At 74.2% G+C, this 45,377-nt stretch carries 36 protein-coding genes, 3 tRNA genes and 1 pseudogene; 23 read left to right on the forward strand and 17 right to left on the reverse strand.

Annotation, left to right across the window (positions count from 1 at the left end; genetic code table 11):
- Window positions 1-190, forward strand: a pseudogene (locus BU198_RS36790) (hypothetical protein); the annotation flags it as partial.
- Window positions 191-223: 33 nt separating this feature from the next.
- On the opposite strand, the gene BU198_RS36795 reads toward BU198_RS36790, so the two are convergent.
- The 3 genes from BU198_RS36795 to BU198_RS43015 all read right to left on the reverse strand — a co-directional run bounded on the left by BU198_RS36795 (window position 224) and on the right by BU198_RS43015 (window position 2,462).
- Window positions 224-682: a GNAT family N-acetyltransferase gene (locus tag BU198_RS36795; protein ID WP_188301155.1), complete on the reverse strand. Its 459-nt coding sequence runs from the start codon at window positions 680-682 to the stop codon at window positions 224-226.
- 208 nt (window positions 683-890) lie between these two features.
- The gene (locus tag BU198_RS36800; RefSeq protein WP_188301156.1) at window positions 891-1,796 is read right to left on the reverse strand and encodes a spermidine synthase; all 906 of its coding nucleotides are present in this window, start codon (window positions 1,794-1,796) and stop codon (window positions 891-893) included.
- Window positions 1,797-1,946: 150 nt separating this feature from the next.
- Window positions 1,947-2,462, reverse strand: a complete 516-nt coding sequence (locus tag BU198_RS43015; RefSeq protein WP_223245441.1) for a hypothetical protein — start codon at window positions 2,460-2,462, stop codon at window positions 1,947-1,949.
- Between the two features lie 261 nt (window positions 2,463-2,723).
- On the opposite strand from BU198_RS43015, the gene BU198_RS36810 reads away from it, so the two are divergent.
- A complete protein-coding gene (locus BU198_RS36810; protein WP_188301157.1) occupies window positions 2,724-4,346 on the forward strand; it encodes a tetratricopeptide repeat protein in 1,623 nt (540 codons plus the stop codon).
- Between the two features lie 80 nt (window positions 4,347-4,426).
- Here the strand turns inward: BU198_RS36810 and BU198_RS36815 are convergent, their stop codons facing one another.
- Window positions 4,427-5,083 carry a histidine phosphatase family protein gene (locus BU198_RS36815; RefSeq protein WP_188301158.1) on the reverse strand — a complete coding sequence of 219 codons (657 nt, stop codon included), beginning with the start codon at window positions 5,081-5,083 and terminating at the stop codon, window positions 4,427-4,429.
- Between the two features lie 211 nt (window positions 5,084-5,294).
- On the opposite strand from BU198_RS36815, the gene BU198_RS36820 reads away from it, so the two are divergent.
- From BU198_RS36820 to BU198_RS36830, 3 genes are read left to right on the forward strand one after another with little or no spacing between them, the layout of a single operon-like run.
- Window positions 5,295-6,539, forward strand: a complete 1,245-nt coding sequence (locus tag BU198_RS36820; RefSeq protein WP_188301159.1) for a hypothetical protein — start codon at window positions 5,295-5,297, stop codon at window positions 6,537-6,539.
- On the forward strand, window positions 6,536-8,167 hold the full coding sequence (locus BU198_RS36825) for a hypothetical protein (protein ID WP_188301160.1): 1,632 nt from the start codon (window positions 6,536-6,538) through the stop codon (window positions 8,165-8,167). Before BU198_RS36820 ends, BU198_RS36825 begins: the two co-directional genes overlap by 4 nt.
- 8 nt (window positions 8,168-8,175) lie before the next feature.
- Complete coding sequence (locus BU198_RS36830; protein ID WP_188301187.1) at window positions 8,176-9,528, forward strand: AAA family ATPase; 1,353 nt, start codon at window positions 8,176-8,178, stop codon at window positions 9,526-9,528.
- A 9-nt stretch (window positions 9,529-9,537) separates the two neighbouring features.
- On the opposite strand, the gene BU198_RS36835 is transcribed toward BU198_RS36830, so the two are convergent.
- A complete protein-coding gene (locus tag BU198_RS36835) occupies window positions 9,538-9,864 on the reverse strand; it encodes a hypothetical protein (RefSeq protein ID WP_188301161.1) in 327 nt (108 codons plus the stop codon).
- 285 nt (window positions 9,865-10,149) lie between these two features.
- Here BU198_RS36835 and BU198_RS36840 point away from each other — a divergent pair, with 285 nt between their 5' ends.
- The 3 genes from BU198_RS36840 to BU198_RS36850 all read left to right on the forward strand — a co-directional run bounded on the left by BU198_RS36840 (window position 10,150) and on the right by BU198_RS36850 (window position 11,399).
- Window positions 10,150-10,503: a hypothetical protein gene (locus BU198_RS36840; protein ID WP_188301162.1), complete on the forward strand. Its 354-nt coding sequence runs from the start codon at window positions 10,150-10,152 to the stop codon at window positions 10,501-10,503.
- Between the two features lie 193 nt (window positions 10,504-10,696).
- Window positions 10,697-11,257, forward strand: coding sequence for a bifunctional DNA primase/polymerase (locus tag BU198_RS36845; RefSeq protein ID WP_223245445.1), 561 nt, complete (start codon window positions 10,697-10,699; stop codon window positions 11,255-11,257).
- 68 nt (window positions 11,258-11,325) lie between these two features.
- Window positions 11,326-11,399, forward strand: a tRNA-Lys gene (locus BU198_RS36850).
- Window positions 11,400-11,530: 131 nt separating this feature from the next.
- On the opposite strand, the gene pgi is transcribed toward BU198_RS36850, so the two are convergent.
- Together pgi and BU198_RS36860 are read right to left on the reverse strand one after the other, a co-directional pair.
- Window positions 11,531-13,192, reverse strand: coding sequence for a glucose-6-phosphate isomerase (pgi, locus tag BU198_RS36855; RefSeq protein ID WP_188301163.1), 1,662 nt, complete (start codon window positions 13,190-13,192; stop codon window positions 11,531-11,533).
- Between the two features lie 243 nt (window positions 13,193-13,435).
- On the reverse strand, window positions 13,436-15,019 hold the full coding sequence (locus BU198_RS36860) for a Na+/H+ antiporter (protein ID WP_188301164.1): 1,584 nt from the start codon (window positions 15,017-15,019) through the stop codon (window positions 13,436-13,438).
- 163 nt (window positions 15,020-15,182) lie between these two features.
- Here BU198_RS36860 and BU198_RS36865 point away from each other — a divergent pair, with 163 nt between their 5' ends.
- The 4 genes from BU198_RS36865 (at window position 15,183) to BU198_RS36880 (ending at window position 18,007) form a co-directional block, all read left to right on the forward strand.
- Window positions 15,183-16,091 carry an NADP-dependent oxidoreductase gene (locus BU198_RS36865; RefSeq protein WP_188301165.1) on the forward strand — a complete coding sequence of 303 codons (909 nt, stop codon included), beginning with the start codon at window positions 15,183-15,185 and terminating at the stop codon, window positions 16,089-16,091.
- A gap of 74 nt (window positions 16,092-16,165) precedes the next feature.
- Window positions 16,166-16,239, forward strand: a tRNA-Lys gene (locus tag BU198_RS36870).
- A gap of 158 nt (window positions 16,240-16,397) precedes the next feature.
- On the forward strand, window positions 16,398-17,369 hold the full coding sequence (locus BU198_RS36875; protein WP_188301166.1) for a GlxA family transcriptional regulator: 972 nt from the start codon (window positions 16,398-16,400) through the stop codon (window positions 17,367-17,369).
- Complete coding sequence (locus tag BU198_RS36880) at window positions 17,369-18,007, forward strand: DJ-1/PfpI family protein (protein ID WP_188301167.1); 639 nt, start codon at window positions 17,369-17,371, stop codon at window positions 18,005-18,007. Before BU198_RS36875 ends, BU198_RS36880 begins: the two co-directional genes overlap by 1 nt.
- A gap of 131 nt (window positions 18,008-18,138) precedes the next feature.
- Here BU198_RS36880 and BU198_RS36885 read toward each other — a convergent pair whose 3' ends face one another.
- The gene (locus BU198_RS36885) at window positions 18,139-19,839 is read right to left on the reverse strand and encodes a chitinase (protein WP_188301168.1); all 1,701 of its coding nucleotides are present in this window, start codon (window positions 19,837-19,839) and stop codon (window positions 18,139-18,141) included.
- A 200-nt stretch (window positions 19,840-20,039) separates the two neighbouring features.
- Between BU198_RS36885 and BU198_RS36890 the strand changes: the two genes are divergently transcribed.
- Window positions 20,040-23,369: a S41 family peptidase gene (locus tag BU198_RS36890; RefSeq protein ID WP_188301169.1), complete on the forward strand. Its 3,330-nt coding sequence runs from the start codon at window positions 20,040-20,042 to the stop codon at window positions 23,367-23,369.
- Between the two features lie 59 nt (window positions 23,370-23,428).
- Here the strand turns inward: BU198_RS36890 and BU198_RS36895 are convergent, their stop codons facing one another.
- Window positions 23,429-23,641 carry a hypothetical protein gene (locus tag BU198_RS36895; RefSeq protein WP_188301170.1) on the reverse strand — a complete coding sequence of 71 codons (213 nt, stop codon included), beginning with the start codon at window positions 23,639-23,641 and terminating at the stop codon, window positions 23,429-23,431.
- 188 nt (window positions 23,642-23,829) lie between these two features.
- Between BU198_RS36895 and BU198_RS36900 the strand changes: the two genes are divergently transcribed.
- Window positions 23,830-24,636 (forward strand): phosphoribosyl-dephospho-CoA transferase MdcG domain-containing protein, encoded by an 807-nt coding sequence (locus BU198_RS36900; protein WP_188301171.1) that lies wholly within the window; start codon window positions 23,830-23,832, stop codon window positions 24,634-24,636.
- Between the two features lie 297 nt (window positions 24,637-24,933).
- Here the strand turns inward: BU198_RS36900 and BU198_RS36905 are convergent, their stop codons facing one another.
- A complete protein-coding gene (locus BU198_RS36905; RefSeq protein ID WP_188301172.1) occupies window positions 24,934-25,881 on the reverse strand; it encodes an Lrp/AsnC family transcriptional regulator in 948 nt (315 codons plus the stop codon).
- 134 nt (window positions 25,882-26,015) lie between these two features.
- Between BU198_RS36905 and BU198_RS36910 the strand changes: the two genes are divergently transcribed.
- The 3 genes from BU198_RS36910 to BU198_RS36920 all read left to right on the forward strand — a co-directional run bounded on the left by BU198_RS36910 (window position 26,016) and on the right by BU198_RS36920 (window position 29,831).
- Complete coding sequence (locus BU198_RS36910; RefSeq protein ID WP_223245442.1) at window positions 26,016-27,539, forward strand: MFS transporter; 1,524 nt, start codon at window positions 26,016-26,018, stop codon at window positions 27,537-27,539.
- A gap of 163 nt (window positions 27,540-27,702) precedes the next feature.
- Window positions 27,703-28,347, forward strand: a complete 645-nt coding sequence (locus BU198_RS36915) for a dihydrofolate reductase family protein (RefSeq protein WP_188301174.1) — start codon at window positions 27,703-27,705, stop codon at window positions 28,345-28,347.
- A gap of 473 nt (window positions 28,348-28,820) precedes the next feature.
- A complete protein-coding gene (locus BU198_RS36920) occupies window positions 28,821-29,831 on the forward strand; it encodes a methyltransferase domain-containing protein (protein WP_188301175.1) in 1,011 nt (336 codons plus the stop codon).
- 102 nt (window positions 29,832-29,933) lie between these two features.
- Here BU198_RS36920 and BU198_RS36925 read toward each other — a convergent pair whose 3' ends face one another.
- From BU198_RS36925 to snpA (BU198_RS36940), 4 genes are all read right to left on the reverse strand, one after another.
- On the reverse strand, window positions 29,934-32,018 hold the full coding sequence (locus BU198_RS36925) for a phosphocholine-specific phospholipase C (RefSeq protein ID WP_188301176.1): 2,085 nt from the start codon (window positions 32,016-32,018) through the stop codon (window positions 29,934-29,936).
- Between the two features lie 199 nt (window positions 32,019-32,217).
- Window positions 32,218-32,877 carry a pentapeptide repeat-containing protein gene (locus BU198_RS36930; RefSeq protein WP_188301177.1) on the reverse strand — a complete coding sequence of 220 codons (660 nt, stop codon included), beginning with the start codon at window positions 32,875-32,877 and terminating at the stop codon, window positions 32,218-32,220.
- Window positions 32,878-33,096: 219 nt separating this feature from the next.
- The gene (gene snpA, locus BU198_RS36935) at window positions 33,097-33,720 is read right to left on the reverse strand and encodes a snapalysin (protein ID WP_188301178.1); all 624 of its coding nucleotides are present in this window, start codon (window positions 33,718-33,720) and stop codon (window positions 33,097-33,099) included.
- A gap of 312 nt (window positions 33,721-34,032) precedes the next feature.
- Window positions 34,033-34,683, reverse strand: a complete 651-nt coding sequence (snpA, locus tag BU198_RS36940) for a snapalysin (RefSeq protein WP_188301179.1) — start codon at window positions 34,681-34,683, stop codon at window positions 34,033-34,035.
- 437 nt (window positions 34,684-35,120) lie between these two features.
- On the opposite strand from snpA (BU198_RS36940), the gene BU198_RS36945 reads away from it, so the two are divergent.
- Entirely contained in the window at window positions 35,121-36,098 is a 978-nt protein-coding gene (locus BU198_RS36945) for a LysR family transcriptional regulator (protein ID WP_401092108.1), read from the forward strand.
- Between the two features lie 20 nt (window positions 36,099-36,118).
- Here BU198_RS36945 and BU198_RS36950 read toward each other — a convergent pair whose 3' ends face one another.
- Entirely contained in the window at window positions 36,119-37,333 is a 1,215-nt protein-coding gene (locus BU198_RS36950) for a low temperature requirement protein A (protein WP_223245443.1), read from the reverse strand.
- Between the two features lie 492 nt (window positions 37,334-37,825).
- On the reverse strand, window positions 37,826-39,532 hold the full coding sequence (locus BU198_RS36955) for an ABC transporter family substrate-binding protein (protein ID WP_188301181.1): 1,707 nt from the start codon (window positions 39,530-39,532) through the stop codon (window positions 37,826-37,828).
- A gap of 340 nt (window positions 39,533-39,872) precedes the next feature.
- Here BU198_RS36955 and BU198_RS36960 point away from each other — a divergent pair, with 340 nt between their 5' ends.
- The 5 genes from BU198_RS36960 to BU198_RS36980 all read left to right on the forward strand — a co-directional run bounded on the left by BU198_RS36960 (window position 39,873) and on the right by BU198_RS36980 (window position 44,873).
- Entirely contained in the window at window positions 39,873-40,853 is a 981-nt protein-coding gene (locus tag BU198_RS36960) for an ABC transporter permease (RefSeq protein ID WP_188301182.1), read from the forward strand.
- Window positions 40,854-40,869: 16 nt separating this feature from the next.
- The gene (locus BU198_RS36965; RefSeq protein WP_188301183.1) at window positions 40,870-41,892 is read left to right on the forward strand and encodes an ABC transporter permease; all 1,023 of its coding nucleotides are present in this window, start codon (window positions 40,870-40,872) and stop codon (window positions 41,890-41,892) included.
- The gene (locus BU198_RS36970) at window positions 41,889-43,973 is read left to right on the forward strand and encodes a dipeptide ABC transporter ATP-binding protein (RefSeq protein ID WP_188301184.1); all 2,085 of its coding nucleotides are present in this window, start codon (window positions 41,889-41,891) and stop codon (window positions 43,971-43,973) included. The genes BU198_RS36965 and BU198_RS36970 overlap by 4 nt, the downstream gene beginning before the upstream one ends.
- Before the next feature lie 60 nt (window positions 43,974-44,033).
- Window positions 44,034-44,107: transfer RNA gene (locus tag BU198_RS36975), tRNA-Lys, on the forward strand.
- 73 nt (window positions 44,108-44,180) lie between these two features.
- Window positions 44,181-44,873, forward strand: coding sequence for a GOLPH3/VPS74 family protein (locus BU198_RS36980; protein WP_188301185.1), 693 nt, complete (start codon window positions 44,181-44,183; stop codon window positions 44,871-44,873).
- 105 nt (window positions 44,874-44,978) lie between these two features.
- Here BU198_RS36980 and BU198_RS36985 read toward each other — a convergent pair.
- On the reverse strand, window positions 44,979-45,377 hold a 399-nt coding region (locus BU198_RS36985), incomplete at its 5' end, for an alpha/beta fold hydrolase (RefSeq protein ID WP_411293278.1).

Genomic DNA, 45,377 nt, shown 5'->3' on the forward strand with positions numbered 1-45,377 from the left:
CCCCCCGCCCTCCCCCCTGCCGGGCGGCAGCGGGCCGCCGGGGACGGTGGCCATCGCGGACACCGCCACCGTGACCGCCCCGGGGCACGGCTCCGCGACCGCGACCGCCGTCCTCGCCCCCATCGCCGCCGGACTGCTGCTCACCGGGGCGGCCATGTGCAAGCACCGCGGACTGCCGCGCGGACACTGACCGGACCGGGTCACGCCGTCCCGACCGCCCCGGCTAGGACCTCGCCGGTTCCAGGACCAGCAGCGGGAGTTCGCGCCCCGGGATCGAACCGGACCGGACGCTGCCGATCCGGGTGGCGCCCATCGCCAGGTAGAACGGCTCGGCGTTCGGATCGGAGGCGATGGTGAACCGGCGCAGCCCGAGCGCCACTGCCCGGTCCCTGGCCCGCTCGAACAGCGCCCGGCCGATGCCCCTGCCCATCGACGTGGGCTCGACGAAGAGCATGTCCAGCGACCCGGTCGGCGGCGTGGCGGAGAGCGAGACGAACCCCAGCACCCGCCCGCCCTCCTTGGCCACCCCCGTGGCCGAGCGCTCGATCGCGTCGGCGTCCATGGTCAGTTCCTCCCGGCAGGCGGCCATGAACGCCTCGTCGTAACCCCAGTAGGCCTTGGCCCGCAGCGCGAGGTCGGTGAGCAGCGCGGCCTCCTCCGGCCGGGCCGGTCTGATCTCCATGGCGTCCCCCTCGGGTCGGCGGTCGGTCGGTGGCACCATCGTCGGGCGCGATCCGGTCGTCCGGCAACGGTTTCACGGCGGGCGGACGAGGCGGCCCAAGCGGTTCCGGGCCGCGAGGGCCGCGAAAACCGCGAGGCCCGCGAAGGCGGCTCACGACAACCGCGGCCGGCACCGTCAGCCGGGCAGCACCATCAGCCGGGCCTCCCGCTCAGCGGAACACCCCCGGCGGCGGTTCCGGGGACGGAGCCGCCGTGGCGTCCGTCGCCGGGGCGGCGCCCGCCGCGAAGTCGGTGAGCGCACGGCCGTGTTCGACCCGGGCGTGGGCGGAGTCGGAGGCGGCCCTGCGGGTGAGGTCGGCGACCGGGAGGGGGGCGTGGGCGGCGGCCAGGACGAGGTTGCCGAAGCGCTTGCCGCGCAGCACCGCGGGGTCGGCGATCAGGCACAGCTCGGGGAAGACCGCCCCGAGGGTGGCCACCTGGGAGCGGGCGAAGGGCAGGGCGCCGCCGTCGGCGATGTTCGCGGTGTACCAGCCGCCGGGGACGAGGGCGCGGGCGGCGAGGGTGGTGAACTCGACGGTGGTGCAGTGGGCCGGGGTGCGGGCCCCGGAGAAGACGTCGGTGATCACCAGGTCGACGCTGCCCTCGGGGGTACGCTCCAGCACGCTGCGGGCGTCCGCGCCGCGTACCTTGATCTGCCAGCCGCGGTCCAACGGCAGTTCGGTGCGCACCAGTTCGGTGAGCGCGGTGTCGATCTCGGCGACCTGCTGGCGGGAGCGCGGCCGGGTCGCGGCGACGTAGCGGGCCAGGGTGAGGGCGCCGCCGCCGAGGTGCAGGACGGTCAGCGGCCGGCCGGGCGGGGCCGCCAGGTCGATCAGGTGGCCGAGCCGGCGCTGGTACTCGAAGCCGAGGTGGGTGGGGTCGGCGAGGTCGACCAGGGACTGCGGGGCGCCGTCGATCAGCAGCGACCAGGCCGCGGGACGGTCGCGGTCGGGTCGCAGCTCGGCGACGCCGGAGCCGACGGGACGGCTGAGCGGGCCCTGGGCGTGGGTACGCCCGGCCTCGCCGGTGGTGGCCGCCGTTTCACTGCCGCGGGCGGCTCTGCTGCTTCGTCCCATGTCGGCCATTATCGCCGCCGCGCGGGGGACGGCCCCGACGGCCGGAGGGGCGGCGCCACGGGTCAGCGGGACGGCGCCACGGGTCGGCGGCGTGCCGCGGGGACCCGGCCGGTGGCTCACGGGCCCGGCCGGATCCGCGCGGCACGCCCGCTAGAACGGACCGAGGCCGCCTGCGGTGAGCGTGCAGGCGGCCTCGCAGAGGGCGGAGCGGAGCACCCAGGCGTCCGTGGCGCGCGCGGTGCGGCCGGCACCGGAGGGCGGGATCACCCAGCGCGGGTCGGTGGCGGTGGGCACCAGGGCGCCCGCCGTACAGGAGCTGCCGGGCAGGTGCCAGGTCTCCCAGGTGCCGGCCGGGACGAGGAAGGAGACGGTGCTGCCGTTGCGGCTCTGCAGGACGACTCCGCAGGCGCGGCGCAGTCTGAGGATGTCGACGGCCTCCAGCCCGTGCCGCAGGGCGACGGTCACGGTGTCGCAGGCGGTGACGCGGGTGCCCTCTTCGGGGGTGGTGCGCTCGCGCCGGTGGCCGCCCCAGCGGACGTGTCCGCCCTCGACCGGCCCCCGGCCGGAGGCCCGGTCGTCACCGGGCTCGGGGAGCAGGGCGGGAGACGCGCCGGCGAACACTCCCCCGGGGACGGGGCGGTGCTGCGGCAGTCCGGTGGCCATCATGAGCCCTCCTGTACCTCGTCGGGTCCGGAAGCACAGCCGCTGGGAGGGGCCGCCGGGCTGGGACGGGCCGGGGCGACGGCATGGGCTTTCCTCGTACCAGCACAACGGAGCGGGCGCGCCACAGGCCACGGGGCGCCTTACAGCAAGGCATGGCATTTCATGGCAGATATCCCGCAACATGGCCCACTTTGCCCCGACTTGACGTCAATTATCCCGCAAACCGACTGTGGCCGACCGGTGACTCCGAGTACTCTCGGCGCCATGGCAGCCACCCCACCGGCCGAGCCGAACCGACCGTCCCCCAACACCGCGATGCGCGCCCTGCGCGGCGACCGCTCACCCGGGGAGTTCGCCACGGCCGTCCGCAGGGCGGCCCGCGAGATCGGCGAGCACGTGTCCTGCGACGCCCGCTACGTCGGACGGGTCGAGTCCGGTGAGATCCGCTGCCCCAACTACGCCTACGAGCGGGTGTTCCGGCACATGTGGCCGGACCGCACGCTCACCGACCTCGGCTTCGCCCCCAGGACCTCCGTCCGCCGCCGCCCGGCGGACGGCGGCGGTGGGCGGCCCCAACCGCCCACGCTCCACCCGACGTTCCCGCCCCTGCCCGCCCCGCGCTCACCACTCTCCACTCAACTCCCGTACGCTGCCTCGCCGTACGCGGATCCAGCCGCTCCGGACGGGCCCCCGTGGCCGAGCCCAGGCACGGCGCCCCGGGGGCCCGATGGATCGCCCTATCTCGACGAGGAGAACGACGACGTGCGTCGCCGTACGTTCCTGGCCGGCGGCACCACCGCGCTGGCCACCGTGATCGGCATCGACCGACCGGCCGCGGCCGCTGGCCGGCCGGCCGGTACCGCCGGCGCCTCCGGTGTGCTCGCCGGCCAAGGCACCCTTCCCGGTGCGGAGTTCACCGCGCCGTCACTGCTCGGCACCGAGCCGGTGGTGCCCGGCCGGCCCGTCCCGGTGGGGCCGCTGCGCCGGGTGGGCGCCGCCGAGGTGCTCCGCGTCGAACAGGCCGTCCGGGAGATCCGGCTGGCCGACGACGCGCACGGCGCGGACGCCCTGTACGAGCTCGCCGGGCAGTCGCTGCGCAACGCGTACGTGCTGCTCAACGAGTGCGAGTACAGCACCGAGACGGAACGCCGGCTCCAGGCCGGTGCGGGCGAACTCGCCATCTCGGTGGGCTGGTTGGCGCATGACTCGAACCGGCTCGCGGACGCCCGCTCGTTCTACGCGGAGGCGCTCGCCACCGCCAGGATGGCCGGGGACTCCGCGATGGAGGCACACGTCTTCTGCAACAGCGCCTTCCTCGCCCGGGACGCCGGCCGCCCGCGCGAGGCGCTGCGCGCCGCCCAGGCCGGGCAGGTCGCCGCCGGGGGGCTGGGCTCCGGCCGGCTGATCGCCCTGCTGACCATGCGCGAGGCCGGTGCCTGGGCGCTGCTCCAGGACCGCGCCTCCTGCGAGCGCGCGATCGGCCGGGCCTACACCCTGTTCGACCGCGGCCCCTGCGAGCAGGACCCGGAGTGGATGTCCTTCTTCGGCGAGGCCGAGTTCGCCGGCCTCCAGTCGCAGTGCTGGTCCGCGCTCGGCGACTGGGACCGCGCCAGTGAGCAGGCCGGGCTGGCGATAACGCTCCAGAAGCCGCACTTCGTCCGCAACCGGGTGCTGTACACCGCCGAACTGGCCCACGACCGGCTCGGCCGGGGGGACCTCGCGGGCGCGGCGCACCACGGCTCGGCCGCCGTCGCCCTGTTCGGCGCCGTCCGCTCGGCCCGGATCCGGTCCATGCTCGCGGACACCGCCGGGCGGCTGCGCCCGCACGTCGCGGTGCCCGAGGTGCGCCGCTTCCTGACCGAGTACGACCGGGCGTCCGCCGCCTGAGCACGCTCCGGGAGACACCGGCGAGGCCCCGCGAACACCCCGGGGAGACCGTCCGACGAGCCGGGCCGACAGCCCGGGGATCAGTGCCCGGCGGTCAGCCCCTCCAGGTGGGACAGGTCGTTCCAGACCTCCACCGCGGGGGCGCCGTACTCCCAGGACAGCACGCAGAGCGCGGCCGTACCGAGCTTGAACCGCTGGGCGAACTCGGGCGGCAGGCCCAGCCAGCGGGCGGTCAGGATGCGCAGCAGGTGGCCGTGCGCGAAGAGGATCACGTCCCGGTCGGCGCAGTGCATCACGGTGGTGTCCGGCTCCGGGACGCCGTGCTCCTCGTTGAGGCCGGCGAGGAAGGCGTCCACCCGGGCGGCCACCTCGGAGAGCTTCTCGCCGCCGGGCACGCCGTCGCGCCAGATCAGCCAGCCGGGCTGGTCGGTGGCCCGGATGTCCGAGCCGGTGCGGCCCTCGTACCGGCCGTAGTCCCACTCCATCAGCTCCGGGCGCTCCACCGCGCGGTCGCCGGAGCCGGCCAGCTCGCAGGTCTCCCTGGCCCGGCCGAGCGGGCTGGTGTAGACGAGCGCGTCGGGCAGCCCGTTCCAGGGGGCCTTGGCGAGACGGGCGCCGAGGGCCCGGGCCATCGCGCGGCCCTCCTCGGTCAGCGGGATGTCGGTGCGGCCGGTGTGGCGGCCGGTGGCGGACCACTCGGTCTCGCCGTGGCGGACCAGCACGATTCGGGCGGGCATGGGGGCTCCTCGCGACAGGGCGGTCAACGGTCGGTCTCACCATTGAGCACCGGGCTCCATGATCCCCCACCCGGGTGCCTGCCACGATCGCGGGGCCGTGGACCCCGGGCGGCCCACGGCCGGCGCGGCGTCGGGTCAGGGCCGCCGGCGCGGCGTCCGGTGGCCGGTCCGCACCGCGCTGTCGGACCGGGATGCGACACTGGGCCGCACCATGAACGTCTCGACGAACGTCCCGCCCGGCGGGTCCGCTGAGCCGCTCGCCCAGCGGCTCGCGGAGCTGCGCGGACCGGCCCCGCAGCGCAGTCTGAACGCCCGCTCCCTCGCCGCGCTCGCCGCCAATCCCGGCTGCCGGCGCCGCGCCGTGCTCGACGCGGCCGGGGTGGACAAGTCCGCGCTGGCCGCCCGGCTCGGCCGCCCCGCCCCCTTCGGCCAGTCCCCGTTCGCCATCGCCCGCGGCGTGATCTTCGAGTCCCGGCTGAAGGCGGACGGCTACGCCCCTCTGCTGGAACCGCTCCGCCACCACCTGGGCGTCCCGGCGGACGGCCACGCCCCGCTCCTGGTCCCTGACCTGCTGCACCGCTCCGGCCCGGCCGTGCGGGCCGACCGGACCGTCGAGGCGCTGGCCCTGGCCGCCGCGGAGCCGGAGGCCTGGACGCTGCTGGACCACCCGATGCTGCGCCTGGAGGTGGCCGGCAGCACGGCCTACCTGGAACCGGACGCGCTGGTGGTGCACGGCGGGCGGTGCACCGTGGTCGAGATCAAGTCCTTCCCGGTGCTGGACGGCAGCGCCGACCCGGCGAAGGTCGGCGCCGCCGCCCGGCAGGCCGCGGTCTACGTGCTGGCGCTCCAGCAGGCCGCCGCCGCGGCGGCCGGGCAGCCGCTCGCCGAGGACCCGTACACCGAGCAGCGGCTGCCGGGCAGCCCGCGCACCAGCGTGCTGCTGGTCTGTCCGAAGGACTTCGGCAACCGGCCGACCGCGGTCGCCGTGGACGTCCGCCGCGAACTGGCCACCACCCGCCGCCAGCTGAGCCGGATGACCGGCATCGGCCCGCTGCTGGAGGCGCTGCCGCCGACCGCCGATTTCGACCTGGCCACCGACGAGGACGGCGCTCCGGCCAGGACCGCCGAACAGCTCACCGCCTCGGTCGAGACGGTGCCCGCCGCGTACAGCCCGGACTGCCTCTCCACCTGCGAACTCGGCTTCCACTGCCGCGCCCGGGCCCGCTGCGACGACCGGGTCGAACAGCTCGGCCGGGGCGTGCGCGGCGAGCTGGGCAGCATCCGTACGGTCGCCGGGGCGCTGGCCGCCGCCGGTACGAAGAGCGGCGACCTGGACGGCGCGGACGACGCCACCGAGCGGCTGGCCTACGCGGCCGCCCTGCGGGCCGAGGCCCTCGGGGCGGCGGCCCCGGGCGCCGGCCCGCTGACGGCGCGGGCCCCGGGAGCGGACGCATGAGCCTGCTCACCACCCTCGCCCGGCTGGAGTCCGTCCGCAGCGGCCGGGCCGAGCCGCTGGCCACCGTCCGGCACCGGCACCTGTCCGACCGGCCGATGGTGCTGATCCCGCTGACCGCCGCCGGCGAGTCCGGCGCGCCGCTCGCGGTGATGCTCGGCACCGACCGGGATTCGCCCCGGCTGCACCTGGTGCCGCAACCGCTCAACCGCACCCTGCGGTTCGACTTCCTGGCCGAGCTGGCCGCCGACCTGCTGCCCTACCTGGAGTCCTACGCCGAGGACGTCGAGCAGATCGAGGGCTCCGAGAAGGACCCGGAGACCGGCGAGAAGACCCAGGTGTTCCGCGAGCTGTGCGCGGACGCCCCGCAGCTGGTCGTGCCGAACGGCGCGGGTGTGCACCACCTCGCCCTGATCGGCCGCTCGACCCGCTTCCGCCGCACCGTCGAGGACGAGGAGCCCGGCCCCTACCCGGCGCCGGTCCGGGTGCCGCTGCTCGGCCGCTGGCTGACCCACCTCACCGACCGCGCCCAGGTGCCTGGCTCCTCCCTGCTGCTGCCGATGACCGGCCTGCTGGCCAGGCACTGGGCGACCGGCCAGAGCCACCTGGAGGACCAGCACCTGGCGGCCAGGCTGGCCTGGCACCGCCCGCCGGACGGCCTGTCCGGCGCGCAGGCGGCCGAGCTGGCCGAGTCCGCCCGGGACGACCGGGGGCAGTTGCTGCACCCGCCGGCCGGCCCGGCCACCGACCCCCGTTTCGACGAGTTCGTGCTCGCCCCGGCGATCGCCCGCTACGACTCCGCCGTGGGCGCCCTGCAGCACAGCACCGAGCAGGGCGACGAGGCCGCCGCCGGGCGCGCCAGGGTGGCGGTACGGGCCTCGGTCACCGCGCTGGAGGAGGCGCTGACGGCCGTCCTGCTGCCCACCTGGCAGGACGTCTGGCAGGGCCTGGACCTGCTGCGCGCGCTGCCGCCGGCCGGCCACCTGGCGGAGCGCTGGACCGGCGACCGCTGGTCCTACACCGGCCACCGGGACCGGCTGGCGGCCGGCGAGCCGCCGCAGCCCCGGCAGGACGACGCCGTCACCGCCGCCCGCAAGCTCGCCCAGCGCGAACGCGAGCAGACCCGCCTCGACGTCCAGGAGGCGCTGGACGACCCGCTGGCGATGGCCGAGCACCGGCTGGCCGGCGAGGCGTTCAGCGGCGTGGTGACGGAGGTGGTGCCGGACTGGGACACCACCGGCCGCTCCCCCAAGCCGCGCCCGCTGGTCACCCTGCGGACCGTCGACCGCCCGCACGCGGACCTCGGCCGGGAGGTGCACCGGGTCTGGGGGTCCCCCCGGCCGGAGGCCGGAGGAGACCCTGCCGCGCAGAAGGCCGAGATCGTCGCGGTGGACACCGCCGAGGGCACCCTCACCCTGCGGGTGCTCTCCGGCATGGGCCGCAGGAAGGAGCCGGAGCCCGGCAGCCTGCCCGAGCCCGGCGAGACGGTCACCTTCACCCTGTTCGAGCTGACGGTGCGGCAGTCCGCGCCGCTGCCGGAGCCCGACGACACCCCCTGGACCCACGGCGGCCCGCCCGGCGCCGCGCCCGTGCCCGCGCCCGCCCCGACCGTCTCCGAGGAGTGGGAGTGAACCGTCCGATGACCCCCGAGCAGGCCCCGGGCGCGGCCGCCGACGCCGCGGTGGCCCGGATCCTCGCGGCCACCGTCCGTCCGCCGGTCGGCGCCCCGCGCGGTGTGGTGGTGGACTCCCCGCCCGGCGCCGGGAAGTCCACGCTCGTGGTGCGGGCCGCGCGCGAGCTGGTCGAGGCCGGCGAGCGGCTGATGATCGTCGCCCAGACCAACGGCCAGGTGGACGACCTGGTCGGCCGACTGGCCGAGAAGGCACCGGAGTTGACGATCGGCCGGCTGCACGCCGCGGATTCGAGGCCGGGCCCCGAGGTGCTGAAGCACGCCAACGTCACGCCCTCCGACAAGGTCGCCGACCTGGTCGAGCACGACGTGGTGGTCTCCACCTCGGCCAAGTGGCAGTGGGTGCGGACCGAGGCCCCGTGGCGGCACGCGATCGTCGACGAGGCGTACCAGATGCGCTCGGACGCCCTGCTCGCGGTGGCCCGGCTGTTCGAGCGGGCGCTGTTCGTCGGCGACCCCGGCCAGCTGGACCCGTTCACCGTGGTCGGCACCGAGCAGTGGGCCGGTCTGTCGTACGACCCGTCCGGCAGCGCGGTGGTCACCATGCTGGCGCACAACCCGGAGATCGAGCCGCACCGGCTGCCGGTCTCCTGGCGGCTGCCGGCCAGCGCCGCGCCGCTGATCTCCCGGGCCTTCTACCCGTACACGCCGTTCCGCTCGGGCACCGGCCCCGGGGACCGCCGGCTGACCGCCACCGTGCGCCCCGACGGCTCGGCCCTCGACGCGGTGATCGACCGGGCCGCCGAGCACGGCTGGGCCCTGCTGGAACTGCCCGCCCGGCACACCGTGCGGACCGACCCGCAGGCCGTGGCGGCGGTCGCGGCCACCGTCCGCCGACTGCTGGAGCGCGGGCTGACCGCGAGCTCCGAGCAGGGCGAGGCGCCGCTCACCGCGGACCGGATCGCCGTCGGCACCGCCCACCGGGACCAGGCGGCGGCGGTGCGCGCGGCACTGCTCAAGGAGGGCGTGCCGGTGGACGGCACGGCGGGTCCGGCCGTCACGGTGGACACCGCCAACCGGCTCCAGGGCCGCGAGTACGACGTCACCGTGGTGCTGCACCCGCTGTCGGGACGCCCCGACGCGACCGCCTTCCACCTGGAGACCGGCCGGCTCTGCGTGCTCGCCTCCCGGCACCGGCACGCCTGCATCGTGGTGGCCAGGGCCGGGATCGCCGGGCTGCTGGACGAGCACCCCTCGACCGAGCCGGTGCAGCTGGGCGTCCCGGTGACGTTTCCGGACGGCTGGGAGGCCAACCACCAGGTGCTGCACCACCTGAGCGGCCACCGGGTCCACCTGCGGTAGCGGCCGGGGTCAGTCCTCGGTCTCGCAGACCGCGAAGGCCGCCACGGAACCTCGCTCCGCCTCCGCGCTCCACCCGCGCGCGTCGTCGGTGGGGCCGTTGGCGCGCACCGGGCCGTCCGCGTCCGGCTGGAGCCGGTAGCCGCCGCCGGTCAGATGGGTGCCGGGCGGGCAGGTCGCCGTCGAGACGCCGCCGGGGCCGCTCGGCTCCCCGGCCACCACCAGCGCCGTCTCGGCGGCCACCGCGGCCGGGGCGACGGAGGTGGCGGCCGCGAGCAGGGCGCCCAGCACGGACAGGACGGACAGGGCGAGGGCCGTGAGGCCCCTTCTCACACGCATGGGGGGTTCTCCCGTTTCGCTGGGTGACCGCGTCCGGCGGAGCCGCCCACGGACGGGAGCGATCCACCGGCCGGAGCGGCCGGTACACCGGGACAACCGGTTCGCACGCGCCCCGGAAGCGCGGCGCCCGAGGCGCACGCCCGGCGCACATCCGGGAATAGCGCCCGCGTGCGCACCGTTCCGCTACCGGCCACCGCCGCGAGAGAATGGACGGCGGCCACGACCGGGCGGCGCAGCCCGGAGCAGGTTCCGCCCACCCCACCCGAAACCCGGAGGTGTCCGTCCATGCCCGACTCCCCAGAGTCGTCCGAGCCCCCCAGGCGCCTGCGTCCGGTGCAGCTGCTGTTCGAACCGCAGTCCGCCGAACCCGAGCCGGAACGATTCTTCGACCTGGAGTCGATCGAGGACCCGGCGGAGCTGCTGCGCCGCTCCACGGAACTGGCCCTGGCCTTCCGGACCGCCGCCGAACGGGCGACGGACTTCCAGGCGGTCGCCGCCGCGCAACTGGCCGACCCACGCCGCTTCGACGCGCTCTCGGACGCCGAGGTCGCGCAGCGGGCGGACTGGACCCCGGACTACGCCGCCAAAATGATCGAGTACGGCCGCACCCTGCTCCAGCCGCGCAGGCACGAGGACTGATCCCCCGCGCGCGCCGTCGCCGGACCGGGCCTCTGGCATATGCACGGCGGGGAAGGGTACGCCGTTCCCCGCAGCCCTGTCCGGCGAACCGCGCTTTCCGTCCCGCCCCGTGCGCGGGCCGCACAGGCTGCTCTCCGTGGAGATCTGGACACAGCAGTCGATGACACGACAACCGGTGACGCGGCAGCCGGTGATGTACCCGTCGGTGATGTCCCCGTCGGTGGAACACGTCAGCGCGGCCGGGGAGGCCTGGCTCGCCTCCGCCAGCGAGTACCCGCGCAGCATGCGCGCCCTGTGGGAGAGCCGCCCCTGGGCGCCCTCGGTGCTGCCCTGCGGGCGTGCCTTCGACGTGATCAGCATGCCGGCGCTGTTCGGCCGCCGGGTGCTGGACGAGCTGTGGGTCTCAGGCCCCGGCTGCGGACCGGCCGCGAGCCACCGGGGGCGGATCCTGCTGTTCGTCCAGCCGGGTGCGGCGCCCCGGCTGCGCCGGCTGCTGGCCTGGGAGGAGTGGGCCAGGGACGTGCCGCCGCTGCTGTGCCACGGCAGGGGCGACGCGGTGACCGTGCCGCCCCTGCAACGGATGGTGAACAGCCCGGACTCCCCCGGGCGGGGCGCCGGCCGGTGGATCGTCGCGCCGGAGCAACGGGAGCCCCGGCTGCCCGGCGCCGCGGTGGTGCTGTGGGCCTGTGTCCGGGCGGCGCGCGAGCCGGGTGCGGCGGCTGTCGCCGGGCCTGCCGTCGTGACCGGCGGGTGAACGCGGGGCGACCGGTATTCGATTTTGGCCCGGCCGCGGGGCGCTGCTAGAGTCTTCTCTGTCAGCAGGCGCCGCTAGCTCAGTTGGTTAGAGCAGCTGACTCTTAATCAGCGGGTCCGGGGTTCGAGTCCCTGGCGGCGCACAGACAGCCGGAAGGCCCTTCGCGAGAGCGGGGGGCCTTCCGGCGTTTCGGTGTCCGCACGCGCGGCGGACGCCCGTACGGCGGCCGGCCGGGCCCGGGCCGCCCGCCGGAGCGAGCGGCCCGGCCCCGGCTCAGCGGCCGCGCAGCGCCCGGTAGCGGGCGACCAGCTCGGCGGTGGAGCTGTCCAGCCGCTCGGTGCCCTCGCCGGTGAGCAGCACCGGCTCGATCCGCTTGGCGAGCACCTTGCCCAGCTCGACGCCCCACTGGTCGAAGGAGTCGATGTTCCAGACCGCGCCCTGGACGAACACCTTGTGCTCGTAGAGCGCGACCAGCTGACCGAGCACCGAGGGGGTCAGCTCGCCGGCCAGGATGGTGGTGGTCGGGTGGTTGCCCTTGAAGGTCTTGTGCGGGACGAGCTCGGCGGGCACGCCCTCGGACGCGACCTCCTCCGGGGTCTTGCCGAAGGCCAGTGCCTGGGTCTGGGCGAAGAAGTTGGCCAGCAGCAGGTCGTGCTGGGCGACCAGGCCGGGCAGCAGGTCGGCGACGGGCCTGGCGAAGCCGATGAAGTCGGCCGGGATCACCTTGGTGCCCTGGTGCAGCAGCTGGTAGTAGGCGTGCTGGCCGTTGGTGCCGGGGGTGCCCCAGACCACCGGGCCGGTCTGCCAGTCCACCGGGGTGCCGTCCCTGGTCACCGACTTGCCGTTGGACTCCATGTCCAGCTGCTGGAGGTAGGCGGTGAACTTGGACAGGTAGTGCGAGTAGGGCAGCACCGCGTGCGCCTGGGCGTCGAAGAACGCGCCGTACCAGACGCCCAGCAGGCCGAGCAGCAACGGGACGTTCTGCTCCGCCGGGGCGGTGCGGAAGTGCTCGTCGACCAGATGGAAGCCGTCCAGCATCTCCCGGAAGGCGTCCGGGCCGATGGCGATCATCAGCGAGAGGCCGATCGCCGAGTCGAAGGAGTAGCGGCCGCCCACCCAGTCCCAGAACTCGAACATGTTGGCGGTGTCGATGCCGAAGTCCTGCACGCCCTGAGCGTTGGTGGACAGCGCGACGAAGTGCTTGGCCACCGCGTCGGTGTCGGCGCGCAGCCCGGTGAGCAGCCAGTTGCGGGCGGAGACCGCATTGGTGATGGTCTCGATGGTGGTGAAGGTCTTCGACGCGACGATGAACAGCGTCTCGGCCGGGTCGAGGTCGCGGACCGCCTCGTGCAGGTCGGCGCCGTCCACGTTGGAGACGAAGCGGACGTCGAGGTCGCGCTCGGCGTACGAGCGGAGCACCTCGTAGGCCATCGCCGGGCCGAGGTCGGAGCCGCCGATGCCGATGTTGACGACGGTGCGGATCCGCTTGCCGGTGTGGCCCTTCCACTCGCCGCCGCGGACCCGGTCGGCGAAGGCGGCCATCTTGTCGAGGACGGCGTGCACGGCGGGCACCACGTTCTCGCCGTCGACCTCGACCACGGCGCCGCGCGGGGCGCGCAGCGCGGTGTGCAGGACCGCCCGCTGCTCGGTGTTGTTGATCTTCTCGCCGCGGAACATCGCGTCCCGCAGCTCGGCGACGCCGGTGGCGGCGGCCAGCTCGCGCAGCAGCTCCAGCGTCTCGTCGGTGACCAGGTGCTTGGCGTAGTCCACGTGCAGGTCGCCGACCTGGAGCGTGTGGCGGCGGCCGCGCTCCGGGTCGGCGGCGAACAGCTCGCGCAGGTGGGTGTCGCCCAGTTCGGCGCGGTGCTTGGCCAGGGCGGCCCACTGCGGGGTGCGGTCCAGCGGGGTGCGGGCGTCGGCGCGGGTCTCCGACATCGGTGGGTCCTCGATTCATCTGGGTGCAGAAACCGGCAGGGCCAGGCGTGAGGGCCAGGCCGTGGCGGCCTGGGTGCGAGGTCGTGCGGGTACTCGTGGTGCGCCGACTCCGTTGACGGCCTGCCCGGGTTCAGCCTATGCAACCCCGGAGCCGGTCGCGCACATTCCGCCCGGCGGTCCTGCGGCCGGGTGTGTTCCGCTCCCGCGGGGCGGACGCCCCGCCCCGCGGGAGCGGACGCTCCGTCACTTCCGTTCGGAGCGCAGGTCGAGGCCGCGCAGCACCTCGTCGACCATCTCGGGATCGGCGCCGAGTTCGCTGCGGGCGGAGAGCATCTCGCGCCGGGAGGCGGCGATCATCTCCTGCTCGACGTCCCTGGCGGCCCGCCACTGGGCCATCCGCAGCTTGGCCTCGGCGGCCTCCTCCTCGGCGTAGTTCTCCGGGCAGAGCCTGGCCAGCCGGTCGTGCTGACGGTCCCGCAGGCGGTCGGCGACCTCGGCGGGCAGCCGGTCCTGCTCCTCCAGCTCGCCGAGCCGCTTCAGCCCGGCCTTGGCGGCCCGCCACCAGAGCTGCCGCACGGCCTGCTCGTGCTGGTCCTGGTCGATGTCCAGCTCGAACCGCTTGGCCAGCCAGGGCAGCGTCAGGCCCTGGACGAGCAGGGTGAACAGCACCACGCTGAAGGCGATGAAGACCAGCCGGCCGCGCTCGGGGAAGTCCTCGCCGGAGTGCAGGGTGAGCGGGATGGCGAGCGCCAGGGCGACGGTGGCCACGCCGCGCATGCCGGACCACCAGAGGATCACGCTCTCCTTCCAGCTGAACGGGGTGTCCTCCTCGTCGTTGGAGCGCAGCTTCTTCGACAGCCAGCCGGCCGGCAGCAGCCAGAGCAGCCGGACCCCGACGACCACCGCGATGACCACGGCGGCGTCGCCGATGAAGCCGGTCCAGCCGCTGCCGGCCTCCTTGAGCACGGTGGCCAGCTCCAGGCCGATCAGGCCGAAGGCGACCCCGGTGATCAGGATCTCGACCACCTCCCAGAAGGCGTTGCCGACCAGCCGGTAGGCGACGGCGTCCGCGTCGGAGGCCCGCTCGGCGAGGTAGAGCGCGCAGACCACGACGGCGAGCACGCCGGAGCCGTGGATCTCCTCGGCGAGGGTGTACGCGGCGAAGGGCACCAGCAGGTTGAGCGCGACCTGCTGGGTCGGGTCGTCCAGGCGCTCGGCGAGCTTGGTGTTGACCCAGCCCAGCGCGACGCCGACCACCACGGCCAGCACCGCGGACAGGACGAAGCGCAGCACCGCGTCGCCGGCCGAGAAGTCGCCGCTGACCATGGCCTCGATGGACAGCGAGTAGATGACGATCGCGGTGACGTCGTTGAACAGCCCTTCGCTCTCCAGGATCGCCACCAGGCGGCGGGGCAGTCCGACGCTGCCGGCCACCGCGACGGCGGCCACCGGGTCGGGCGGGGAGACCAGTGCGCCGACCGCGATGGCGGCGGCGAGCGGCAGGGTGGGCAGCAGCCAGTGCACGGTGCCGGCCACGGCGACCGTGGTGACCGCGACCAGGGCGACCGCCAGCAGCAGGATCGAGCGGGCGTTGGCCTTGAAGTAGCGCACCGAGGAGCGTCTGGCCACCGCGAAGATCAGCGGCGGCAGGACCAGCGGGAGGATCAGCTCGGGCTCGATGGTGACGTCCGGGATCTGCGGGACGAGTGCCATGACGATGCCGAGCAGGGTCATCAGCACCGGTTGTGGCACTCCGGTCTTCCGCCCGAGCGGCATGGTCACCACGGAGGCGAGCAGCACCAGGAAGAACAGGGGCAGCTGGCCCACGGGGAGGTTCCTCTCGACGATCGACGGACGGCTGGGCGCCGCCCAGGATAAATCTGACAATGCGCCCATCAGTATCGACACGCTGAACAAAAGCTTGACCTCAAGCGCACTTCACATCCGATGATCGTAGAAGTCGAAGTGTCGAGGAGGGGTGGGAACAGGCATGAAGGCGGTCACCGTGACGGGGAACGGCGGTCTTGAGGTGCTGCGGGTCACCGAGGTGCCCGACCCGGAGCCCGGGCCGGGCGAGGTGCGGGTCCGGGTGTACGCGGCGGGAGTACAGCCGGTGGACCTGGCGATCCGCGAGGGGTTCCGTCCACCGGGGCTGGCGGTCGAGCCGCCGTTCGTCCTCGGCACCGAGTTCGCCGGGGTGGTGGACGCCCTCGGTCCTGACGCCGGCGACTGGCGGGTCGGGGACGAGGTGCTGGGCTTCCGGACGCTGGGCTGCCAGGCCGACCGGGTCACGGTGGACGCCGGCCGGCTGGTGGCCAAGCCCGCCGGGATGCCCTGGGAACAGGCCGGCTCGCTCTCCGCCTCCGGCCAGACCGCGCACCTGGCGCTCACCGAGCTGGGTGTCGGCCCGGGCGACACGGTGCTGGTGCACGGCGCCTCGGGCGGGGTCGGCACGGTCGCCGTCCAGCTGGCCCTGACCTGGGGCGCCACGGTCGTCGGCACCGCGAGCGAGCGCAACCACGGGTACCTGCGCGAGCTGGGCGCGGTGCCGGTCGCGTACGGCGAGGGGCTGGTCGAGCGGGTCCTGGCGGCGGCGCCGCAGGGGGTGACCGCGGCCTTCGACGCCGCCGGGCGGGGCGCCCTGGAGGCCTCCGTCGAGCTGGTCGCCGACCGGAACCGGATCGTCACCGTGGTCGACTACCCGGGCGCCGAGCGGCTGGGCGTCCGGGGCCTGCGGGGCGAGCGGACGGCTGCGCGGCTGGCCGAGCTGGTGAAGCTGTGGGAGGCCGGCGGGCTGCGGCTGGAGGTCGAGGAGGCGCTCCCGATGGGGCGGGTCGCCGAGGCCCACCGGCTGGTCGGCGCCGGGCACGTCCGGGGCAAGGTGGTGCTGGTCATGTGAGCCGGCCGGGCTCCGCACTCCGGGCCGATTGTGAGTTTCGGCGGCCGACCGGGTAATGTTCTCCAGGTCAGCAGGCGCCGCTAGCTCAGTTGGTTAGAGCAGCTGACTCTTAATCAGCGGGTCCGGGGTTCGAGTCCCTGGCGGCGCACAGACAGCCGGAAGGCCCTTCGCGAGAGCGAGGGGCCTTCCGGCGTTTCGGCGTCCGCACGCGCGGCGGACGCCCGCGCGACGACAGGGCCCTGCGGTGGCAGGAAAGGTGGGAAGCAGGTCATTGCTGCCGCCGCTCCCCCTTGGGAGGCTGGCCCCATGAGAGCGCGCAGCGTGGTCATCGTCCTCTTCGAGGGCGTGCAGAGCCTCGACGTGACCGGCCCCCTGGAGGTGTTCGCGGGAGCGGGCAAGGCCTGCGGACAGCCGGGGACGTACCGGGTGACCACCGCCTCCCCCGGCGGTGCTCCGGTGCGCTGCCACAGCGGACTGCGACTGCTGCCGGACGCGGACCTGGCGCAGGCCGGTCCCGTGCACACCCTGCTGGTCCCCGGCGGGCAGGGCACCGCGCACCCGGACCCGGCGCTGGTGGCGCGGATCCGGGAGCTGGCCGGACGGGCCGAGCGGGTGGTGTCGGTGTGCACCGGGGCCTTCCTGCTCGCCGAGGCCGGGCTGCTGGCCGGGCGCCGGGCGACCACCCACTGGGCGCACTGCGACGCGCTGGCCCGGCGGTTCCCCGACGTCGAGGTGGACCCGGACCCGATCCACGTCCGGGACGGGCACGTCGCCACCTCGGCCGGGGTCACCGCCGGGATCGACCTGGCCCTGGCCCTGGTCGAGGAGGACCTGGGACGCGACACGGCCCTGCTGGTCGCCCGCCACCTGGTGGTCTTCCTGCGCCGGCCGGGCAACCAGGCCCAGTTCAGCACCCAGCTGGCCGCCCAGGTGGCGGCCCGGCAGCCGCTGCGCGAGGTGCAGCGGTGGATCGCCGAGCACCCGGAGGCCGACCTGTCGGTCGAGGCGCTGGCCGGCCGGTCGGCGCTGTCGCCGCGGCACTTCGCCCGGACCTTCGCCGCCGAGGTCGGGGTCACCCCGGGCCGGTACGTGGACGGGGTCCGGCTGGAGGCCGCCCGGCGGCGGCTGGAGGACACCGCAGACGGCGTCGAGGAGATCGCGCGCTCCTGCGGCTACGGCACCCCGGAGGCGATGCGGCGCGCCTTCGTCCGGGCCCTGGCCGCCCCGCCCGCCGAGTACCGACGCCGCTTCCGACCCGAACCCACCGGAGGTCACTGATGCGCATCGCCATCCTGCTCTACCCCGAGTTCACCACCCTGGACGCGGTCGGCCCGTACGAGGTGCTGTCCCGGATCCCCGGCGCCGAGGTCGTGCTCACCGCCGCCGAGCGGGGGCCGGTGCGCAACGACCTCGGCAGCCTGGCGATCACCGCGGACGCCGCCCTGGACGAGGTGGACTCGGCCGACCTGCTGCTGGTGCCCGGCGGGCCCGGGACGGAGGCCCAGCTCACGAACGAGGCGCTGCTCGACTGGCTGCGCCGGGTGGACGCGACCACCACTTGGACCACCTCGGTCTGCTCGGGCTCGCTGCTGCTGGGCGCCGCCGGGCTGCTCAGGGGCCGCCGGGCCACCAGCCACTGGGGCGTCCTGGACCGGCTCCCCGCGTACGGGGCGGAGCCGACCGGGACCGACCGGGTCGTCATCGACGGCAAGTACGCCGTCGCCGCCGGGGTCTCGGCCGGGATCGACCTCGCGCTGACGCTGGCCGGCCGGATCAGCGGGGACACCACCGCGCAGGCGATCCAGCTGCTGATCGAGTACGACCCGCAGCCGCCGTACGCCTCGGGCTCCCTGGCGGCGGCGTCTCCCGAGGCGGTCGAGGCGGTGAACGGGCTGACGCTGGGCCGGGCGCGCTGACCACCGCCGTCGGTGACCACGACGAGGAGGGGCCGTGCTCGGACCTCACGGGGGTAGGTCCGGGCACGGCCCCGGAGGCCGTCGGGCCGGCGGATCGACGGATCAGCCGGCCCGGCGGATCGGCGTCCTGATCAGCGGCCGAAGTAGCCGTTGAAGTTCTTGGAGAACTCCTGGCCACCGAACCGGTCCCAGTTGATCGACCAGGTCATCAGCCCGCGCAGGTTCGGCTGCGCGCCCGAACGCGGCACGTACGTCCCGCAGTTGGCCAGCTTGGTGAGGCAGTCGAGCGCCTTGTTCACCTCGGCCGGGGCGACGTAGCCGTTGCCCGCGTTGGTGGTGGCCGGCATGCCGATGGCGACCTTGGAGGCGGGCAGCGCCGGGAACACGTTGTTCGCGTTGCCCGCCACCGGGAAGCCCTTGAGCAGCATGTCGGTCATCGCGACGTGGAAGTCGGCGCCGCCCATCGAGTGGTACTGGTTGTCCAGGCCCATGATGGAGCCGGAGTTGTAGTCCTGGACGTGCAGCAGGGTGAGGTCGTCGCGCATCGCGTGGATGACCGGCAGGTACGCCCCGGCCCGCGGGTCCTGGCCGCCCCAGGGGCCCGATCCGTAGTACTGGTAGCCGAGTTGGACGAAGAAGGTCTCCGGCGCCATGGTCAGCACGAAGCCCTGGCCGTACTTGGCCTTGAGGGTCTTCAGCGCGGAGATCAGGTTGACGATGACCGGGCTGGTCGGGTTCTTGAAGTCGTTGTCACCGGTGTTGAGGGAGAGCGAGTGCCCCTCGAAGTCGATGTCCAGCCCGTCCAGGCCCCACTTGTCGATGATCGCCGAGACCGAGTTGACGAAGGCGTCCCTGGCCGCGGTGGTGGTCAGCTGGACCTGGCCGTTCTGGCCGCCGATCGAGATCAGCACCTTCTTGCCCTGGGCCCGCTTGGCGGCGATGGCGGCCTTGAACTCGTCGTCCGACTCGACGCCCGGGCACTCGGTGGCCGGGCAGCGGTTGAAGCGGATGTCGCCGGAGGTGACGGAGGTGGGCTCGCCGAAGGACAGGTTGATGAAGTCCCAGGAGTTCGGGACGTCGGCCATCCGGGTGTAGCCGGCACCGTTGGCGAAGCTCGCGTGCAGGTAGCCGACCAGGGCGTGGCTGCCGGCCGGCTGGGTGGTGGGCGTGCCCGTGGGCGTCCCGGTGGGCGTACCCGTGGGCGTCCCGGTCGGGGTGCCCGTGGGCGTGCCGGTCGGGGTCGCCGTCGGGGAGGCGGTGCCCGTCGGGGTCGTGGTCGGCGTGGGCGTCGGGCTGGGCGCGCCCGGGCCGTCCAGCGAGACGTCGTCCGCGTAGTAGGTGCCCTGCCCGTACCAGCCGTGGGTGTAGACGGTGGCGCTGGTCTGGCTGGCGCCGGTGGTGAAGCTGACGCTCAGCTTCTGGTACGAGCCGCCGGTGCCCGGCGTCCAGGTGCTCGGGCCGCCGCCGTCCACGCCCAGGTAGACGTACGAGCCGTTGACGAAGGCGCTGAGCGTGTAGGTGGTGTTCGGGGCGACGGTGACGGTCTGGCCGCACTGGGCGGTGTCGCCGGCCGAGGCGGCCGCGGCGAGCGCGCGGCTGCCGCCGTGCACCGGGCTGGTGACGACGCTGCCGGAGTTGCCGGAGCAGTTCCAGGGGCCGAGCGAGCCGGACTCGAAGCCGCCGTTGACCAGGAACTCTCCGGCCGAGGCGGCGGGCGCCAGGCCCAGCGTGACGCCGACCAGGGTGGCCGCGGCGACGGCGGAGGCGGTTCCGGCGGCGACGGCCGCGCGGCGGCCGGTGGCCGGGGTTCCGGGGGTGGGTGTTCTGCGCATGCGGGTGCTCCTGCGATGGCGCGGTCGTGGGGGACGTCCGAGGGCACGCCGGAGCACGCGCCAGTGGGGGGAACGGCGCGGCCTCGCACCCAAGTTGGACTAGACCACTGAAGTGGATCCGGCCCTGTGGTGTCAATGGTCCAGACCGGTTGCCGCCTCCTCCGGTTGCCGGTGGTGACGCCCCGTCGAAGGATGGAGGCGTGACCCCGCCCGGCTACCTCCGCCACCCCCACCTGCACGGCGGCCTGCTCACCTTCACCGCCGAGGACGACGTCTGGATCGCCCCGCTGGACGCCGACGGCACCGGCACCGGCCGGGCCTGGCGGGTCGGCTGCGACCGCACCCGGGTCAGCCACCCCCGCTTCTCCCCCGACGGCACCACCCTCGCCTGGACCAGCTGGCTCGGCCTGACCCCCGAGGTGTGGACCGCCCCGGTCGAGGGCGGCGAGGCGAGCCGGCTCAGCTTCTGGGGCAGCCAGGACACCCGGGTGCGCGGCTGGCTGCCCGACGGCGAGGTGCTGGCCGTCACCTCCTACCACGAGCCCTTCGGCCACTACACCTGGGCGCACGCCCTGCCCCCGGACGGCTCCCCCGGCCGCCGGATGCCCTGGGGACCGGTCGGCGACGCCCAGATGAGCCGTGAGCGGACCGTCCTGCTCACCGGCGCCGCCCCGCACGAGCCGGCCGCCTGGAAGCGCTACCGGGGCGGCGCCACCGGCCGGCTCTGGGTGGACGGCGAGCGGATCCTGCCCGGGCACACCGGGCACCTCGCCGCCCCCATGCCGGTCACCGGCCCCCTCGGCGGGCGGATCGCCTTCCTCTCCGACCACGAGGGCATCGGCAACGTCTACTCCTGCCGCCCGGACGGCACCGACCTGCGCCGGCACACCGACCACGCCTCCTACTACGCCCGCGAGGCCGCCACCGACGGCACCCGGATCGTCTACCAGCACGCCGGCGACCTCTGGCTGCTGGACGGCCTGGACGCCCCCGCCCCGCGCCGGCTGCGCGTCCCGCTCGGCGGCGCCAGGGCCGGCCGCCGCCCGTACCAGGTCAACGCCGCCGGCCAGGTCAAGGACCTCGCCTGCGACCAGACCGGCCGGGCCGGGGTGATCACCGTGCGCGGCAGCCAGTACTGGCTCACCCACAAGGACGGCCCGGCCCGCGCCCTCGCCGACACCCCCGGCGTGCGCACCCGGCTGCCGGTGGTGCTCGGGCACACCGGCGAGGCCGCCTGGATCACCGACGCCGAGGGCGCCGACGCGATCGAGGTGGTGCCGCTGCCCGGCCATGCCGCGCGGCCCGGCCACGGCGAACGGCCGGGCAGCGGCGAACGGCCCGGCCACGGCGAACCTCCGGGCCACCCCGAGCTGCCGGGCCACTCCGAACGGCCGGGCCACGGCGGGCCGGAGAAGCACCGCCACCGGGTGATCGCCGCCGGACGGATCGGCCGCGTCCTGGAGCTCACCGCCTCACCCGACGGCAGCCGGCTCGCCGCCACCACCTCGAACGGACGGCTGCTGCTGGTCACCGCGGCCGACGGCGAGGTCCGCGAACTGGCCGCCTCCGGCTACGGGCCGGTCTCCAGCGCCCGCTTCTCCCCCGACTCGCACTGGATCGCCTGGTCCGAGCCGGTCGCCGGGCGCTCGCTGCGCCGCATCCGGCTCACCCGCGCCGACGCGCCCGCCCCGACCACCGAGATCACCGACGGCCGCTTCGAGGACGAGCAGCCGGTGTTCACCCGGGACGGCCGCTACCTGGCCTTCCTGTCCTGGCGCGGCTTCGACCCGGTCCACGACGTGCACACCGGCGACCTCTCGTTCCCGCTCGGCTGCCGCCCCTACCTCGTCCCGCTCGCCGCCGACACCCCCTCGCCGTTCGCCGCCCCGGCCGAGGACGGCGCCCCGCACGGCGACGGCGGCGGCGACGGCACCGTCCGGGTCGACCCGGCGGGCATCGGCGAGCGGCTGCTCCAGTTCCCGGTGATCGCCTCCAAGTACTCGGCCACCGACGCCGTGCGCGGCGGCCTGGTCTGGCTGCGCTGGCCGATCTCCGGCACCCTCGGGCAGACCTTCGCCGGCCCCGAGGACACCTCGGGACGCCCCGCACTGGAGCACTTCGACCTGGCCAGGGGCACCCGCAGCACACTGGTCGACCGGCTCGACGGCTACGCGGTCTCCGGGGACGGCGGCTCGATCGCGGTCTACTCGGCCGGAACGCTGCGGGTGATCCCGGTCGCCGCCCCCGCCGCCGGCACCACCGTCGACCTGCGCCGGATCACCCACACCGTGCGCCCGGCCGCCGAGTGGCACCAGGCCTACCACGAGGCCGCCCGGATCGTCCGGGACCAGTTCTGGGACGAGCGGATGTCCGGCCTGGACTGGCCCGCCCTGGTCGCCCAGTACGAGCCGCTGCTGGAGCGGGTCTGCTCCCCCGACGACTTCGCCGACCTGCTGCGCGAACTCCTCGGCGAACTCGGCACCTCGCACGCCTATGTCACCCCGTCCCGGCGCGCCGAGGGCCCCACCCTCTCCCAGCAGCCGCTCGGCCTGCTCGGCGCCAACGCCCACCGCTCCCCCGACGGCCGCTGGCTGGTCGACCGGGTGCTGCCCGGCGAGACCTCGGACCCGCGCGCCCGCGCCCCGCTGGCCGCCCAGGGCGTGCGCGACGGCGACGAGTTCCTGGAGATCGGCGGACGCCCGGTCGACCCGCTGCGCGGACCGCTGCCGCTACTGGCCGGCACCGGCGGCACGACGCTCGAACTGGCCCTGCGCAGCGGCCAGGACGGCCCGGTGCGCCGGATCGTGATCAGCCCGCTGACCGACGAACGGCCCATCCGCTACCAGGACTGGGTCACCAAACGGCGTTCCCTGGTACGGGAGTTCAGCGACGGGCGGTGCGGCTACCTGCACATCCCCGACCTCGGCGGCTCCGGCTGGGCCCAGTTCAACCGGGACCTGCGCCGCGAGCTGGACAAGCCCGCGCTGGTGCTGGACGTCCGCGGCAACGCCGGCGGCAACGTCTCCGAACTGGTGCTGGAGAAGCTCACCCGGCACGTCCTGGCCTGGGACTTCAGCCGGGACCGCCGACCGGTGCGCTGGCCCAGGCACGCACCGCGCGGCCCGCTGGTCGCGCTGGCCGACGAGGCCACCAGCTCGGACGGCGACGTGATCATCGCGGCGATCAAGCTGCTCGGCCTCGGCCCGGTGATCGGCACCCGCACCTGGGGCGGGGTGGTCGGGATGACCGGACGGCACACCCTCGGCGACGGCACCCAGATCTCGGTGCCGAAGAACGCCTCCTGGTTCAGCGGCGGGCTCGGCTGGTCGGTGGAGAACCAGGGCGTCGAACCGGACGTGCACGTGCTGCGCACCCCGCGCGACTGGGCCAGGGGCCGCCACCCCGAACTGGTCGCGGCCGTGCAGCTGGCCCTGGAGCTGCTGGAGGACGCGCCCGCCGCGGAGCCCCCGCCGGAGTCCACCCCCCGGCCGGACCTGCGGCGCCCGCCGCTGCCGCCACGGGCGCGGTGAGCAGCGGTTCCGTCCGGGCCTTGGCGGCGTCGGCTTCGTACGGTGAAGCCGGCAGGGCCTCAGTCCCAGGGATCGCCCTCGGCCGTCATGTTCTCGGCGGCACGCCGGTCGGCCTCCTCCTGGGCGAGCCGTTCCTGCTGGTCCCGGCTGCGCTCGACCTCGTCGCCGTACGCGTCGGCGGCCTCGTCGTGGGCGAGGGCCGCGCGCTCGGCGGCCTCCTGTCCGACGGACTCCTGCGGCGGCCGGTGGAACAACCTGTCGAAGATGCCCATGACTCCTCCAAACGGGACGGACGGGAGGTCGGATACCGGGCTTGCCCCCACTCTCACACCGGGTGCCCACGGGCGCACCTTGAGCCTTTGGTCCCTGGTGAACGCGCCCAACGGCCGTAGCCACGGGCCGTCGGCCGGGCGCACATTGGGGCCGTCGGCGAAATCGACGCCACCCTCTGGAGCCCGCAGTGACCGTCGTACATCCAGGAAGCCCCGCCCGACGCACCGCCGAGGACCCGCACGACGGACCGCGCCGACGGGTCGGCCCGCTGGCCGCCCTGGACGGCCGGCTGCCCGGCCCCCACGACCTGCTGCTGATGCAGTGCCCCAGCTCGCTGCGGCCCTTCGCGGGCGGCGAGCTGCCGGACTGGGCGCGGGCGGTCCTGCGGGCCCACCCCTGGGTCACGGTCGGCCGGGCCCCCGCCGTGGTCGGCAACCCGGTCGACCTGCCGCACCCCCAGCGCTGCACCCGCGACGCGGAGGCGGCGCCCGAGCTGTGGTTCCCGGTGACGGTCCGCGGCCCCCGGCCCGGCCGGCGCCTGGACGCCCTGGCCCCCTGGGCGGCGGTGGCCAGGACCCTGCGGCCCGAACAGCTGGCCGAACGGCGCGGGCACCTGGCCCCCGAACGGCTGGCCGGCATCCCGGCCCTGGCGCTGCTGCCCGAGGTCGGCCGCCTGGTCGCCGACCACCGGCTCCCCTGGGGCCCGATCGGCGCGGCCGGCTACGAACTGGGCAGCGGCGTCCCGGTGACCGGGCCGCTCAGCCCGCTGCGGCTGGTGCTCCGCTCCCCGCAGCCGGTCAGCCGCCGCGACGCGCTGCAACTGCGGCGGGCGCTGACCAAGCTGCCGGTGCCGGTGCAGGCCGAACTGGAGACCCGGCACGGCTCGGTGCAGCTGGCGGAGTACGCCTCCGGCGCCCACAGCCTCACCCTGCTCACGCCGGACGGGCCCCGCGAGGTCCACGACCCGTGGTTCCCCCGGGGCCCCTTCGCCTGACGCTCCCGGGCCCGGCGCGGGCCAGGGACCAGCCGGCGCGCTTCCCGTCGCCGTCGACGCACTCGAAGGTCACGGCGGTGCGCAGGACGGCGCCGGTCCATCGCCTCGGACAGCTCGGCGTGGCGGCCGTCCCGGGTGGCCTCCACGCAGGTCTCACGCAGGTGCCGCTCGTCGGCGAGCGACTGGGCGACCATCGCGACCGTCTCGCGTCGCCGGGAGCCGAACCAGGGGACCGGCGGCGTGTAGCGGACACGGGACGCCCCTGCCCGGGCGGGGGCGTGGTGTTCCGCCTGGGGGTCAGGGCAGGACGTGGGCGAGGCGTTTGACCTCGCGGAGGGTGGGCGCGGTCTCGATGTTCTGGATGCCAGGGAGGGGGCCGATGCGCTGGTCGAGATAGCTGTAGAGGTCGGCGGGCGTACGGAAGACGCCGCTGGCGACGAGGTTGGCGGTGCCGGTGATGGCGGCGGCGAAGGCGATCTCGGGGTGGGTGGCGAGGGCCTCGCCGACGGTGCGCAGGTGGACCGGGACGACGTTCAGCCACAGCTGGGTGGTCATCCGGTAGCCCAGGAGCTGGGGGTCGAAGTCGACGGAGAAGCCGAGAGCGCCTTCGTCCCTGAGCCGGTCGAGGTGGCGCTGGACACTGGAGGCGGAGCGGTCGGCCGCGGTACCGAGTTCGGCAAGGGGGGCCCGGCCGTCGCGGGCCAGTTCGGCGAACAGCACCCGGTCGGTGGCATCCAGGGGCAGCGGTTCCGGCGCGGGGGACGGCTCGGTCGGGGCCGGGGCGTGGAAACGGGTGGCGTGCCAGGTGCTGGTGGTGCCGACGAAGATCCGCATCATGCAGTGGGCGCTGACGGACAGCACGTTCGGGGTGCGCGGGAGCTTCTGCAGCAGGAGGGCGTTGCGCTCGTCGGCGGTGCGGGTGTTGAGGGCGCAGTAGAGCTCGGTGCCGCCGGAAGCCAGGGTGACCCAGCTGGTGTCGGGACGGCGGGCCAGCGCGTCGGCGATGGCGGCGGCCGCGTCGGGTGTGCAGCGCAGGCGCAGCAGCCAGCGCACCAGGCCCAGACGGTCGGGCACCGGTTGGCCCACGATGCGCAGGCCCATGGTGCGCAGCCGTCGGTAGCGACGGGCGACGGTCCGCTCGGAGACGTCCAGGTCCTGGGCGAGGCGGCTGAAGGGAGCCCGGCCGTCCAGTTGGAGGCCCTGGAGCAGCCGCTGATCGAGCTCGTCGAGCCTGTCCGAATCCACCGCGATACCTCATCTGTGTGCCGGATCCTTCCGTCCCGCAGGGTATGGCTTGGGGTGCCTGCGGTGGGGCGCAGAGGGTGTGGAGGTCTTGCCCACTCACTCCGGGAGTTCGTTTCATGCGTATCTGGGGGCCCTTGGCAGCGATCTGCCTGGGCACGTTCATGCTGCTGGTCGATGTCACCATCGTGCTGGTCGCCCTGCCGTCCATGTCCGGATCGCTGGACGCGTCCTTGTCGCAACTGCAGTGGGTGGCCGACGGCTACGCGCTGGCGGTCGCCGCCGCCCTGCTGGGCGCGGGCATGCTCGCCGACCTGCACGGCCGGCGCCGCGTGTACGCGGCGGGCCTGCTCGTCTTCGCCCTCGCCTCCGTCGCCTGTGCGCTGTCACCGGACATGGGCTGGCTGATCGCCGCCCGCCTGGTGCAGGGCATCGGCGCGGCCGCCATGTTCGCCACCACCCTCTCCCTGATCGGCACCCTGTACTCGGGGCGCCGGCTGGGGATGGCCTTCGGCATCTGGGCGGCGGTGGCCGCCAGTGCTGCCGCGCTCGGCCCGGTCCTGGGCGGCCTCCTCACCGAGGCCCTGGACTGGCGGTGGATCTTCTACGTCAACGTGCCCGTCACCGCGCTCGCCCTGTGGATGACCTTCCGCTACGTCCCCCGCTCCACCCCGGCCAAGGACGCCACCCGGCGTCTGGACGTGCCTGGTCTGCTGCTCTTCGCCGTCGGCGCGGGCGGCCTGGTCTACGCCCTGACCGGGTCGCACTCCCACGGCTGGACCGCCGCGGCCACGCTGGTCCCCCTCGGTGCGGCCCTGCTCGCGCTCGTGGCCTTCGTCGGCGTGCAGAGGCGCAGCGTCCACCCGCTGCTGGACCTCTCGCTCTTCCGCCGGCCCGCGTTCACCGCGGCGATGATCACCATCGCCGTCGGGGAGGCGGCGGTGTACGGGATCCTTCCCTACACCTCGATGTGGCTGCAGTCCGTTCAGCACCTCTCCCCGGTCGGCGCCGGCCTGGTCGTTCTGCCGCACGCCCTGGCCGCCGCCCTGGTCGCGATCGTGAGCGGCCGGTGGATGCCCAAGCCCTCCCCCCGCGTGGGCGCCACCCTCGGCCTGTTCCTCGCGGGCCTCGGGGTGTCGGCCGAGGGCTTCCTGGGCCCCGGCTCCGGGTGGCCCGCCCTGGTCGGCGGCCTCGCGCTGAGCGGCCTCGGCATGGGACTGGTCTTCCAGGTCGCCGCCGCCCTCGCCCTGGGCTCGGTGCCCTACGACCGCGCCGGAATGGCCGGCGGCACCTACAGCACCTTCGAACAGCTCGGCTACGCCTTCGGCGTCGCCGTCTTCGGCACGCTGGCCGTCTCCACCATGGGCCGATCCATGGAGGGCAAGGTCACCGACCCGCACCAGGCCGCCCAAACCCTGTCCGGCGGCGGAGCCGACGGCCTGATCGCCGCCGCTCCGGCCGGGCGGCGCGGTGCCCTGGAAGACACCCTGCACGCGGTGTTCGCCACCGGGCACAACACCCTCGCCCTGACCGCGGGTGCCCTCGCCATGGCCAGTGCGGCCCTGGTCCTGTTCCTCACCCGGCACACCGGCAGCGAACCGCCCGCCGCCGACGGCTGGGAACAGCCGGCGGACCCGGAACTCCAGGCCACGGGCGGCTGACCCCCCGCGGCGCCGGGCGGGCTCACCGCCCGCCCGGCGCCGGCGGGGCCACTCCCGAAACGTCCGGGAAAAAGTCCCGTCCCGATGTCAAGGCAGCCGGGTCCGCTCCGACGTCATGGTGTGCGGCGTCCGGCCGCACGGTGGTGCGACAGGAGCTTCAGCCATGGAACAACTGCTCAGAGTCATGAACTTCAACGTCTCGAGCGACGGCATCGCCGCCGGCGAGCACCAGACCCTCGAACTGCCGTTCGGCCTCGATCGCGCCGAGCGGCTGTTCTCCTGGGCGGGCGCCACGGCGAGCTGGCCGATGCGCACCGATCCCGGAGGCAGCCGGGGCCTGGACGACTACTTCACCCGGGACTTCGCCCGCAACATCGGGGCAGAGATCATGGGCCGCAACAAGTTCGGGCCCCAGCGCGGGCCCTGGCAGGACCACGAGTGGCAGGGCTGGTGGGGCGGCCAACCCCCCTTCCACACCCCGGTGTTCGTGATGACCCACCACCCGCGCCCGTCGTTCGCGCTCTCCGACACCACGTTCCACTTCGTCGACGGCGACCCGACCACGGTCCTCGCACAGGCCCGAGCGGCCGCCGACGGCAAGGACGTCCGGCTCGGCGGCGGCGTCACCACCATCCGGCAGTTCCTCGACGCCGGTCTCGTCGACACCCTGCACGTGGCGGTCTCCCCGGTGAAGCTCGGATCCGGACTGAAGCTCTGGGACTCCCCCGACGAGCTGCTCGACCGCTTCGACCTGGAGGTCGTGCCCAGCCCGAGCGGCGTGGCGCACCACCTCTTCTGGCGGCGCTGACACGGAGGCCCCACTGCCCGACGGGGGTGGGCGGTGGGGCCCGCGGCCCCAGCCGGCGGCGCCGGCCCCCGGGTGGCCGGTGAACCGCCCGGATCCAGGGCGCCGGAGCAGCCGGTGTTGCGGCGCATCCGGGCGACGGTCAGTATCGAATGGCCGACCCGAGAGCCGAAGGGCACCGTCCCCACGAGTGGAAGGCCCGGCGGAAGGACCCCTTCGGCGGTCGGGTGGGGAGGCCGCTTCGAGCGCCGCCCGCACACGGCAGGGGCGAAGCCTCACCTCGCCCGTCCGGGTGTGTTCCGTGTCCCTCCTCGGGGGAGTGAGTCGCGAGCACCGGATACGACGGACATCGCTCCATCCGTAGCCGGGGAACCCGCTCGCGCCGGGCCTGGTGTTCGCCACCGTGCCGCGACGCCCCGTCGCCGCACCGGTCGGCTGGCACCGGCGCCACCCGCCTTCGGAAGGAGTTCCCCCCCATGCCTGACACGTACCTTCCGTCCATGTCACTGGATGCCTACCTCCGCACCATCGCGAGCGACCATGCCCAGCTGAGCTCCCTGATCGACCGTGCCCGGCTGCGGGAGGTCGCCGTGGACGGCGGCCTCGCCGCCTGCGACAACGAGTTCGAGTCCGACGCCACCGGCCGGGGCGACTCCTACCGCCGCGCCCAGCAGGACGCCTCCGTCCGCTGGACCGGAGCGCGCCGGCTGCTGGAACTCGCCGCACCGGCCCACGCGGCCGGTGACGTCACGGTGCTCGACGTCCTGGGCGGGGACGGGACCATCGCACGGGCGCTGACCGCGCACGGCGGCGGCACGAGCGCGAGGCTGCGGATCCTGACCGGTGACATCTCGGGCGCGATGGTGGAGCGGGCGCTCGCCTACGGGCTGTCCGCGCTCCGGCAGTCCGCCGAGGCGCTGATCCTCAGGGACGAATCCGTCAACGCCGTGCTCCTGGCCTACGGCACCCACCACATCGCCCCCGAACGGCGCCCGCTCGCCATCGCCGAGGCCGTCCGCGTGGCGAGGGCCGGAGGCCGGGTCGTGGTGCACGACTTCGACGACTCCAGTCCCATGGCCAGGTTCTTCGGCGAGGTCGTCCACTCGTACTCGGCGGTGGGCCACCCGTACGAGCACTTCAGCCGGGCCCGGATGGTGGCCCTCTTCGACGGGCTCGACGTGCCCGTCAGCGTCTCGGACGTCTACGACCCGCTGATCGTCCGAGCGGAGACCGAGGACGAGGCCCGCCGGCGCATGTGCGACTACCTCGCCGACATGTACGGCATCCATGCCTTCTTCGCTCGGCTGGACCGGAACGAGGCCTGGCACCGCGTCCAGCAGCACTTCGACCACACCGCCTACCTCGCCGGCATCGATGCGCCACCGGGCACCCGGGTCCGCCCCACGACGTACCGCGTGGACGACGGCTACGCGGCCGAGGTACCCAGGATGGCACTCGCGGCCGTGGCCACGAAGGCACCGGTCTGAGCCGGACGACGGCACCGGGCGGAGCGGCGTGACGCACCGCCCGTTCCGGCGCCGCCGGCGCGAAGGCCCCACCGCCCGGCGCGGGCGGTGGGGCCCGCGGCCTCAGCCGGTGACGCTGGCGGCGCCCGTCTCCAGGTGGCCGGTGAAGCGCTGGGACCAGCTGCCGTCGGCGTCCACCGTCACGGTGAAGTCGTACCAGCCGTTGGTGTAGGCCACGGCGTTGAAGAAGTCGGTCACGCTGCCGCCGGCCGGGACCTGGTACGTCCAGGGGCCGTCCGTGCGGTAGTTGTCGGACGCGATGGTGAAGGTCAGCGGCGTGGTGCCGGAGTTGGCGAGCCTGAAGTACACCGCCGGCTTGCCCGTGCCCGGCTCGACCGCGTACGAGGCGGTGACCGCCGCGTTCTTGCCCGCCTTCGTCGCGTCGCCCTTGAAGCGGCGCAGGAAGCGGTTGGGGCCGACCACCGTGAGGTCGTACGGGCCGCCGCCGAAGCCGCTGCCGCAGTTGAAGAAGTCGCTGGTGCTGCCGCCCGGGTCGACCGTGTACTGCCAGGGGCCGCCGCCGCGGTAGGCGTTGGCGTACGCGGCGAAGTGGGCGGACTTCGCCGCCGGCGCCCCCACGTTGGCCATCGTGATCCAGACCTTCATCACCCCGCCCGAACCGAACTCCAGGTGGTCCAGGTTGGCGTTGGGCTGGTACGGCAGGGCCCGCGCGGGCCGGGTGCCGGGCTCCTGCACCGGGAGCTGGTTGTTCACCGGGGCCGGGTTGGGCAGCGGACCGCAGGCGGCGAGGCCGATGGTCTGCGAGGTGTCGGGCAGGGCGGGCAGGCCGTACACCGGGTTGGCGAAGTCGAACACGCCGGTCAGGTCGCCGCAGACGCGGCGGCGCCAGTCGCTGATGTTCGGGCAGGTTGCGGGCTTGCCGAGGGCGGCCGTCCAGGACTCCAGGAAGCGCAGCACCGAGGTGTGGTCGAAGGTCTCGGAGTTGACCCAGCCGCCGCGGGTCCAGGGCGAGACGGCGATCATCGGGACGCGGAAGCCGAGGCCGATGTTGGTGCCGCTGTAGAACTCGCCCGGGGTTCCGGCCGGGGCGGCCGGCGGCGGGACGTGGTCGAAGAAGCCGTCGTTCTCGTCGTAGTTGATGAACAGGATCGACGAGTTGAAGACGTTCGGGTCCGCGTTGAGCGCGTCGATCACCATGTGGACGAAGTGCGCGCCGTCCACCGGGGTGGAGTACGGGTGCTCGGAGGAGGCCTGGTCAGGGACGATCCAGGAGACCTGCGGGAGCGTGCCGGCCAGCACGTCGGCCTTGATCGCGGCGGCGATGTCGTCCGGGGTCCTGCCGGTCACCTTGGGCACCGAGCCCATGCCCTTGACCGCGAGCGGGCTGCCGGCCGGGGCGCCGGAGAACTGGCTGAAGTAGGCCAGCGCGTTGTCGCCGTAGTTGTCGGCGGCGTTCTGGTAGACCTTCCAGCTCACCCCGGCGCTCTCCAGCGCCTCGGCGTAGGTCTGCCAGCGCAGGCCCTTCTCGTCGCCGCCGTCGTAGGCCGGGCCGCCCGCGGTGCCGGCCGGGTCGATCTGGCCGGACCAGTGGTAGGTGCGGTTGGGGCCGGTCGCGCTCAGGACGGAGCAGTGGTAGGCGTCGCAGATGGTCCAGTTCTCGGCCAGCGCGTAGTGGAACGGGAGGTCCTGGCGGGTGAGGAAGCCGAGCGTGCGGACGTTGCCCTTGGCGGCGACCCAGGAGTCCATCCTGCCGCCGTTCCAGGCCTTGTGCTGGTCGCTCCAGCCGTGACTGAGGTCGCCGTTGCATTGGGCGAGGCGCTCGGGGTCGGCGCCGCCGGCCGGCTTGGTCAGGCTGAACTGCCACGGGTACTGGCGGGAGAGCAGGCCGTTCGGCTGGTTGAAGACGCTGTAGCCGCCGGAGATCTGGATGGCGCTGCGGTCGGCGAAGCCGCGCACGCCGCGCAGCGTGCCGAAGTAGTGGTCGAAGCTGCGGTTCTCCTGCATCAGGATCACCACGTGCTGGGCGTCGCGGATGGTGCCGGTGGTGCCGAGCGCGGTGGTGGCGGCCGCTGCGGCCGGGCCGCCCGGGGCGGCACCCGCGGCGCCGGCACCGGTGCCGGCCACGGCGAGGCCCGCCGCGGCGGCACCGGACAGCGTGACGAACTTCCTACGACTCAACTCGGCCATCAGAACCGGTCCGTCCCTTCGCTGGCGATGTTGTGCACACAAGTCGGGGCCATCGATCGCGGAGAAGTCTCCACCGCGGCCGAACCGGGCCACCAGATGCGGGCGCCAGGGTTGGCGGACTGTTCGCCGGAGCGCCACCGGAGTTCGCCCGGTCGTCACCGAGCGACGCCCGGCTGAACGGACGAAGGGGCCGGGGTGCTCAGCGGTCCTTGACGTCGATCCCCAGCGCCTGGGCGAACTGGGGTGCCAGCTCCATCAGTTGGAGGGAGCTGATGACCGCGCCGCGCAGCCCCTGGTGGCCGTCGGTCAGGCCGAGCCGGACGGCCCCGCGCAGGTCGGTCTTGCTCAGCGTCGCGCCGCGCAGCCGGACCTCCTCCAGCGTGGAGCCGGGGAAGGACACCCCGGTCAGCTTCGCCTCGCCGAAGTCCACGTCGCGCAGCAGGCAGTCCTCGAAGACGACGTCCCGCAGGACGGCCGAGCGCAGGTTGACCGCCTCCAGCTTGCAGCCCCGGAACACCACCCGGCGCAGCGCCGAGCCGTACCCGGCGACCCCGGCGAGCACCCCGCCGACGAAGGAGCTGTCCTGCCACTCGGAGCTGCTCAGGTCGCAGGCGACCCAGCGGCCGGCCTGCACCCAGACCTCGTTGAACCGGGCCTGGCGCAGCTTGACCCCGCTGAGCGCGACGCCGGTGAAGGCGCACTCCAGGAAGGACCCGCCGGCGCCGGACTCGTCGGTGTGCTCGCCGCCGTCGAAGTGCGCGGTGTCGTACCGCTCGTCACTGCGCAGCGGCCCGGTGTGCGGGCGCAGCAGTTCGGCGTACGGGAGGTCGGCGAGCCGGTCGGGGACGGCACGGGACATGGCGGTGGCTCCTGCGGTCGGGGGCGGAGGGGTCTCGCCCGCATGCTCGCACGCGGCACCGACAACGGCCCGTACCGACAACGGCCGCCCTGCAACGGGCCCGCCCGTACCGACGATGCCTGCCGCGGCCCCGCCCGCCCTGCGCCACACCGCCCGACAACCGCGGCGCCCCGGACCGGCCGCGTCGAGGCGGCCGGTCCGGGGCGCTCACCGCTCGGGTCAGCCGCGCGCCCAGAGCGAGTTGACGCGGCTGCGCTCGGTGGTGTTCGGGTAGGCGTTGGTGCAGGAGGTGCCGGGGCCGCCGCCCGACATCAGCTCGCTGCACGGGCCGGAGTAGTGGTCCGGCAGGCCGAGCACGTGCCCGGTCTCGTGCGCCACCACGCGCACCGAGCTGTACTGCTGGTTCTGCTGGTAGTCCAGGAAGACGTAGCCGCGCCCGTGGCCGTCGGTGCTGGCGTACGAGCCGCGGCTGTCGTTGCCCTCGTAGTAGCGGAAGTCGGCGGCCGAGCCGGACTGCAGCTTGACGTTGGCGACCGAACCGTTCCAGATCTGCGCGGACTGGGATATCTGGTTGCGGAAGGACGGAGCGGAGCTGGCGTCGTAGGTGACGGTGACGACCGCCAGGCCGGGGTTGGCCGCCTGCTTGGCCTTGGCGGAGGCCATCACGGCCTGGAAGAAGGCCTGGTTGTTGGCCGTCTCCGCGGCCGAGCCCGCGTACGTCGTGGCGGTGTAGCCCTGGACCGCCGGGGCGGCCGGCGCCGCGGTGGCGGCGGTGGTGGGCAGGATCGCGAGGCCGGCCGCGAGGGCGAGGCCGAGGGTGGCGGACAGCACGGATCGCTTCATGTGGGGGCTCCGATTCGTGGGGTGTCGTGGCCGGTTGGGGGCCGGCCCGGGGGAACACCTGGTCAACGGATGGTGTCCCCAGAGCTTCGGGCAACCCGGTGCGCCCGCGGATGATGGCAACCCGCGATAGCACCGTCCAATACCCTGCCCGCGGAGCCGAATTGAGTGGCCTTTTCCTCGGCTTGACTCAATCGTGCCCCTGGCATTCAGTTCCGGTGGCGGCTAGGCTCCGGTCCGGGGAAGTACCCGGAGTGGCGGGCCGACCGATTCCGGCCGGACGGCCCGCCGCGCCGAACTCACCTGCCGGACATGTCAGTTCCGGGCCGCGAGACCGTTGGCCCAGAGGTAGTCGACCTGGCTGCGCTCGTTGCCGTCGGGGTAGGGATTGGTGCAGGACGGGCCGGGGCCGCCGCCCGACATCAGCTCGCTGCACGGGCCGGCGTAGTCGTCGGGCAGGCCGAGCACGTGCCCGGTCTCGTGCGCCACCACGCGCAGCGAGCTGTACTGCTGGTTCTGCTGGTAGTCGAGGAAGACGTAGCCGTGGCCGTGGCCGTCGGTGCTGGCGTACGAGCCGCGGCTGTCGCTGCCCTCGTAGTACGAGAAGTCGCCGTTGCCACCGGTCTCCTGGAGCCGCACCCCGCTCACCGAGCCGTTCCAGATCTGCGCGGCCTGGGATATCTGGCTCGTGAAGGAGGGCGCGTTCGCGGTGTCGTAGGTGACGGTGACGCTCAGCAGCCACGGGTTCGCGGCCTGCCGCGCCTTGGCCGAGGCCATCACGGCCCGGAAGAAGGCCTGGTTGTCCGCGGTCTCCGCGGCCGGGGCGGCGTGCGTCGAGGGGGTGTAGCCCTGGACGGCGGGGACGGCGGGCGCGGCCGGCGCCGCGGTGGCGGCGGTGACGGGCAGGGTCGCGAGGCCCGCCGCGAGGGCCAGGCCCAGGGCGGCGGACAGCACGGATCGCTTCATGTGGGGCTCCGATTCGCGGTGCGCCGGCTCGCGGGGGCCGGTGGGGGCCGGGCCCGGCGACGGCGCACGGTGGGGGCCGCCCCACGGGTGTGACCGGGGGCGGGTTGCTGTTCCCGAGCTTCGACCCGCCCGGGGCCGTCACGGATGATGTCAACCGGCGATAGCACCGCCGCATGGTGGCCGGGCCCGGCACGCGGTCCGGCCGGGCTGACCCCACCGGACGAACCCGTCGGGCGAACCCCCCCGGACGAACCCGCCGCACGAACCCACCCCACGCCCACCCCACGCCCGCCACACGTCCACCGCACGTCCGCCGCACCTCCGCCGCACGTCCGCCGCACACGACACCGGCCGTTCCGCCGGCCGGCTCCCCGACACGCCTTGAATGCCTGTCATGTCCTTGGCGAGACAGTGGGGCGGCGTCTATGCTCCCGGACGTGGAGCTCGACGTGAGACACCTCCGGGTGCTGTGCGCGATCGCCGACACCGGCAGCCTCCGCAAGGCCGCGCTCCAGCTCGGCATGACCCAGCCCTCCCTCACCACCCAGCTGCACCGCATCGAACGGGCCATCGGCGGCACCCTGTTCACCCGTGAACAGACCGGCAGCCGGCCCACCGCGCTCGGCCACTCGGTGCTCTCCCGGGCCAGGCCGGTGATCACCGAGATGGCCGCCCTGGTGGCCGCCGCCCGCCAGGAGGCCAGGGACTCGGCCGGGCCGGGCCGGCAGCGACGGCTGCGGATCGGCAGCGTCGGCAGCCGGGCGGTCGCGGCCTGGCTGCGCCGGGTGCACGAGCGGCTGCCGGACACCGACACCACCATCCACGTGGACATCTCGGCCAGCGCGCTGCTGCGGATGGTCGCCGCCGACCAGCTGGACGTGGCCTTCGTGTACGAGAGCGAGGGCTTCCCGCTGCGGGTGCCGCCGGACGCGGAGCAGCGGGTACTGATGGCCAGGGAGCCGCAGTTCGTCGCGCTCGCCGCCGGGCATCCGGCCGCCGCCCGGCCGGTCGTCCACCTGGCCGACCTCGCCGAGGACACCTGGATGGTCGACCCGACCGCCGACCACGAGTACGCGGCGATGCGCCGGGTGTTCAGCGAGGCCGGGCTCAACCCCCGGGTGCTCCAGGTGCGGGACAACGCCACCGCCGCCGAGCTGGTCGCCTCCGGCGAGGCCGTCCGCCCTTGCCAGCCGACCTCGCTGCCCGGGCCCGGCACGGTGGTCCGCCCGGTGCACGGGGACCCGTTGGCCGTCCGGCTGCTGTTCACCTGGCGTCCGCGCGTGCTCAGCGCACCCGCACTGGACGCGCTGTACGGCGAACTGCGGGCCGCCTACCTGGATCTGGCCAAGGTCAACCCGGCCTACCTGGCCTGGCTGGCCCGGCACGAACCGGTGCTGCTGGGGCGGGCCGGCTAGCCCGTCCTCGCGGGAGGGAGTCAGCGGGCGATCCCGTGCCTGCTCTCTCGGCCGTGGACCAGCACGCCACCCGCCACCATCAGCGCGCAGACCAGGCCCGCCGCGAGCACCCCGGAGCCGCCGAGCGCGGTGCAGGCCAGCACCAGCACGGCCCCGGCCGGCGCCAGCGACTGGGCCACCACGCCCCGCTTGGTGTGCCGGGAGTGCAGGAACCAGACCGTGACCAGGAAGACCGCGGTGGGCACGGTGACCGTCGCGGTGGCGGCGGTCTCGGAGATGTGCGCCTGGTGCACCGCCGACTCCACGGCCACCTCCAGCCCCGCCCCGATCGCCGCCGCCGAGCCGAACACCAGGTAGTGCCCGTAACCCCAGACCAGCGCCTGCCGGTTGGAGCGCAGGTGGTCGTGGACGGGCCGGGCGAAGTAGATCCACCAGGCGGCGAAGCAGATCAGCAGCCCGCCGATCGCCACCGGCACCAGCCGGCCCAGCTCCTCGTGCTCGTCCACCGCCGACTGCACGGCGACGGTCGCCGCCGCCACCGTCTCGCCGAGCACGATCAGGGTGAACAGCCCGTACCGCTCGGCGATGTGGTGCGGGTGCCAGGAGGTCCGCAGCCGCAGCTCGGCGACCACCGGCACGGCCAGCTCGCACAGCACCCCGACCGGGATGGCGTAGGGCCGGGCGCCGTGCGGGAGGAACAGCATCACCACCCAGCCGATCTGGCAGAGCGTGATCCCGGCCGCGTAGCCCAGCGCGACCCGGCGTGCCGTGCCCTGCTCGCTGGCGGCCGCCCGCAGCCACTGGGTGACCATGGCCAGGCGCATCACCACGTAGCCGGTGATCGCCAGCGACAGGTCCTGGGTGGCGAACAGCCGTGGCACCCCGGCGGCCAGGATCAGCACCCCGGCGATCTGCACCAGGGTGGTGACCCGGTACGGCACGTCGTCGACGTCGTACGCGGAGGCGAACCAGGTGAAGTTCATCCACGCCCACCAGATGGCGAAAAATGACAGGGCATAGCCGGTTCCGCCCGCTCCGTAGTCTCCGGCTGCCAGGGAGTGGGCCAGTTCCCGCCCGGCCTGGCCGACCGCGACCACGAAACAGAGGTCGAAGAAGAGTTCCAGCGGGGTGGCGACCCGGTGCGGCTCGTGGCGGTCGCGCGGAAGCATCCGGCGCACCGGCGGCGGGTCGACGGGGTGGCTGCGGGGTGCCGCGGCGGCGGGGTCACTGGCCATCGGAGCTGCTCCGGGGGTGTGCGGGAGGGATCGTCCCGGGCATCCTGGCAGCGGCCCGGGCCCGGCGCACGTACCGGCGCGGCAGGTGTGCGCGCACCGGCACATCGGCGTGCACGCTCCGGCGCATTCCCGGACTACCGCACGCCCCCGCCGCGATCGACCCGAATGTCCACTTTTTTCCTTGCCGTCAGCCCCAGTTGACGCTCCGGTGCGCGAACCGGGTGACAGCGCGGCGGGATTCCGGGCGCGTCCCGCGCGCTGCGCCGCGGGCGACCGGAGCGCCGCTAGATTCTTCCCCGGTTGGAAGAGCGCGGGTCCTGCCGGGCCCCACGACACGGGTGGCGTGCGGGCAACGCGGAAGGTCAAGGCGGGTGGCGGGACAGCGGGGGCGGCACAGCCGATCCTCCCGCGTCCGCGCCACCGGCCTCGTGATCACCGCGCTGCTCGCCAGCGCCTGCCGCGCGGCCCGACCGGCCCCGGCCGTGGCGGCGGCTACTTCTCCCAGCCGAGCACGCTGTAGTCCTCCGTGGCGAGGCCGAAGGCACCGTAGTTGGCCAGGCCCTTGCGGGTCGCCACCACGGAGGGCCGCTGGTAGAGCTCGACGGTGTGGCCGAGCTCCCAGATCTTCGCGTCCGCCTGGTTGTAGAGCTTCGCGGCCTCCACCGGGTCGACCGTCCCGGCCGCCTTCTTCAGCAGCGCGTCGATCTCCGGGGTGCCCAGCCGCGAGGGGTTGCTGAAGGTGTTGTCGCCCACCGGCAGGCGGAAGTTGGCCAGGCCCTTGGAGTTCGGGAACGAGTCGGTGTTGCGCCAGCTCGCGATGTCGAACTTGCCCGGGGTGACGTACTTGGCGAAGTAGTCGTTGGCGGCCACCTTGTCCAGGTCGACCTTGACCCCGACCGTCTGCCACATCGCCGCCGCCGCGGTGGCCAGGTCGAGCTGGGCCTGCGTGGAGCCGTCGTTGAGCACCCAGTGCAGTTCCAGCGGCCGGCCGTCCCTGGTGCGCGGCCGGCCGCCGCCGGACTCCTTCCAGCCGGCCTCGTCCAGCAGCGCCTTGGCCGCCGCCGGGTCGAATGTCGCCCAGTCGCCCGAGTTGTCCTGGTAGCCCGCCTGGTTGGGCATGATGATGTGGTTGCCGAGCGGCTTGAACTCCACCGGCACCCCGTTGTTGGCGATCTTGATCAGCGCCGAGCGGTCAAGCGCCCTGCCGAGCGCCTGGCGGACCTTCCGGTCGGCGAGCGCGCCGGTGCCGCCGAAGGAGATGTGCACCTCGTCCCACGGGCTGGCGGCCCGGATCACGGTGTCCTTGGCGTTCTTGAGCTGCCCGTACGCGGTGGCGGTGCCCGCCGAGGCCAGGTCGATCTCGTTGTTGAGGTACGCCTGGATGCTCGCGGCCTTGTCCATCACCCGGAAGGTGATCCGGTCGAGCTTGGCCCTGGCGCCCCACCAGGCCGGATCGGGGACGAGGCTGAGGGTCTGCGCGGTCTTGTCCGCGACGCCGATCTTCAGCGGGCCGGCGGTGATCGGGATCCTCTCCACCCAGCCCTTGTTGAAGTCGTCAGGGGTGGCGATGCCGGCCGCCGGGATCAGCGGGCGGAACAGGTTCTGCCAGTCCGCGTACGGCTCCGAGAAGGTGACCTCGACCTCGCCCGGGCCGGCGCCCTGCTCGACCGCGGAGATCAGCTCGTAGCCGGACGGGTCGTAGATGTTGTACGCCGGGTCCTTGCCGCTGCCCGCCTGCCAGTCGGCCCTGAAGTCCAGGTAGCTCAGCGGCTTGCCGTCCGACCACACCGCCTTGGGGTTCAGCCGGTACGTGATCACCTGCGGCGAGGTCGAGGTGACCTTGGCCTCCACCAGGTAGTCCGGGTTCGGCCGGAAGGTTCCGGAGGCGTCGGTGCGGAAGAGCGAGGGCTCCAGGGCGCGGATGAGGTTCACCGTGTCGGTGTAGGAGCCGCCGTCCACCTGGAGCGGGTTCCACTGGGTGATCCACTGGTCCAGCTGGAGGCGCACCTCGCCGCCGTCCTTGACCTGGTCCAGCGGCTTGGCGTTGATGTCCTCGGAGTCCTGTCTCGGTGGCTCGCTCTTGGTGGCGCTGTCGGCCGAACCGCCACCGCCCGAGGTGCACGCGGTGACCGCGAGCACGACGGCGACGGCAAGGGCGGCCGCCCGGCCGAGACGGCGGGCCGTGGTGGAAGCGTCCATGAGGGTCCCCCTGGGATTGGTGACGGGAGTCGGGGCGCGCGAGGTGTGACGGGTCTTGATCGTGGGCAGCCAATTCGGCACCGAGCCAGCAGAACGTAACAGCGGATCAGATCCGCCACCAGGGGGAGGAGCGCACACCTGATCGAGACGTCACATGCGGCAACACCGTCGCAACACCCCCTCAGTGCGCTGGTGCTTCACTCTGACCTGCGTGTTCCCAACTCCCTTGCCACAAAAGTCATCTGATGACAAAACAGGACCACGACAGGACCCGGACCGGAGGCCACCACCCGATGCCCACCAGACGCGTCGGCCCCACCCGCACCACGGACGGCCGCTGATGCTCCGCTACCTGGCGAAACGGCTGGGCTACTACGCGGTGCTGCTGGTCGCCGCCGTCTTCCTGGCGTACGCGGTCTCCGCGACCGCCCTGCAGCCGCGCACCTACTTCGAGGCCAAGGTGCCCCGGCCGTCCGCCGAGTCGGTCGAGCGCCAGCTCACCGCGCTCAACCTGAACGACCGCACGCCGGTGGTCGAGCGCTTCGGCCACTGGGCCGGCGGGCTGCTCGACGGCGACCTCGGCCGGAGCATCCACGACACGCCGGTCACCGACGACTTCGGCCGCCGGGTCCTGGTCTCGCTGCGGCTGCTGCTGCTCGGCAGCCTGCTGGGCATGGTCCTCGGCGTCGCCGCCGGCGCGTGGAGCGCGGTGCGCCAGTACCGGATCTCCGACCGGCTGCTCACCGTGCTGTCCTTCGTGCTGCTCTCCACCCCGGTCTTCCTGGTCGCGCTGTTCCTCAAGAACGGCGCCATCGCCGCCAAGGACGCGGCCGGCCACGAGGTCGTCCCGTTCACCGGCTACGAGACCCCGGGGCTCGCCGGCGGCCTCGGCGCCCACCTCGCCGACTGGGCACTGCACCTGCTGCTGCCCACCATCTCGCTGGCCCTCGGCGGACTCGCCACCTACAGCCGCTACCAGCGCGGCACCATGCTCGACGTGCTCGGCTCCGACTACCTGCGCACCGCCGAGGCCAAGGGCCTGACCCGCGGCCGGGCGCTGCTCAGGCACGGCCTGCGGACCGCGGTGATCCCGATGTCGACCATGTTCGCCTACAGCTTCCTGGGCATCTTCACCGGCGCGATCTTCACCGAGACGATCTTCGGCTGGCACGGCATGGGCGAGTGGCTGATCAAGTCGATCAACGAACAGGACGTCAACTCGGTGGTGGCGATCAACCTGTTCACCGCCGTCGTCGTGCTCGCCTCCGGCTTCCTCGCCGACACCCTGCACGCCGCCCTCGACCCGCGCGTGCGGTCCTGACCGGAGGAGAGCCGAGTTGACCTCCATCGCCACCACCGAACCGGCCGAACCGGCCGGCCCCAACGCCCCCGTCGGTCCCGTCGGCCCTGCCGGCCCGCCCCGGGCCACCGGCCGCGGCCGGCTCGTCCTCTCCCGGCTGCTCGCCGCCCGCGGCGCCGTGGCCGGCGCCGTCGTGGTGCTGCTGCTGTTCGCGCTCGCCTTCGGCGGGCCGTACCTGACGCACTGGGACTACGCCGCCCCCGACTTCTCCGCACTGCACCGGCCCCCCTCCGCCGAGCACCTGTTCGGCACCAACGGGGTCGGCCAGGACGTCTTCGCGCAGACCGTCCGCGGCTTGCAGAAGTCCCTGGTCATCGGCCTGCTGGTGGCACTGTTCTCCACCGCGCTGGCCTCCGTGGTCGGTGCCTGCGCCGGCTACTTCGGCGGCTGGGCCGACCGGGCGCTGATGTTCCTGGTGGACCTGCTGCTGGTCTTCCCGGCCTTCCTGGTCATCACCATCGTCTCGTCCCGGCTGAAGAGCGCCGGCTGGATCGCCTTCGTCCTGCTGCTCGCGCTGTTCAACTGGATGATCACCGCCCGGGTGGTCCGCTCGATGACCATCTCCCTGCGCGAGCGCGAATTCGTCCGCGCCGCACGGTTCATGGGCGTCCGGCCGCTGCGGATCATCAGCCGGCACATCCTGCCGAACGTCGCCTCCTTCCTCGTCATCGACGCCACCATCGCGGTCGGCGGCGCCGTGATGAGCGAGACCGCGCTCTCCTACTTCGGCTTCGGGGTCAAGGCGCCGGACGTCTCGCTCGGCACCCTGCTCGCCGCCGGGACCGGCGAGGCCCCGGTGTTCCCCTGGCTGTTCTACTTCGCCGCCGCGCTGCTGGTGCTGTTCGTCCTCGCCGTCAACCTGATCGGGGACGGGCTGCGCGACGCCCTCGACCCCACCTCCGGTGCCGCGCCCCGCCGTTCGCGGGCCACCCGCCGTTCCGCCGACCGCTCCGCCGGCCGGTCCACCAGCCAGTCCGCGAGTCGTAGGAAGCGCCCGTGACCACCACCGTCGACACCCCGCTGCTCGCCGTCCGTGGCCTCCGGGTGGACTTCGCCGGGCCCGCGGGCCCGGTCCCCGCCGTCCGCGGGGTGGACCTCACCCTACGACGCGGCGAGACCCTCGGCATCGTCGGCGAGTCCGGCTCGGGGAAGTCCGTCACCGCGCTGTCCGTGCTCGGGCTGCTGCCCCGCACCGCGAGCCTCAGCGGCTCGGTGCGGCTGGACGGACGGGAACTGGTCGGACTGCCAGGCCGGGAACTCGCCGCGATCCGCGGCCGCCGGATCGCCATGGTCTTCCAGGACCCGCTCTCCGCGTTCACCCCGGTCTACCGGATCGGCGACCAGATCGCCGAGGCGGTCCGCATCCACCAGCGGGTGGACAAGGCCGCCGCGCGGCGAAGGGCCGCCGAACTGCTCGACCTGGTCGGCATCCCGGCACCCGGCCGGGCCCTGGACAGCTTCCCGCACGAGTTCTCCGGCGGCATGCGCCAGCGCGCGATGATCGCCATGGCCGTCGCCAACGAGCCCGACATCCTGCTCGCCGACGAGCCCACCACCGCGCTCGACGTCACCATCCAGGCCCAGGTGCTGGACGTGCTGCGCACCGCCCAGCGGGAGACCGGCGCGGCGCTCGTCCTGGTCAGCCACGACCTCGGGGTGATCGCCGGAACCGCCGACCGGGTCGCGGTGATGTACGCCGGACGGGTGGTCGAGACGGCCGGGGTGGACGAGCTGTTCGCGGCCCCGCACCACCCGTACTCGCTCGGCCTGATCGGCGCACTGCCCCGGCTGGACGGGCGCGGCGGTCCGCTCGTACCGATCCCCGGCACCCCGGCGCCGATGGCCGAACTGCCCCCGGGCTGCCCGTTCGCGGCGCGCTGCCCGCTGGTGGAGGAGCGCTGCACGGCGGCCGAGCCGGCCCTGGAGGGGGCGGCCGGTCATCTGTCGGCGTGCGTCCGGTCGGCGGAACTCGCCGAGCGGCGACCCGCACCGGCCGAGGTCTACCCCGTCCCCGAGCTGCCGCCCGTCGCCGGCCCCGGCGACCGCTCGTCCCGGACACCGGTGCTGTCGGTGAGCGGGCTGGGAAAAACGTTCCCGCTCCTCAAGGGCACGGTGTTCAAGCGCAAGGTCGGCGAGGTGTACGCGGTGGACGGCGTCGACCTGGACCTGCGGGAGGGCGAGACCCTCGGCCTGGTCGGCGAGTCCGGCTCCGGCAAGTCCACCACCCTGTTCGAACTGCTGCGGCTCGGCGCCCCGGAGGCCGGCCGGATCGAACTGCTCGGCCGGGACACCGCCGCACTCACCCGGGCCGAGGCCCACCGGCTCCGCGCCCTGGTGCAGATCGTCTTCCAGGACCCGATGGCCAGCCTCGACCCCCGGATGCCGGTCGGCGACATCGTCGCCGAACCACTGCTCGCCCAGCGCGCCCCGCGCGAGGAGATCGCCCGGCGGGTGCCCGAACTGCTCCGCCAGGTCGGCCTCGACCCCGAGCACGCCGTCCGTTACCCGCACCAGTTCTCCGGCGGCCAGCGCCAGCGCGTCTCGATCGCCCGGGCGCTCGCCGTCCGGCCGAAGCTGCTGGTGCTGGACGAACCGGTCTCCGCCCTGGACGTCTCCATCCAGGCCGGGGTGCTCAACCTGCTCCAGTCGCTCAAGGCCGAACTGGGCCTCTCCTACCTCTTCGTCTCGCACGACCTCTCGGTGATCCGGCACCTCGCCGACCGGGTCAGCGTGATGTACCTCGGCCGGACGGTCGAACAGGGTGAGGTCTCCGCCGTCTTCGACCGCCCCCGCCACCCGTACACCCGTGCCCTGCTCTCCGCCGTCCCGCTCCCCGACCCCGCCGCCGAGCGCGCCCGCGACCGGATCCTGCTGGCCGGCGACCCGCCCCCGCCCACCGAGCGCCGCACCGGCTGCGTCTTCCGCACCCGCTGCCCGCGCTACGCCGGGCTCACCTCCCCGGCCGACCGCACCCGCTGCGAGCAGGAGCGGCCGGCCCTGTCCGACGACGCGCCCGGGACCGACCACCAGGCGGCCTGCCACCACCCGGAGCCGACGACCGGAGCCGGTCACCGAAGGTGAAGCATCGAACACGATTCGGCGGATCGGGTGAGCGCCGTGTAAAGTCTCCGACGTCAGCAGGCGCCGCTAGCTCAGTTGGTTAGAGCAGCTGACTCTTAATCAGCGGGTCCGGGGTTCGAGTCCCTGGCGGCGCACATGGCAAGGTCTCAGGCCGTCCACTCCGGTGGGCGGCCTGAGGCGTTTCCGGCCCGGGTAGACCTTCTCCTCGTGAACTCCTCCGACACCCGGCCCCTGGCCGAGGAACTGCTGCTGCTCTGCGCCGACCCGGCGGGCGGACGTCTGCGGGTCCCCTCCCTCACCGTCTCGACGGCGGTCGCGGGCGCCGTCCTCGCCGAACTCCTGCTGGCCGGCGCGATCACCGTCGACGGGCGCCGGATCACCGGCCACCAGCCACTGGGCGGCCACGACGAGCCCGCCACCGCCGTCCTGGCCGGCCTCGAACGGGCGGGCAAGGGCCGGCCCCGGACTCTCGACCACGCGCTGCGCGAACTCACCCACCCGCACGGCAGGACGACCCGCCACTACCTGGACCGGATGGTCGGACAGGGCGTGCTGACCGTCCGGAGCCGCTGCTTCCTCGGGCTGCCCCACCGTCGCTGGACGGCCGTGCCGCCGGATGCCCGAGCGCTGATCGCCGGGCGGATCGCGGCCACGCTGGCGCGCACCGGACCGGCCGACACCACCGGGCCGTCCGATACGGCCGTTCCGTCCGGCACGGCCGACGAGCGGGACCGGCAACTGGCCGGCCTGGTCGGGGCGGCCCGGCTGGAACGCCGGCTCTACCCGGGATCGAAGGGTGCCCGGACCCGGCAGGCCGTCCGGCAGCTGGCCCGCGGCCTTCCCGTCCCCCGGGCCGTGGAGCGGGAGATCGCCCGCCGGAGGTCCCAGTCGGGGAGTTGATCCGGCCCGCCGGGCGCCCGTCCCCGGGGTTTCCGGCCGGTCGCCGAGGCGTCCCGGCGCGACGCCTCGGCCCGGCGTCCCGGCGCGGTATCCCGGCGCGGCGCCTCAGCGGGTGTCGAGCACGGCCGAGGCCACCGCGTCCGGGCGGTCGAACATCACCAGGTGCCCGGCCGGGGCGGTGGTGCGGAAGTCGGCCCCGAGCAGCGCCGCCAGCTCCCGTTGCCGGGCCAGCCAGTCCTCGGTGTCGCCCGTCCGGCAGCCGTCGTCGGCGGCCAGCACGGTGACCGGAAGGTCCTCGGCCAGCGGCCGGGTGCGCCGCAGCCCGTCCAGCTCCGCGGCCGTGTCGAGGTAGCGCCCGTTCTCCCGGAGCAGCGCGCGCAGCGCCCGCCCGGTGCGGTAGCAGCGCCGGACCAGCGGCTTCGGGGCGAGGTCCTCCCGGCGGACGGTGGACAGCCGGGCGGTGGTCCGGCGGACGGTCGGGCCGAGCAGGTAGGGCACGGCGAG

Origin of the sequence: Streptomyces sp. CBMA156 (assembly GCF_014596515.1) — a bacterium.
Classification (GTDB): domain Bacteria; phylum Actinomycetota; class Actinomycetes; order Streptomycetales; family Streptomycetaceae; genus Kitasatospora.

Bases quoted from the DNA above. Each gene is read 5' to 3' on its own strand.
- BU198_RS36840 (WP_188301162.1), top strand. From the start codon at position 10,150: ATGCCCGACTCCCCAGAGTCGTCCGAGCCCCCCAGGCGCCTGCGTCCG.
- BU198_RS36955 (WP_188301181.1), bottom strand. From the start codon at position 39,532: ATGGACGCTTCCACCACGGCCCGCCGTCTCGGCCGGGCGGCCGCCCTT.
- BU198_RS36815 (WP_188301158.1), bottom strand. From the start codon at position 5,083: ATGCCCGCCCGAATCGTGCTGGTCCGCCACGGCGAGACCGAGTGGTCC.
- BU198_RS36920 (WP_188301175.1), top strand. From the start codon at position 28,821: ATGCCTGACACGTACCTTCCGTCCATGTCACTGGATGCCTACCTCCGC.
- BU198_RS36915 (WP_188301174.1), top strand. From the start codon at position 27,703: ATGGAACAACTGCTCAGAGTCATGAACTTCAACGTCTCGAGCGACGGC.
- BU198_RS36835 (WP_188301161.1), bottom strand. From the start codon at position 9,864: ATGCGTGTGAGAAGGGGCCTCACGGCCCTCGCCCTGTCCGTCCTGTCC.
- BU198_RS36925 (WP_188301176.1), bottom strand. From the start codon at position 32,018: ATGGCCGAGTTGAGTCGTAGGAAGTTCGTCACGCTGTCCGGTGCCGCC.
- BU198_RS36930 (WP_188301177.1), bottom strand. From the start codon at position 32,877: ATGTCCCGTGCCGTCCCCGACCGGCTCGCCGACCTCCCGTACGCCGAA.
- BU198_RS36800 (WP_188301156.1), bottom strand. From the start codon at position 1,796: ATGGGACGAAGCAGCAGAGCCGCCCGCGGCAGTGAAACGGCGGCCACC.
- BU198_RS36895 (WP_188301170.1), bottom strand. From the start codon at position 23,641: ATGGGCATCTTCGACAGGTTGTTCCACCGGCCGCCGCAGGAGTCCGTC.
- snpA (WP_188301178.1), bottom strand. From the start codon at position 33,720: ATGAAGCGATCCGTGCTGTCCGCCACCCTCGGCCTCGCCCTCGCGGCC.
- BU198_RS36795 (WP_188301155.1), bottom strand. From the start codon at position 682: ATGGAGATCAGACCGGCCCGGCCGGAGGAGGCCGCGCTGCTCACCGAC.
- BU198_RS36950 (WP_223245443.1), bottom strand. From the start codon at position 37,333: ATGGCCAGTGACCCCGCCGCCGCGGCACCCCGCAGCCACCCCGTCGAC.
- pgi (WP_188301163.1), bottom strand. From the start codon at position 13,192: ATGTCGGAGACCCGCGCCGACGCCCGCACCCCGCTGGACCGCACCCCG.
- BU198_RS36820 (WP_188301159.1), top strand. From the start codon at position 5,295: ATGAACGTCTCGACGAACGTCCCGCCCGGCGGGTCCGCTGAGCCGCTC.
- BU198_RS43015 (WP_223245441.1), bottom strand. From the start codon at position 2,462: ATGATGGCCACCGGACTGCCGCAGCACCGCCCCGTCCCCGGGGGAGTG.
- BU198_RS36825 (WP_188301160.1), top strand. From the start codon at position 6,536: ATGAGCCTGCTCACCACCCTCGCCCGGCTGGAGTCCGTCCGCAGCGGC.
- BU198_RS36960 (WP_188301182.1), top strand. From the start codon at position 39,873: ATGCTCCGCTACCTGGCGAAACGGCTGGGCTACTACGCGGTGCTGCTG.
- BU198_RS36875 (WP_188301166.1), top strand. From the start codon at position 16,398: ATGAGAGCGCGCAGCGTGGTCATCGTCCTCTTCGAGGGCGTGCAGAGC.
- BU198_RS36885 (WP_188301168.1), bottom strand. From the start codon at position 19,839: ATGCGCAGAACACCCACCCCCGGAACCCCGGCCACCGGCCGCCGCGCG.
- BU198_RS36880 (WP_188301167.1), top strand. From the start codon at position 17,369: ATGCGCATCGCCATCCTGCTCTACCCCGAGTTCACCACCCTGGACGCG.
- snpA (WP_188301179.1), bottom strand. From the start codon at position 34,683: ATGAAGCGATCCGTGCTGTCCGCCGCCCTGGGCCTGGCCCTCGCGGCG.
- BU198_RS36810 (WP_188301157.1), top strand. From the start codon at position 2,724: ATGGCAGCCACCCCACCGGCCGAGCCGAACCGACCGTCCCCCAACACC.
- BU198_RS36845 (WP_223245445.1), top strand. From the start codon at position 10,697: ATGTACCCGTCGGTGATGTCCCCGTCGGTGGAACACGTCAGCGCGGCC.
- BU198_RS36865 (WP_188301165.1), top strand. From the start codon at position 15,183: ATGAAGGCGGTCACCGTGACGGGGAACGGCGGTCTTGAGGTGCTGCGG.
- BU198_RS36830 (WP_188301187.1), top strand. From the start codon at position 8,176: ATGACCCCCGAGCAGGCCCCGGGCGCGGCCGCCGACGCCGCGGTGGCC.